We start from the raw sequence: 57,671 nt of genomic DNA on the forward strand, positions 1-57,671 counted from the left end.
TAGTTGTATCCCCCGACGGAGTCCTTGCCCGGGCCGATATCCTCTCCCTCTGGCGCCCGGCTTTCTCCCCGTCTCACGAAGCCCTGCCCGAATCGATGCCTCATCCCTCTGGCGTCCGGTATCCTATCCTGGCCAATATCTCCTTCCTCTGACGTACATTCCAGCCCAGAAAAAAAGAACGCCACCCCCGCGGCGTCCTTCCAACTCTCCTCTAATCCCCCCCAGAAATCTGCCTGAGCAGCTCAATATCACTAACCTGAACCTTAATATTCGTAGTCAATTTCTCCCCCTCAGGACTAATATACGTCACCTCAAGAATACTCCCCTCACAAATCCCACGCTTTGAAACAGCACTGCAAAACGCCGGAAACTTCGGATGATTCTGTTTAAACGTATTCCAGGCATTCATAACCTTCATCATATTTCCAAAATTACCAATACCCATAAATAAACACTCCCTTTCACTATATACAGCCGCCATACCCAAAACGTACAGCGGCTGCCAAAACTCAATATAAAACTACATCACAAAAATTACTGTGCTCTCTTTTTGATATAATTCTTAACAATAGGTTTCACTCTATCCTGAATACCAGACGGCAGATGATAATAAACCCTGCGCAGGAAAGTCGGACGAGCCTGCACCGGAGCAGGACCCTCGATCTTTAATTTAATATCATCCTCGATCACCGGAGCAACCTTCACAGGAAACGCCTGATAAGTCTTAACTTCCTTCTCAGAGAACATCACCCCGTTAAGCCACTCATGGAAACGAACCTTCTCTGTTTCCATAATCCCATTAATCTCATTATAATCCGGATCCTGCAGAAACAGCTCATTCTTCATAATATCCAGAGGATTCGTCACCAAACGATTCTCAACATGGAACAGTTTTGTCAGAGAAGAAAATCTCGTCATACCCCTTTTCGCATTACCAATACCAGCAAACGGTTTACCATATATAAGCGCAAAACTCATACCATGGCAGGAATCTGTTAATACATAACTGCTGTTTTTAAAGTAGTAAATCCAATCCTGGAACGTAATATTCTCCAGAACCGTATCCATTCCCATTTTCTCTTTATTCTCCTGGAAATTCCATGGAGTTCCATCCAGAATATGCAATGTACGAAGACCCAACTTTTCTGACAGATACTTAATAACCTCTTTCTTCTCAGGAGTTGGATCCAAAATATAGGTAAGCATATAGGGTTCTGTCTCATTACGGTCAGATTCCGCCGCTATGTCATCATACACACTCTTATCTACCGCAAATACGGGATCCAAAACTCTGGTCGCATCTACACCAAATACCTTCTTCATCAGGCCAACTGCAGACTCCTCACGAACAGAAATTCCATCAAACCGTTTAAAATACTCACTGGCCATAATCCGCTCACGATCCGGTCGGAAATCACGATCATGTCCAAAGGAAGCGGATACCGCAATCTTCTTTTTCTCGTCACGAACAAAATCCATAAGAAAACTGTTTCCAAAATTGCGGGCAATACCATGATTCCATACCTGATCTGATCCAATAACAAAAGAATCACAGATATGGTTCAGCATATGCATCTCATTTAATCGATACCTTCTGCTCACATGGAAATGAGTATCTGCAAAAATACGGCTGTGATTACTCTTATCCAGCTCACGATCCTGGCCAACAAATCCCGGTTTATCGATCATAAGAGTAGACAAGCCCATCTTTTCCAGAATTTTAGACAGGCCATAATATGTCGCAATACTTCCGTAGTTACATCCAAACCACACGCCAAGAATACCTACATCATAACGGCCTTCCATACAATATTTAACCGCTTTATGCATGCTTGTGTAATCAAGCATTTCAAAAAATCTTCTTCTCTGGGAATGAACCTGCATTTTCTCACCAAAACGGTTTTTCTTGACAGCAGCTTCCAGCGGCGTTTTCTCAATGCGTTTTACACTGTCTTTAACAGACTCCAGAACTGCCGCTCCCTTTGCATTATTGGCCAGAACCAGAGAAGTACCACGTCCATCATTAAGATCTCTCTTATACAGGGAAATCCCCCAGAAATCACCCATTGTAAGATCTCCCTGACGCGGGAAAGAAGCATACTTGCAGCTCTCGCATGTTCTCCTTAAGAAAAGACTTCTTGTAAATCCCAGAACAAATGGGTCAAACTCTATTCCGCCTACATATTTCTTTCCGTTTTTAAATACAGCCTCACAGGTTGTACAATTATATCCATAGCGTTTTGTACGGAAATGAAACTCTTTCAGATTTTCTTTACCAAATGTTTCGTCAACATAACGTTCAAATACTTTCTCAGATGGAGCACCATGACACATCAGGTCAACTGTAAGAAGATTTTCTTCTTCACCGCCAAGATAAGCTTTTAATCCAGCAACCTGACAAGGTGTTCCTGTAAAAAGCACCTTTTTACCTTTCCCAAGAAACTCTTTAACTTTTGGGAAAATATCTCTCAGGTCACTCTGGACATATTTGGAACCACGCATAGGAACAAACTCTTTTTCATTTGTAGCCACTGTATGGAATACCTTAAAATCCTCATCCATCACAACGCCACAGACAACTCCGCCCTGTGCAAATACAGAACGTGCAAGTACTGTAAAAAATCCGCCGGAACTGCTGTCTCTTCGAACGTTATCTTCCGCCCATACCGCATAACTTTCCGGTTCCGGAGCATTGCTCATATCTTTTGGACAGATGGATGGACAGATTTTTCTGCATTTTCCACATCCTGTACATTTTTCTTCGTCTACAACAGGATAGCGAAAGCCCTCTCTATCCTGTTCCATTGTAATTGCCCCGAAAGGACAACTGTAAACACACGCACTACAGCCATAGCACTCTGTTTTCTTTAAATCCCCTATATGTTTTACACTCATTTATCCATCTCCAAATATTTTCTCCAGAAACTTTCTGAAGTGAATTCTTTTCTGTGGTCTCTGTATTCTTTTTCAAGACGTACATGGATCTTCTTGTAACGACTGAAAAGTTTTCGTTCCCTGTTAAACAGTTCAAAGAATCTTTTCTTGTCCATCTCCCTGTACGCACCCATTTTCAGATGTGGATTAACCGCAAGAAGTCTTTTTCTGAAAAAGTATCTGTGCGGTGTATAATACCAGTCATAGGCAATCGGCACAGTTCCCTTTTTCAGCCATTTTTCTGGCCAGAAATGACCATTATAAGTAATTCTGTAGAGGAATGTCTCCAGTGATTTACGCGGAAGATCCTGTGCATAAACGCTGTATACTTTCGTCGGTGCTTCCGGGAAATTAGAAAGCGGCTCCATTTTCTCATTTTTCTGAGATTTTTCTTTCAGGAGCTTCTCCCCCTGATTCTTCATAAAGAATTTATATCCCTTCATATAATCCTCAACTGCATCCAGAAGAAGCTCTGCACCGTCATAATTAAAACGAAGCAGATTTACACGGACCAGCTTGCGGATACGGGTCATAATATCCGCATTCTGGCATACTCCGCTGGCAGCCTGAAGCATCAGGGTGTTTCTATGCACCTGATAAAATTCCATTGCGCCGTTGAACTTGTTGGTGAATCCCATATGCCAGATACAGATACCACTGAGTGTAATAAACTTCGCCTTGTTTCTAAGGCTGTATTCAACATCATCTCCACGTACAAATACCGGAAGAGGCAAATTATCTTTACGCACAAATTCCATAGGGATACAACAGTACCACCAGCCTGCATAAGCATTCTTCGGCTCATGGATCATCTCTTCACAGCGAAGAACATCTTCAATCTTTCGGGTATCTACCCTGTCTTTCAGTGGGCCATAAGTTCCCTCATGATCCATAAATCCTACATCTTCATACAGGAAATTCATCTCCTCATAGAAAAGCATCGCTCCACTGATAAAATGATGTTCATACTCCGGACGAATGATCTTCAGAAGATTATAAGTACGGATCAGACTCTCCGGAAGGATCATAACATCATCATCCATAAGAAGAACATGGGTCGGTTTTTCCTTATGATCCATCGCTTCCAGCATACCTCTTGTAAATCCGCCGGCTCCACCTACATTAAGGTTCGGATGTACCATTACGTGCTCTGTCTCAATCTCTTCTGCCGGAAGTGTACGGCCATTGTCTACCACATGGATCCACAAATTCTCTGCAAGGCTGTCATTACCCGCAAGGACGGTCTCTTTCAGAAGCTGAATGTTCGGAAGGATATAGTCTTCTTTCTTAAATGTTGTTGTACAGAGATGCAGTGATACATGACGCATCTGGTCTTCCTCAATCTCTGTGATATACTCACCACTATAGATTACACAAATACCATGTGTATGAATTTCGAAACCAGCCAGCATCAAATTGTTCTCCGGATATTCAAGACAGATCTCCTGTGCTTCTTCTGCTGAGATTTTTGCTCTGCGGAGAACTTTTCGGATATATTGTGTATCTTTCTTCTCATAACCTGTAAGAAGGATCTCCATTTCTCCTTTTACACGTAATCTCAGAATCAGTTTTTCTGCATATGTGTATGTTTTCCATTTTAAAAGAGAAATCGAGTTAAAATAGGTACAGAAATCAATTACCTGACCTACTCCCAAAACAATCGTCTTATTCTCTCTGTCGTATACCGGACGGCTGCTTTTAAAGAACATCTCCCAGTATGCTTCCAGTCTGTCATTGTCGCAGAACAGGATATTCTGCAGTTTATAATTCTTACTCATCTTTATTAATCTCCAAATAATTATTCCAGAACTCTTCTGTTATTAATTTCTTCCAGTTCCTGCCGTAGCTCTCCCTGGCTCTTTCAAAGTACCTGTCTGTTTTTCTCAATGCCAGTAATAAATATATGCTCAGACGTATAGTTTCCGGCAGATTTTTGTCTGCTCTGAGACAAAAGCCTGCAGAGTCCTCATAAACAATATGTTTCTTTTTTGCCACAGTGTAAACGCTAACATTTGGTGTCGTGTAAAATACATTCTTTTCTTTTTTGTCCAGTTTTTCCAGTTTTGGAAGTCGACTGGCCACCTGTTTATGAATTTCCACTCCATCCGTGTTTTCCAGCCACTTTTCTCCCTTCAGGAAATCCAGCATAGCGCAGATATTCAGATAAATATAGTCATACCTTCCTCTTAAAAGATTTCCTGCCGTCCATTTGACAAGAAATTTTTTCCACTGGCGTTTATCCCAGTCATCATAATGGATTGCATTTAAGATCGCCATATTTCGAATATCATAATACTCTCCGATCTGAGGAAGTTTCTTGGTGACAGCTTCATGCCACACACCGATTCCATTGAGAGTCATCAGCTTACCCATACGAATTCCATATTCGATATCATCTCTGTGAATAAAAACAGGCAACGGAAGACCCTTTTCCCGGATTGCGGATACCGGTATACAGCAATACCACCAGCCACCATAATCCCAGTTCTGAGATTCCGTATTCTTAAGAAGAGCATCTCTCTTTCGCAGATCCATATTCTGGCCGCATCCCTGAATCCTTCCTCTGTTCCAGAAAGCTCCACATTCAAACTGTTTCCAGGGAATATCTCTTTCAATAAGGGAACCACCCAGCGGTGCATCCTGCCATTCTTTTTTTACGGAAGATAAAAACAGCATTGTTTTCGTCAGTACTTCCGGATTCAGGACAATATCATCATCCATGAGGATCACATGAGTAAATCCCGGGTCTTTCAAAGCTTCGATCATTCCTCTGGTAAAACCACCAGCACCGCCACAGTTTCGGTTTGGTACAAGATGAACCCAGTCCGGAACCATCTCCTCTGTCAGAGTATTTCCATTATCTATAAGAAAAATCCCCGGCCGTTCCTCCAGATCCATTCTGGAAATCCGTTCAAGATTACTGATAACTTCTTTTTCACGGCGGCAGGTACAGATCACCACTGCCGGCCGAACTGCCTGCTGCACTTCAACTGCCGACTGAAAATCAACATCATAAAGAACTCCGCCCTGCGCCAGTCCTTCTACGCAGATCCAGAAAGCTGCTATATTTTCAATAACATCTGACACTTCAAAAACTAGTTCGTTTTTAATATCTGCCGCAGTCCTGCTTTCTTTTTCTTCATCCACAACCGTTCTGCTTCCATCTATATGGCACAGCAACACCCGGCAGTTTCCTGAAACTGTAACTTTTATCCGCAATCCGTCCAGCTGTGCATACTGCGACCACTGTTTCGGGTAAAACCCGTTAAAATACGTAAACAGATCTGCTTTCTCATTTTCCGGTACGGATAATGATTTTTTTTCACCCTGCTGTACCTGAATTCCTCCCGTACCTTGATAATAAAGTCCGTAGTTTTCTTCTGCACAGTCCGGAAGCATCATTGTCTGCACTGTTCTATATTTCATTTAGTTTCTCCCTCAGTCTCATGATAAAGTGTCCCGGATAGTATAACAGATATCTGCTCTTTCTGATAGCCCATACAAATTTATTTTCGACTGAATTATAGATATTTGGATAACACTCACGAATTTTCCCATCCATTCTGCGCAGTCTGTGGCACATTTTCACAGAGCAGGGAAAACTCAGATAAATCTTGAAATGGCTGCTCAGAACATTGGCAATTCCCTTTTCAAGATACACAAGATACTCCCTGTCAGTTCCCTCTGATTCTTTTTTGCGATAGTACTTCAGAAGACTCTTCAGAACTTTCTCATGATTCCGGTGATTTTTACGCATTTTTTCCAGAGTCATACTCTGTCCCTGCCGTCCCAGTCTGTACATATATACAAACTCATCCAGAAATACGATAGTCCTGACTTCCGGGATCGGATACATGACAAACTCCACGTCTACATAATAACAGTTCTCATCGATCCGCATACCTGTTCTGCGGACCAGCTCTGTTCGTATGGTCATGGAATGCATTTTAACAAACGTTTTTTCCGCAACATCATGAAAATCGTATTTTCTGCCATATTCCACCCCCTGAAAAGGATGTCTGTTCTGAACACTTCTTTTTCCGGTCTGTTCATAGACCCAGAAAAAATTGCTCCACACAATATCTGCTTCTGCCTTTTCAAGATTTTCCACAAGTGTGACAAAGCCTTTTTCGTTTACCCAGTCATCACTGTCCAGCACTTTCACATATTCCCCAACTGCATTATCCATACCTGTGTTGATTGCAGATCCATGGCCCCCATTGGGCTTACTGATCACCCGGACGGAATATGGATGTGCTTTTGCATATTCCATCGCAATCTCTTCAGACCGGTCTGTTGAGCCGTCCAAAACTACCAGAATTTCTATTTTATCCAGAACTTCTTTAATCATCAGTGATTCCAGACATTGACGGATATATTTTTCCATATTGTAGACTGGAATAATTACTGACAAAACCTTTTTCATACTTTCTTACCTCATTATATATGAAATCGCATCACGGATTCCGGCAACATATACCAGTTGAATTCCCCTGATGCTCTCTGTAGCTGCCCGGTTCACCTCCGGCAGGATCACAGTTTCAAACCCCAGTTTCTTTGCTTCCTGCACCCGCTGACCAGCCATACTGACTGCCCTGACTTCGCCGCTCAGGCCAATCTCGCCAAAAACCATTACAGAATCAGGGATCACAATATCTTTTGCACTGGAAATGATTGCCAGACAGATTCCCAGATCAATAGCGGGCTCCGTCATCTTCATTCCTCCGGCAATATTCACATAAGCATCCGAAGCAGCAAGATGGATTCCTGCTTTCTTCTCCAGCACTGCCATAAGGAGATTTACACGATTAAAATCCGTACCAACTGCTGTTCTTCTCGGAATTCCAAAATTGCTCTGACACACCAGCGCCTGAATCTCCACCAGAATAGGCCTTGTTCCTTCCATGGAACATGCAACCACAGAACCGGATGCATTCTCCGGCCTTCCATTTAGCAGGAATTCTGAAGGATTCCTTACTTCTTCCAGACCTGTATTCTGCATTTCAAAAACTCCGATTTCATTAGTGGAGCCAAAACGGTTCTTCACCGCCCGCAGTATCCGGTAAGAGGCATGTCTGTCTCCCTCGAAATAAAGCACAGTATCTACCATATGCTCCAGCACACGGGGACCTGCTACATTTCCCTCTTTTGTCACGTGACCGACAATAAAAATGGATACGCCCATACCTTTTGCGATCTGCATCAGAACATTCGTGGATTCTCTTACCTGCGAAACGCTTCCCGGTGCAGACGTGATATCTTCATGAAACATGGTCTGAATAGAATCTACAACTGCCACATCCGGTTTCGTCCGTTCAATGATCTCACGGATATTCTCCAGATTAGTCTCACACAGAAGTTTCAGTTTATCATTAAAACTTCCAAGTCTGTCCGCCCGCAGCTTAATCTGGCGCAAAGATTCTTCACCGGAAATATATAATACAGACACGCCCTGTGAAGAAAGGTTCCTGCAAACCTGAAGCAGTAATGTAGACTTTCCGATTCCAGGATCTCCGCCCACTAAAACGAGGGAGCCAGGAACAATTCCTCCTCCCAGCACCCTGTCCAGTTCACCGATCCCACAACTTTGGCGTTCGTCAGCCGAAAGACTGATATCTCGCAAAATTACAGGTTCTGTCTTTTTCTGTGATATCTTTGCGTTGGAGGAAGCTGACTTCTTGGATGAAACAGTTTCCTCTACAAATGTATTCCATGCCTTACATGCCGGACACTGTCCCATCCATTTGGCTGATTCATATCCGCATTCCTGGCAGAAATATACTGTTTTTTTATTTTTTAGCATTTTACGATTTTTACTTCTGCTTTGGTGTTCGTATCCAGCTCAACGCTGAAAGAAAGCTTGCCGCCCAGGTTCGTAGTCATAGTACCTGTGCTTGCTCCATCAATAAATACCTGATATTCTGTCTCAGCCTCAAGCTCAACTGTGATCTGAGAATCCTCAAATCCCTGTACTTCAAAACTCATGGTTGTTCCATCCTGCTCAAGATGGAATACGCTTGTTCCCGGAACAGACTCATATACGAACATTCCATTGCGCTCAAGCTTGGTGATCTCCTTGTATGTTTTTACTTTATACATATCTCCCTGATACTGATAATCCGACAGTTTGGATTTCTGATTTAACTCATAATCTCCAAAACTGATAGTACCGTTATCTTCTGTACGGATCAATTCCTGTACCACTGCCATGATCTTATGTCCTCCTGAAATTCTTTTGTTGTATCATTACGATGATGTTAATTATAACTTATTTCTTTTCTTTTTGCCATAGGAAGTGAAAAAAATCTTATACTTTTCAAAAAACGGCTTTTTACTCCTGTGATTTCTGGGATACAAAACAGATTTTTTTATCTTTCACCTTTACCTGTACAGTATCTCCGGCTTTGATCCGGCCTTCCAGAATCTCTGTTGCCATCTCGTCTTCAATCTTCGTCTGAATTGCACGGCGAAGCGGTCTTGCGCCGTATTTGCTGTCAAAACCGGCATCCGCGATAAGATCTTTTGCCGCTCCTGTGACTTTCAATGTGATATTCAATTGTTCCTGACATCTTTTTTCCAGGTTTTTCAGAAGAATAGTGACAATCTTGCGGATATTTTCTTTATTAAGAGAATGGAATACCATGATCTCATCGATTCGATTGAGAAATTCCGGTTTGAACATCCTTCGTACTTCTTCCATTACTCCGGATTTCATCCTGTCATAATTCTGTTTTTCCGTGTCTCCGGACATAAATCCAAGATGTTTCGGTTCCATGATCATCTGTGCTCCGGCATTAGACGTCATAATAATGATCGTCTGTTTGAAATCCACTTTCCGACCATGGGCATCTGTAATATGCCCATCATCAAGCACCTGTAAAAGAATATTAAATACATCCGGGTGTGCCTTTTCGATCTCATCAAAAAGAATTACACTGTACGGATTTCTTCTGACTTTTTCACTGAGCTGTCCGCCTTCTTCATATCCTACATATCCTGGAGGAGAACCAATCATTTTAGATACACTGTGTTTTTCCATGTATTCAGACATATCCACACGGATCATTGCCTGTTCACTTCCAAACACTGCTTCTGCCAAAGCTTTGGAAAGTTCTGTCTTTCCAACCCCGGTAGGTCCCAGAAACAGGAAAGAGCCAATTGGTCTAGCCGGATCTTTCAGACCAACTCTGCCTCGTTTCACAGCCCGGGCAACTGCTGACACCGCTTCATCCTGACCGATCACTCGCTTTTTCAGAACTTTTTCAAGATTTGCCAGGCGTCGGGATTCCCCTTCTGTCAGACGCTGCACCGGGATTTTCGTCCAGTCAGATACAATATCTGCAACAGCCGCTTCTCCAACTACAGGAGATTTCCGCCTGTTTTTACGCTCAGCCTTTTTGCGGAGTTTTTCAAGCTCAGCCTCTACGCTGTTCTGTCTGGCCTGAGCCTTTCTGGCGCTTTCGAGGTCCGCGTTTACAACGGCCTGTTCTTTTTCTTTCAGGATCTCATGGATTTCTCTTTCCAGTTCTTCTGCTTCCGGGGACGGATGATATCCGGCAAGCTGAACCTTGGATGCCGCTTCATCAATAATATCAATCGCTTTATCCGGAAGGAACCGGTCATTGATATAACGGACTGACATTTTTACTGCGGCCTCCAGTGCTTCATCCTGAATTTCTACCCCATGATGTTTCTCATAATAAGGGCGCAGGCCTTTTAAGATTTCAATTGCTTCCTCTTCATCAGGCTCTTCCACCATAACCGGTTGGAATCGCCGTTCAAGTGCAGCATCTTTTTCGATATATTTACGATATTCCTCCAGAGTCGTCGCTCCGATCAGCTGGATCTCTCCCCTGGAAAGAGATGGTTTCAGGATATTGGACGCATCCAGAGCTCCCTCTGCTCCACCTGCCCCGATGATCGTATGGATCTCATCAATAAAAAGCAGGATATTCTGCTGTTCTCTCACCTCATCAATGACATTACGGATACGTTCCTCAAACTCGCCTCTGTATTTACTTCCGGCTACCATTCCGGAAAGATCCAGAACCACTACTCTTTTATTCTTCACAGTATCCGGGACCATTCCGGTAACGATCCGCTGTGCAAGACCTTCTACAATAGCTGTTTTACCGACTCCCGGCTCTCCCGTCAGACATGGATTATTCTTGGTCCTTCTGCTTAAGATCTGGATCAGTCTGGCAATTTCCTTATCCCTTCCTACCACCGGATCAAGTTTACCTTCTTCTGCCATCTCTGTAAGATCACGGCTGTACTGATCGAGAGTCGGTGTGACACTGCCATTTCTTCCCCTGGAAGCTTTCACTGCCTGAAATTCTTCTGCAATAGCATCACTGTCCATCCCCATAGCTGTAAGAACTGCAGCATAAAGTTTCTGGATATTCGCTCCCATTGTATACAGCAGCCTTGTACCTACACAGTCTGTTTCCTTTAACATGGACAGCAGAAGATGCTCCGTACCTGCCTTTTCAAAATGCATGGCCTCCGCCTCTATATAGGCATTTTCCAAAACTCTTTTCGTCCTTGGGCTGAATCCCGGCTGCTGTGCAGTTAATATATTTCCCGGCGGTGCGATCAGCTCGTCGATCAACGCCATAGTCTTATCCGCCTGGATTCCAAATTCTTCCAGCACTCTTCCGGCAGTTCCTTCTTTTTCTTCTACAAGCCCGACCAGCAGATGCTCCGTGCCAATATAACTATGTCCACAGGAGCTGGCTGCCTGTTTTGCCAGAGCAAGAACATTCTCTGCCTGTTTTGTATATCGTTCCTGCATGATGTCTCCTCCTATCTGTCTGTGTCATACTCGTCAAAAATCTCATCCACCAGCTGATGGACTTCTTCTCTTGTTACATTCTTACAACAGCCCCATGCCATTGCCACCGTCAGATTCTGTTTCATTTCTTCCAGTGCTCTGACTTTATCCGCATCAATGGAAATCACTGCACCCTTCCGTCTGTCGATGGTTACAAACCCTTCCTGCCGGAGCAGTGCATATGCTTTGTTTACTGTGTGCATGTTGATTCCCGCAATACTTGCAAGCTGCCGTACAGAAGGCAGAGCATCCCCCTCATGAAGCCTTGATGTAGCTATCCCCATTATGATCTGATTGGTGATCTGCATATAGATCGCCTCATCACTGTTAAAATCGATTTCTATCACCATCGGGTAAATCTCTCCTCTACAACAGCAAAAGGCTGCACAGTTTTATCCTGGCAGCCTGCTGTAATTTTTGTTTTTATTTACTGATTCCTGCAATTTTCTCAATCTGCTCTTTATTCAGGACCAGATTGATGCCCAGCGGATTTATTACATATGCATTTGCCTGTGGAATCATCAGGCTCGGAAGTTTGTCTATAGTCACTTTTGCAACTCGGAGATTCTTCCCTCTTCCAAATTTCTCAAATTCCATAACGTCTGTAAACACAGGCTGCATGATCTTGTCCTCTTTGTTTTTCAGATATGGAATATGAAGCTTTCCGTCTTCTTCCTGCTCTGCATTGATCGCGATCAGGAATTCTGCTTTCCGCAGATTAGCAATAAGTTCTTCCTCAAGCTCACGGATATTCTTATGCTCTTCTGCTTTCACCGGGCGACGAAGCTCCTGCATAAAATAGATGCCTGAAAGTTCCAGAGAAGGATTCAGAAGCGGTCTTCTGGAAGGATCGATCTGGCTCATATCTCTCTGAGTCGCAATCCTCTCAAGTTCAACTTCGGTCTGATTCTCTCCGTCGATCCAGAGTACACTATTTACTCCGATCGCATACAGCGTACCATACAGTCTCGGATAATCTTTTTTTTCATATTTCATACCCATAAGAAGGATCTTATCCTCCAGGAGCTGTTTTCCATATTCTTTGATTTCTTCTTCGGTAGCAAAAATCCTTGCCTGGTCATTAAATGTTTCCTCATCACAGGTCACATACGGAAGTTTGGTTGCCTGTGAATACGCAACAAATACTTCCTCCCTGTTTCTGAGTTCATGAATTGCTTCTTCTACACTGATTCCCATTTTTCTGTCCTCTCTGCCTCATCACTTGGATGCGACACCTCATCAAAGAAAATGGTTACTTCCTGTTGTGTCCTGTCAGCATCCAGCTTTATTATTATGTGTAACTACTCACTGTGTTTCATAGTTGTTACTATTGTACAATGAAACCCCTGTTTTCGTCAAGCTGTGCCTGTGAAAATTGACGAACTTACGCCTCGTCGATCGCTTTTCCGATATCGTGGCGCATATACTTGTTTGAAAAACTGATCCATTCAGTGGCAGCGTATGCATTCTTTCTTGCTTCTTTCAGTGTTTTTCCTTTGGCAGTGATGCCAAGGACACGGCCACCGTTTGTGACAATCTGGCCATCTTTAAATTTGGTTCCGGCATGGAAACAGTAGTATCCGTCTTTATCCTTGAAGTTTTCAAAGCCCTGGATCGGAATTCCCTTTTCATATTTTACCGGATATCCATCGCTTGCAAGAACGACGCATACTGCTGCGTTATCCTCGAATTTCAGATCAATCTGATCCAGTTTTCCGTCTACGCAGGCTTCCATCACCTCAATGATATCATTCTCCATACGTGGAAGAACAACCTGTGCTTCCGGATCACCAAATCTTGCATTATATTCCAGTACCTTCGGGCCATCTGCGGTAAGCATCAGTCCGAAGAAGATAATTCCCTTAAACGGACGTCCCTCGGACGCCATAGCATCTACAGTCTTCTGATAAATATATTTCTTACAGAATTCATCTACTTCCGGAGTATAGAACGGACTTGGGGAAAATGTTCCCATTCCACCGGTATTCAGTCCCTGGTCTCCGTCCTTGGCACGTTTGTGATCCTGTGCGGATGTCATGGTGCGGATGGTCTTTCCATCTACAAAAGAAAGTACGGAAACTTCACGGCCTGTCATGAATTCCTCAATTACCATGGTATTTCCGGCATTTCCAAATTTTTTATCTTCCATGATCTCTTTTACGCCGGCTTCTGCTTCTGAAAGATCCTGGCAGATCAGAACACCTTTTCCAAGTGCAAGGCCATCTGCTTTCAGAACGATCGGGAATTTTGCTTCCGTTCTTAAATATTCCAGAGCTTTTTCCGGATCATCAAAATTCTCATAAGCTGCAGTAGGAATATCGTATTTCTTCATAAGATCCTTGGAAAAAGCCTTGGAACCTTCCAGAATAGCAGCGTTTTTGCGCGGTCCGAATACGCGCAGCCCTTCTGCTTCAAATACGTCTACAATTCCGCCAACAAGAGGATCATCCATTCCCACGATGGTAAGATCGATCTCTTTTTCTCTGGCAAAAGCTGCCAGTTTCTCGAATTCCATTGCTCCGATATCTACACATTCCGCATACTCTGCAATTCCCGCATTTCCCGGTGCACAGTAAATCTTGTCAACTTTCGGGCTTTTTGCAACACTCCATGCAATTGCATGTTCTCTTCCGCCGCTTCCTACGATCAATACTTTCATCTGTCTACTCCTTTGTTTCATCTGTTTTGTGATTACTTTAAAGAAACAATTCCATCTGTTACTGTAATCTTGTCATTGGCGATAAGATTGATGGCCTCCGGAAGGATCTTCCATTCTGCTTTTTCCATTACACGTCTCTGAAGCTCCTTGGATGTGTCTCCGTCTTTTACCTTCACTGCTTTCTGAAGAATGATCGGGCCTGTATCTGTACCCGCATCTACGAAATGAACGGTAGCACCCGTCACTTTTACTCCTCTTGCAAGAACTGCGTCATGAACTTTCAGTCCATAAAAACTTTTTCCACAGAAAGACGGGATCAGGGATGGATGGATATTGATGATCTTGTTCGGATATGCTTCCACCATCATCGGCGGGATCGCAACCAGATAACCTGCAAGAACGATCAGGTCTACTCCCCTCTCCTGAAGTTTGGAAAGCAGTGCTTTATGAAAAGCCTCCCGGTCCGGATAGTCTTTCGGTGCAATGCACATCGCTTCTACATCATGTTTTCTGGCTCTTTCCAGCGCATAAGCGGAAGCATTGTTGCTGATCACAATATCCACTTTTGCATTTGTGATCTCTCCCGCATCAATGGCATCCATGATCGCCTGAAGATTCGTTCCTCCGCCGGAAACAAGAACACCGATCTTTAACATAAGGTCACTCCCTTTTCTCCTGCTTCGATGCTTCCAACCACATATGGTTTGTCACCGGTCTTGCGGATAGCTTCCATTGTTTTGTCAACATCTGCCGGATCTACTGCCAGGATCATTCCAAGGCCCATATTATATGTATTGTACATCATATGCTCATCAATATTTCCTTTTTCTGCAAGGAGCTTAAAGATCGGAAGTACCGGATAGCTGTCTTTCTTGACAACAGCTCTGGTTCCCTCTTTCAGCATACGCGGAATATTCTCATAAAATCCACCGCCTGTGATATGGCTGCATGCATGGATCTTCACTCCGGCCTCACGGATGCTCTTCAGTGCTTTTACATAGATTCTGGTCGGTGCGATCAGTGCCTCTCCCAGAGTTGTTCCAAGTTCATCATAATAAGTATCCAGGGATTCTTTTGTCATGTCGAATACTTTACGTACAAGAGAAAATCCGTTGCTGTGAACACCTGTTGAAGCCATGCCGATCAGAACATCGCCAGGTTTCAGAGCTTCGCCAGTAAGAAGGTCCTTTTTGTCAACAATTCCTACGGCAAATCCGGCAAGGTCATACTCATCTTCAGGCATGAGCCCTGGATGTTCTGCTGTCTCACCACCGATCAGCGCTGCCTCGGACTGTACACAGCCTTCTGCAACACCTTTTACGATCTCAGCGATCTTCTCCGGATAGTTTTTACCGCAGGCAATGTAGTCCAGGAAAAACAGCGGTTCGCCGCCTGCACATGCAATATCATTCACGCACATGGCCACGGCATCAATTCCGATGGTATCATGCTTGTCCATAACCATGGCTACCTTAACCTTGGTTCCACATCCATCTGTTCCGGAAACCAGAGTAGGCTCTTCCATATCTTTGAATTTCTCCATGGAAAATGCACCTGAGAATCCACCGATTCCTCCAAGTACCTCCGGTCTCATTGTCTTGGCAATGTGTCTTTTCATCAGCTCTACTGATTTGTATCCTGCCTCAATATCTACGCCTGAAGTCTTGTAATCCATAATGTCCTCCTTATGACAACACTCTTTTATTTTTATGGTAAAAAATTTTAGTAGTTCTTGTATCCAACTTCCTGGAGTCTTGCATCTTTCTTTTCAACCTGTTCTTTCAGATCCTGGCTATACGCTTTCAGTCTGGAAAGAAGCTCTGCGTCAGAAGTTGCAAGGATCTTGGCTGCAAGAAGCCCCGCATTGGCACCGCCGTTGATCGCTACTGTGGCAACCGGGATGCCGCTTGGCATCTGTACGATAGAGTAAAGGGAATCTCTTCCTCCCAGAGATGTTGTATGCATCGGGATACCGATCACCGGCATTGGAAAGATCGCCGCGCACATTCCCGGAAGATGAGCTGCCATTCCTGCGCCTGCGATGATTACTTTGAAGCCTTTTTCTTCTGCTGTCTTTGCATACTCGAAAAATACATCCGGTTCTCTGTGTGCGGAAATGATCTTCATTTCATAATCAATCCCCAGTTTCTCCAGGATATCTGCTGCTTTGCTCATAACCGGCATATCTGAATCACTACCCATTACAATTCCTACTTTTGCCATTGTGTTCTCCTTTCGTGGTACACCAACTGAATGTTTACCTGTAGTTGTTTGACTATTGTTATGGTTATTCTACGTATATTCTCACTTTCTGTCAATACGATCGGAAAAACTGTAAATTTACTAATTAACTTATATTAATATTTAATGGAAGATTCTCAAAAGGACGGTTTAATTCCTCGGTTCCAGGAAGAACAAACCTTCCATTTTCGATAATGGAGATCATTTCTCCCTCATCATCGATCACCCGGATACTTCCAAGCTCATCATAAGGAATGGTGATATCCGTGTGGCATCCATAATAAGCAAGGCTTACATCATCTTTACGCATCTCGGAAATCTCATTATCCCTGGCAATGATCTCCTTTCCGTCCGGATTGTATACCGGTGTATCTTCTGCCCAGCTGTAGCAGGTATCACCTACTGCGAAATGCGGTCCCATTTTCTCTGCGATCAGGATCGGAAGCTTATCCGCAATTCCGTATTTCAATGCAGCCACATAAGCTGTGGTGTTTGTACCGATGGCAAATTCGCCCATCGGGATCTTTGGATGATGATGGAGGATGTTATCCTCGATATATTTCCGGTTTTCTTCTTCTGTTTTAAAATTGGAGCAGGTATAATCGATCACCTGACCACAGTCAAATACCAGTTTCAGATCACGGAACTGCAACCCGTTCAGATAAACTTTTTTCACATGAAGGATCCCACCGGTTCCTGCAAGCTGCGGGGAGGTAAAAACTTCTCCTACCGGAATGTTCACATCTGCCACACAGTTCTCAAAATTCGTCTGTTTCTTCGGATCTGTCAGCTCATGAAGATGGATCAGAAGATCCGTCTCATTATCTCCACGGCCTTTGACCTCCACCCACTCACAGGTGTCCAGAGTATTGATGATCGTCTGCTGGATCTCCTGATAAAGATGATAATCCAGAGTATTGATCTTTACGATCTCACGGAAAATTTCCTCATAATTTCCACCGATCTCAGGAACCGGATAGGCAATAATGGTAAAACTTCTCTCATCACCTTTAATGTAACGGTTTACGATCTGTCCAGATTCATTGTCAAGCTCTGTTTGCAGTTTCTGCTGTGCCTCACTTAATGCGTAAGCTTCCGGTTTGCTTACCGGAGAGAACGGATTTTCTCCAAACGTGTCAATGCAGGCCGGGCCTCCATGTACCTCTGCCAGTTCTCTGTACTTCTCATAAGAAGTCTGCATGGCACGGAGTTTTCGCTGCACAAAATCTCCGTCCAGGAACAGTGCACTGTCCTGACGATGATCGTAATCGTACTGCGGATTGGCAACGCCGCCGGTATAGCCCACACGTACTGTGCCTCTTTTATTTACTGCATGAGTTGCATGACGATATATCACCGGTTTCAGTCCCATTTTTTCAAACTGAAGGATCGCTGCCTTTACCATACGCTCAAATCCAAGGCTGTAACGGATATTTACAGTTTTCTTCTTTGTGATATCTTTTCGTCCGGTGATAAATCCGATCCGATAGCCTTCTGTATAAGTGGAAGCCATCTTATCGATCTCTTCCTGGGAAAGAGAATTCAGAAACTCTGCCACTCCTGTCTCATTCTCAGAAACAAACTCACCATAGCGATACAGATATCTCAGATCAGAAAGATCAGAATTCAGGATGATATCTGTTGCAAAGTCAAGTTCCGGATCTACCCCTTCCCGAATTCTCTGTTCCATCATATCCTGGCAGTAATCATTCACATAGGAACGAAGGATTCCCTCTACGGTTGCAGCCTCGGGAAGCTCTTCCTCACAAAATGCAGAATATACTTCCAGAAACAGTTCCATGGATACGGTCATATCCCACAGCCTTTTCTCATGTGCATAAGCCACTGTCCCGGCAAGTTCTGCATACAGAAAACTGAAAGCTTTTCCATAATCTCCCAGCTTATTTACTGCATAAGCCGGATTTCCATAACTGCTTTCATAGTTTTCCGGGAGGATATCCTGATAAAAGTGATGATTTCGCTCCTTCAGTTCCTCCAGGGTAAGTTCCACAGACTCCTCATCCATCACATCTGCTGTCATGGAAAGAAACTGTGCCATCTTTCTGAAAAAATCTCCAAACGGTTCTTTCACCGTTTCTTCCGTTCTGATCTCACGGATCCGCTCTTTTGCAAGTCCGTAACGTTCTCTCATGCATTCGTCCAAAACTTCATCTCCCATCTTTTTCATCATCGATCACATGCCCCATGGCAATATGTTTGTCGATCAGTTCTTTCATATATTCCCAGATCACTTCAGATCCTTCTCCTGTTTTCCGGTTTCTCTTATAGATCTGACTTTTCTTTACCTGATGTTCTTCCCAGCTTCTTCCGTTGGAAGCATCATTCAGAAAAAGAGGCTGGCAGTTATCCAGTACATGGGCAAATTTTGCTTCCGGAGTCTCATAAGCCTCAAATTCTTCCCAAAGTGCTTTCAGCCACTGTCCCTGATCTTCCGGCAGCAGTCCGTAAATCCGATCCGCTGCTTTTCGCTCTCTGGCGTCCTTGGTAGCTGCGCCTTTCTCATCATATGCATAGGTATCTCCCGCATCGATCTCCACAAGATCATGTGCCAGTACCATGGGAATCACCTTTGACAGATCCACTTCTTCATTGGAATACTCCTTCAGAAGCACTGCCATTAATGCCAGGTGCCAGGAATGTTCCGCATCATTTTCTTTCCTGTTTCCGTCTGCAAGATATGTCTGACGGAAAATATTTTTGACTTTATCCACTTCCAGGATAAAATCAAGCTGTTTTTTTAATCGTTCTTTTTCTTCCATTCTTTATACTCCTGATAAAAAAAGTCCCAGCCAGATTACCAGAATCACACCGTTTAAGATCGATCCGATCATACTTGTCCGGTGTTTCCGGTTTTCCTCTGAAAAGCTGGAAAGGCCCAGTGCAAAGCCGTATGCTGACAGCAGCATCGCAAAAAGCCCGGTTCCGCCAATCAGGCCCCCGAGCTTTCCGTCAAGAAAAAGTGCAAGCACAACTGCCACAATAAACAGCACGAGGGAAGCTGCTGCCAGTCCTACGGACCACTTTCCTTTCGCAGCTTCTCTTTTTTTTGCAAATGCATATCGATATCTTCTTGCCATTAATGTTTTCTCCTAATTTTGTCGCAGACTGCGTAAATTCCATATCCCAGTGCCGCGCCCAGAGTATTCAGTATCATATCATCCACATCAAAACATCCGACCCTGGTGATCAGCTGGATCACCTCCACCGTCAGACTGATGGAAAAACCGGATAATATAATAAAAAAGCCATTTCGCATTCTTCGGTTTATCACCGGAAGAACAAACCCATATGGCATAAATCCCAGCACATTTCCGAAAATATTTGTAAAAAGTGCAAACATCCCTAATTGTTTCCTGTAGACCCAAAAACGCCTGATTTCAACAAACGGAACAAAATTATATCGAAATTCTCTTTCCGCGTCTGCTACCCGGCCATAACCTTCTGAAAAGAAAAGAAGGTATACAAGTATCAGGACATACAGCACAAAAAAAGCTGTCCCGAGTTTTTTTACTCTGTGTTTTGTCCCCTTTTTCAATATTCTCCCCTGCTTAAATGCCCGAAAAGCCACACGAAACAGAGTGCGGCTTTCCGGAATTTTTGTTTATATTTTTCCTAGATCAAAATCTCTGATTTTCTTTTGAGCAGTCTCGCACCGTTCACGATCATCAGAATCCCTGTGACAAGTCCCGTCACCAGAACGACAATACCGAGTGCAAGACTTCCCGCCCCGCTGCTCGCCATGGTTTTATAAATTTTTTCATTCATAAGTCTGTGTCCTCCCAGTAAAAGCGGACATTCGGAATCCGCTGCTCTTTTATTATGATATTCTGTACCAGTATTATTCTGCACCGTACTGCTCATAATATGCATCGATGGCTGCTTTCAGCTTATCATCGATCACAACACGGCCTTTGTATTCTTTATTGTAGAGGTGCTCAACCACCTCCGCCATGGTTACAATTGCTGTAGTCTGAAGACCATAATTCTCTTCAATCTCTTTCAGAGCACTCTTGGTTCCCTGACCACGTTCCATACGGTCAACAGAAACCACAAGACCGATCGGATTTACATCTCCCTGTGCCTTAATAATCGGAAGTGTTTCCTTAATGGATGTTCCGGCAGTCGTAACGTCCTCAATGATCACTACTTTATCCCCATCCTGGATCGGGCTGCCAAGAAGGATTCCCTTATCTCCGTGGTCTTTTACTTCCTTACGGTTGGAACAGTAACGGATATCCTTTCCGTACATTTCACTGATTTCCATGGTTGCTGCCACAGAAAGAGGAATTCCTTTATATGCCGGTCCAAACAGCACATCAAAATCCAGTCCGAATTTGCTCTCGATCGCTTTTGCGTAATACTGGCCCAGCTTACGAAGCTGTGCACCGGTGCGGTAAAATCCTGTATTTACAAAAAATGGTGTTTTTCTTCCCGATTTCGTAGTAAAATCTCCAAATTTCAGGACATTACAGTCGATCATAAACTCAATAAATTCCTGCTTATACTGTTCCATTTATTTAATCCTCCATATTTTTCATGTACACAGCAAAACGGATATTCATTCTTTGTTCTGCTGTGATTCGTGTGTGCAATCACTTTGCTTATCCGCGTTCATTCTAACATATGTATAACAGAATTGCAAATTATGGAAATTCCCGTTATTTCACCACACCGATCAGTTCATTGATATCTTCAACCTTCTCTTTTTCAAGAAATGCCTGGATTCCCTCCGCAATTTCTTCTGTTGCATAAGGATTGAAAAAGTTTGCGGTTCCCACAGATACGGCAGTAGCGCCTGCCATGATAAACTCCAGTGCATCCTCACAGGTTGCGATACCACCCATCCCGATGATCGGAAGGGATACCGCATTTGCCACCTGATATACCATGCGGACAGCGACCGGTTTTACTGCAGGGCCGGACATTCCGCCTGTTTTATTTGCCAGCGCAAATGTACGACGGTTGATATCGATCTTCATTCCTGTCAGAGTATTGATCAGGGAAAGCACATCTGCACCACCGGCTTCTGCTGCTTTCGCCATCTCGGTAATATCGGTAACATTGGGGCTCAGCTTCATGATCACCGGCTGTTTTGCATATTTCTTAACTTCTTTCGTAATGTCTTCAAGAGCTTTCGGATTCTGGCCAAAGGCAATCCCGCCTTCCTTGACATTCGGACAGGAAACATTGATCTCCAGCATGTCCACAGGCTCATTTCCAAGGCGTTCCACAACCTCACAGTAATCCTTCGTGGATTTTCCGCAGACATTGACAATGATCTTTGTGTCATATTTCTTAAGGAACGGAATATCTCTCTCACAGAATACATCGATTCCCGGATTCTGAAGGCCGATGGCATTGAGCATTCCGGACGCTGTTTCAGTCACCCTTGGTGTAGGATTTCCCGGCCACGGTACATTGGCCACACCTTTTGTCACAACTGCGCCAAGTTTATTCAGATCCACAAATTCACTGTACTCTGCTCCGGAACCAAATGTTCCGGACGCTGTCATTACCGGATTCTTAAGCTCTACGCCGGCAAGATTTACCTTCATTCTGCTCATAACTCTACCTCCGTACTTAAGAACACCGGTCCATCTTTACATACTCTCTTGTTATGCACATGGGAATGGGCATCCACATCTTTGGATTTGCATACACAGGCAAGGCACGCACCTACACCACAGGCCATGCGCTCTTCCATGGAAATCCAGCAGGGAATACCCTTTTCAAGCGCATATGCCTTGATGGCACGGAGCATCGGTGCCGGTCCGCAGGCAAAGATCGCATCTGCTTCAAGGCCATTCTCACGGATGGCATCCATGACATTTCCCTTTGTTCCGGCAGAGCCATCTTCTGTTGCAATATAGACATCTCCGTAAGCCTCAAATTCCTTATTTAAAAACAGCTCATCCCTGTATCCGAGAACCATGATCTTCTCTGCATCCAGCTGTTTTGCAGTTTCCAGCATCGGCGGGATTCCGATTCCACCACCCATGAGAAATACTTTTTTGCCTTTCACCGCATCCAGTGGAAAACCATTTCCAAGAGGTCCCAATGTCTCAACAGGTACTCCTGCATGAAGTCTGGAAAATTCCTCCGTACCAGTTCCTTTTCCGGTAACACGATATACCAGTCTCAGTTTTCCCTCTTCCTTATCGATCTCACAGAGACTGATGGGTCTTGGAAGAAGTTTGCTGCCGTTACGGCTGTAAAGAGATACAAACTGTCCCGGCACTGCATTTTTCCCAATTTCCCCTGCATCCAGCCACATGCTGTAGATATCTGTACCTATACATTCCTGGCTTAGAATCTTACAGGACTTTTTTGTTTTCTTATTTTCTGATGTGCTCATAAAATGCCTCCTGTATTATCTGTTCTCCAGTGCGCCGCTGATGTCTGCGATCATATCTTTTACTGCCGCTCTGGAGGCATCTGCATAATTTTCAGCACCAAACTCTTTATATTTTTCCTGCTTGTATGCAGCAATGATTCCTCTGGAAGAGTTTACAATAGCACCCAGTCCGTCTTCATTAAAGAAGTGAACAAGATCTGCTCCTTTTCCACCCTGTGCCCCATATCCAGGAACAAGGATAAATGTCTTCGGCATGATTTTTCTTAATACTTTTCCCATTTCCGGATAAGTTGCACCTACAACAGCGCCTACATAACTGTATTCGTCGCCCATAAGCTCATCGCCCCACTGTGCAACTTTCTCGCCTACCAGCTCATAGAGCGGACGGCCATCAATAACACGATCCTGGAACTCACCGCTTGACGGGTTGGAAGTTTTTACCAGAACAAAAATACCTTTTTTCTCCTCTTTGCAGATATCCATGAACGGTTTCACACCATCAGAACCAAGGTATGGATTTACTGTAGCAAAGTCCTCGTCAAAGCCTGCATATTTCCTGGAACCTACCTGAACCTGTCCCAGATGTCCAACTGCATAGGCTGCAGATGTAGATCCGATGTCACCTCTCTTGATATCACCGATCACAACCAGATCTTTGGATTTACAGTAATCAACGGTCTTCTTGTATGCGATCAGCCCCGGGATACCAAACTGCTCATACATGGCAATCTGTGGTTTTACTGCTGGAATCAGATCATAGGTGGCATCCACAATTCCTTTGTTATACTGCCAGATTGCTTCTGCAGCACCTTCCAAGGTTTCCCCGAACTCTGCAAAAGCCTTCTTCTGGATATGTTCCGGAATATAATTCAGCATAGGGTCCAGTCCTACAACGATTGGTGCATTTGTTTTGCGAATGTTGCTGATCAGTTTGTTAATCATGATTATTTCTCCTCCTGATTTTCAAATATAATTTTTCCGTCACAGATGGTATAAAGGACTTTTCCTTTTACTTTCCATCCGTCAAATGGCGTATTGTGACCTTTGGAAACAAATTTATTTTTATCGATAGTATACTCCTGCTCCGTATCTACAATAATCACATCTGCCGGGTGGCCTTCCTGCAGCGTTCCGCTTTCGAGTCCCAGAATCTTTGCAGGGTTCAGGCACATCTTCTCCACCATCTGTTTTAATGTAATCACACCTTTTTCTACCAGCTCTGTGTAGGTAAGCGGAAGGCTTGTCTCAAGTCCTACGATTCCAAATGGCGTATTCTTCATGGAACCTGTTTTTTCCTCTGCACTGTGTGGTGCGTGATCTGTACTGATTACCTCAATGGTACCATCTTTCAACCCCTGTTTCAGCGCTTCCACATCCTTCGGTGTACGAAGAGGCGGATTCATCTTGTAATTCGGATCATCGGTTTTTATATCATCAGATGAAAGGATAAAATGGTGAGGGCACACTTCTGCCGTGATATTATCATATCCTTTTTCTTTTACGAACTTCATCATCTCGGCATCACCATAAGTGGAACAATGGCAGAGGTGAAGATGCACACCTGTTTCCAGCGCCAGAATGATATCTCTGGCCGTAATGGTATCCTCCACCGCATTGCAGATTCCCGGAAGCCCCAGTCTTCTGGCATTTTCGTCATCGTTCATACAGCCGTCCCCACGCAGATCAATATCTTCGCAGTGATCAAAGAACGGAACTCCGCATTCTGCTGCAATTTTCATTGCTTCTTTACAGAGTGCTGTATTCATCACTGATTTACCATCTTCGGAAACTGCCGGGATACCGGCCTTTACCATTCCTGCGATATCCGAAAGCTCCGTTCCCTTCTCACCCTTCGTGGCAGCACCTGCCTGAAGCACATGAATGCCGGAAACCTGGGCCGCTTTATTATGTACATAATTTACTCTGTCCGGATTATCAATGGTAGGAGTTGTATTTGGCATGGCAACTACTGTTGTCACACCTCCATGGGCAGCTGCCGCCGCACCGCTCATAATGTCTTCCTTATGTGTCTGTCCCGGATCACGAAAATGGACATGAAGGTCGATGATTCCCGGCATGACCAGCTTTCCTTTTGCATCAATCACACGGTCTCCATCTTTCTTTTTCAGCTTCTGCCCTATTTCCGTGATGATCCCGTCTTCCAGATAAATGTCGCCTGTTTTATCCGTATCTGTGGCCGCATCCACGATCCGGCCTCCTCGAATCAGAATCCCCATTTATGTTCTCCTCTCATCCTGGTTTTTATCAAGTGGATATTTCAATCCGCTTACATTCTATTATATCATACACGAAAATTCTCTTTTTATAAAGAATTTTTTTACAAAGCCATTCAGTCCTGTTTTATGTACTGAAATTGCCGGAATTTTCTCCTTGACATTTCAAAACACGGGTTATATAATCAGAACATGGCAAGATATTTAATGTAAAATCACTAGTTTTTAGAGATTATATTTACATGAATATAGTCTGTAAAATCTGGTGATTTTTTATTATCATCAGAAGGCTATTTTAACTTTTTTATTTCTATGGAGGTAACACAAAATGAACAAGGGAACTGTAAAGTGGTTCAACGCAGAAAAAGGTTATGGTTTTATCACAGGTGAGGACGGACAGGATGTATTCGTACATTTCTCCGCAATCAACGGTGAAGGCTTCAAATCTCTTGAAGAGGGACAGGCTGTATCCTACGACTTAACAGAAGGCGCTCGCGGAATGCAGGCTGCTAACGTTACAAAGTTATAATTTACCAGATAAATCTATAACCATAAGAAACGTATAAGTCAAAACAGGTTTGCTCCAGAGCAGACCTGTTTTTTTATTATATTATTCTATACAAAAAAATCTCCGGGATGCTCATTTATACATCCTGGAGATCTCTTCATTTTTAGCTATTTCTGTCACTGTCGTCAAACAAATATCTGTAATCTGCCTTCGCTGCCTGATCCGGTCAAATAATCCCTTACTCGGCGCTGTCTGATGATAATCCTGAAATATAATCTGTCAGTGCTGATGTATCCATTACTGTATCTACTTTCACACTGGCCTCTTTCGCCTGGATCTTCGCGTAAGCGGAATAGCCGATCCAGCCTACAAACAGTGCTGCGATCAGAATCCACGCCGCCATCTCAAGAACAAATTCCACCCGTTCTTTCTTCTGAGCACTGCTTCGTCCAAATTTGTTGTTTTTATATTTGTCAACTTTCTTCTGGCTCATTGTTGTTCTCCTTTGCCGATTCAAATACTTCGTTTATTATAGCACATCTGTTTTCAAAAGGAAAGCAGCAACTCCAGAAAGAAATGTGATAATTTTCTGAACTGCAGACCAAAAGCTTCTGCTGTCATAAGATCAGACAGCCACAATAACGCCTCCATCGTTTGCATACATGCTGCTGACCCCTGCAGTATCCATAACAACGATCTTCGCAGGATTCAGTCTCTCCCGGATAGCTTCTTCCAGCATCTTCGCTCTTTCCGGACAGTTACAGTGTGTGATGGCAACCGTCTTTTCATGGATATTGATTCCTTTTTCTCCAACATGTTCCACCATCTTCACAATTGCCTTGTTCATTCCTCTGGCCTGATCAAGCTGACAGATACTTCCCTCCGGAGTAGATCCCATAACCGGTTTGATCTTCAGTGCACTGGCCACCAGAGCCTTTACTCTGCTCAGACGTCCATTCTTACGCAGAGTTTCCAGATTCTCCAGTACGAAAAATGTACTCATTTCTTCAATATACTTATCTACAGTCTCTATAATTTTCTCAAAAGAAAGTCCCTTTTCTTCGCATTCCACGATCTTCATGGCAATCAGGCTTTCTCCACCGGATGCAGACCTGGAATTAAATACATGGATTTTTTTCCCGGGGTTATCCTCCAGAAACAAACTCTTTCCAAGAACCGCACTGTTGTAGGAGCCGCTCAGTTCAGAAGAAAGTGTAACTGCATAAATATGGTCTGCTTCACATTCGTAAGCTTTCATGTAGCGTTCCGGAGACGGGCATGCAGATTTCGGGCATTCCGGGCATGCGGCAACCTTTTTCAGAAAATCTTTCTGATCAAAAGTTTCATCATCTATAATGCTCTCGCCACCAACCATCAATGTTAACGGAACAGCTTCAATTCTCTCATCATCTTTCCATTCATTCAGCAGTTCTCCGCAGCTATCTATCGCAATCTTATAACTCAATTATATCGTCCTCTTTTCCATTATATGTAGTATTCAATACCACATTTATGGTATCACATAAACACGTATTTGAAAAGAGTTTTTTAAAAAGTCTGTCCTTTTTTCGTTATCTGCGCTATAATGTCTACACATAATCAAGCAAGAAAGGAAGTGTAACATGCTGGCATTAAAAATCACAGATATCCGGGATTTTACAAACAAGCTTTTTATAGGAGAAGTATTTGATAAATTCTGCCTGTCTGAAGCATCGATAACAACCTTCAACACATTTACGATCGACGGCAGACTTCAAAGAGACTTTTTTGACACAGACAGCCTGAATAAACTTACGGAACATGGACGGACCCATTCTCTGTGGAAAGAAATCAGACCTTTCTGCTGGTCCGTAATACGTGGAAAACGCACTCCCTTAAGCTTTAAGATTGTGTTGCACTTAAGCCGTAATGGAATTGAGGCTGCTATGAGAAATACAGATTTGGGAATTTCTTCCGAGCAGATTGACGGATTCTACTTAAATCTCCAATTTAAAAATAACGCGCTTCTTTGTACTACCGGAACCTCTCTCAAAACATTTTTAATGACCAAACAGCCGGAACAGTTCTGGGATGATATGATTCTCCATTTTCTGAACCAGAATCAGATACTTTTTGAAAAACTGTGATCAGTTCTCTTCTTCCATTTCTCTCAAATAATATGCAAGCATATCAATAAACTGACTATTGGTAGGCTTGTATTCCAGAGGATATCCCGCGATCTCATCCAGAAAACTTTTATTTCCTTCCCAGCAGACATTGATCAATGTTCGGATATCGTGTTCTATATTCGTAGGAGTCGATTTATATTTTGTTGCCAGACATGGATAAATATCTTTTGTGATATGCATAGGTTTATACTGATGCCGCATGGAAATCTTTACAGCTTCTGCTACAAAGAAATACCCCTTATATTTTGAAGTCGCTCCAAGTTTTCTGATCAGTCCATATATTCTTTTCATACATCTTCCCTCCGTTCTGCGCATTTTCTTTTTTAGGAAAATATCCTCATATATAATACGACACTTATTTGATTTTTTCGCTTTCTTCTGAAAATTTATTTTTTACATATTAGATACGGATTTGAATTATCTTCTATATTATTTCTATAATTCAAGTGCAATATCCATTATCTTATATAAAACAGATATAATTGTGTTAAAGATGCACGCATTGTCATTAAAATAACAATATGTGCATATAAAAAAGATGATACCAGATAAATTTCCTGATACCATCTTCAAGCATGAAAATACTTATTTTTGTTCAAAGGACGATCTCTCCGGAAGGATTTTCTGAAAGGCTTCTATTACAGCCTCCCTCATTTTCAAAAACTCTTCCTGGCTGCCTCCTTCATCATTGATGCACAGCATAGCCGCCTTTTGCCCCGCGATCGTTTCCAGGATCTTCTGGTCTTCCAGTCCTGTCTTATAAAAACGGCCAATTTTCGGAGACTGCGGTTCATAAGTTCCTTCCATATACTGCCAGTACTTCATCAGATACTGATTAACGTCAAATACACTGCGAAAACGGTTCCTGCATACCTCATCCAGTACTTCCCCCTCCCGCTTCCAGACCTCTTCAAATGTAGATTTTAAAAACGCACTTGGAACATGGGTATACTTAAACCCGGAAAACTCCTGATAAGGAATCATAAGAATGTTTCTCAACAGCATGTTTCCATAAGAAGGATGAAACCACTTTCTGAAATTTTTTTTGATAACTTTTCGTTTCTTATAGTGCATGTTTACAAGTGCCATATCATTAAGAAGAATATGCGCAAAAGGATTTCGGATATCATCCTGTGCAATTGCGGTTTCAATACAGCAATCTCTTGGGAGACCATTTTTAAAAAAGATCTCAGGCTCTACAGGCCTCAGGAGAAACATATCATCATTGAAATACACAAATTTCTCTGCCAGACCGGGAATCCTGTGAAAATTCAATTCAATCGGATTGCAGTTAAAAGTCGGCAGATATTTTGACGGAATATAATCTTCATGGCGAACGATCCGAAGCTTCGGCGCATTTCTGTCAAGCCATTGCGGAACATGTCCCCAGGTAACAAACCATACTGTATTTACCCAGGGCGCAAACTTTTCTACTCCGCGGAACCAGTACCTCAGATTATTCCAGTCCCGATATCTGTTCTCTCCTGCATCCGTCCCCTTTGTCGGACTGTAACGCTGAAATTCTTCTCTCCAGGCCGGATCTGATCCATCTACCCAGGGAATGACAAAATCAATTTTTTCCATTTTTTATTCTCCGTACAGTTTTTTCAATCGTCGCGCCTCCCGGCAAATATCAAAATGTCCTTCTACAAGTCCCTGATAAATCTCTTCCTTCCCGACTCGCGGCCTTTTTCCTGCTCTTACCACAGTTTCTGCCCATTTTTCGGGAGATGTTCCAAGAGAAAGTGGTTTCAACTGTCCGGGAATCACATTAACTTCTCTGGAAATTGTATCTGAAATCACACAGGTAAGTCCGTTAGCCTGCGCTTCCACAAGTGCAAAGGGCAATCCTTCGTAAAGAGAAGGAAAAAGAAATACATCCATCGCAGACAGAAAGGCTCCGATATCTGTTCTCTTTCCCAGAAAAAACACCTTATCCTCCAGGTTTTCACTCTTTACCCGTTCCAGAATATTTTCATACTGACCGCCTCTGCTTCCTACAAGTGCCAGCACAGCATCCGGTCTCTTCTTCAGGATCTCCTTAAAAATATCCAGAAGCCCCTCATGGTTTTTCTGTGGATCAAACCGTCCTACATGACCTACAACAAACCGGTTTCCCCAGCCAAACGCACTGCGGACAATCGCACGATGATCTTCCGAAAAGAGATAGCGTTCCATAGATATCGCATTGTGTACGATAACTACCTTACCGGCATCATAATCTTCATTCCCAAACAGCCATCTTCCCGCCACCTCCGAACACGCAAAAAAATCTGTGGCATATCTTTTGATGCGGGCACGGTTGCACCAGTGCATGAATTTTCGTACCATTCCCGGACAGGAAGAATTATGAGAATGAGCGATCACCTTCCTGACTCCGGCTTTCGATGCCAGCTGCAATGGAACAATATTGGCTGCGGACAGCATATTCACATGCACCACATCATAATTTCCTTTTTTTAATATCTGTTTAAATCGTTTCACATATCCCAGATAATTCTTTTTCACATTGGGAACATAGAAAATCCTGCCTCCAAGTGTTTTTATTTCTTTTTCATAAGCGATCTTACCATACATGCAGACAAAATCGAACTGCACATCCATTTTCGAAAGCTCCCGGTAATAATTCATGACGAAAGCTTCCAAGCCTCCTCCTATGTTACCTAAGCCAACCTGCAATACTCTCACTTATATACCTCTCTTTATTCTGGATAACAGATATCCACTTTTCTATAGATCCATATTACAAATATAACATAAAATTAACATATGGTAAATGTTATTGTAACATTCTCTCTGATATTTTCTGTAATTTCGAAATTTTTATGTATTGCAGGAAATTTTTAATCGAATCCGCGCCAAGCGGATATCTGAAATCCACATTCAGCCCAAAAAAGGCTCTGCCACAGGGGCAAAGCCTTTTTTTGATGTTTTTTATTTGGTAAGAACCATAAGGATATCGTTACTTCTCTTTACAAATTTTGTCATTTCTTCAGAAGAAAGCTGCTTATGGCTCATCATAGCCAGATCATAAAGCTGTTCGCAGATTACCGGCACATGTTCAGATTCCTGATTCTCAGCTATAAATTTCACCAGTGGATGATTTGCATTCAGAACAAGTACCTCCTGTCCTCCGAACATATTCGGATCCATTCCGTACATGTTATACATCTTCATCATATCCTGCATACGGCGACTCTCTTCCGGAAGAGTGATCATCGCTGCTGTTCCCTCATTTTTCAGCTTTTCTACCTTTACTTCCAGTTTATCTTTACCCAGATTTTTACGGAATACATCGGTCAGAGTTTTAACCGTTGCTTCATCTGTCTCGCCATCCTCACGAAGCTCTTCTGTAAGATCTGCGTCAATTCTCTTGAACTGTACGTTCTGATCCTGCTGCTCAAGATGAGAAATAAACTGAGAATCGATCACATGTTTAAGGATTACCGCATCTTTACCGGCCTCACGGAACATATTGATGTACTGGCTCTGCTGTACCTCATCTGTTACGTAATAGATCACTGTTTTCTCAGGTTCCTCATTCTTGGATTCCTCGGAAGTTTTCTCTTCTGTCTTCTCTTCTTTCTTATTCTCCTCAATACAATCTTTCAGAGTAAGATATTTGCCATCCAGATTTTTGAAAAGGATATAGTCGTTCATCTTTTCGCCGAATTTCGCATCTTTGATGCAGCCAAATTTGATAAACGGACTGATATCATCCCAGTATTTCTCATAAGATTCTCTGTCTGTCTTGCACATTCCAGTCAGTTTATCCGCAACTTTCTTGGTAATGTACTCGGAGATTTTCTTTACAAAACCATCGTTCTGCAGTGCGGAACGGGATACATTCAGTGGCAGATCCGGGCAGTCGATCACACCTTTCAGGAGAAGAAGGAATTCCGGGATCACCTCTTTGATATTGTCTGCAATAAATACCTGGTTATTATAAAGTTTAATTGTTCCCTCAATGGAATCATACTCTGTTCTGATCTTCGGGAAATACAGAATACCTTTCAGGTTAAACGGATAATCCATGTTCAGATGGATCCAGAACAGTGGCTCTTTGTAATCCATAAATACCTTACGGTAAAACTCTTTATATTCTTCGTCTGTGCACTCATTCGGATGTTTCATCCAAAGCGGCTGTGTATCACTTAAAGATACCGGACGTTTGTTGATCTTTACTTTGTCCTTTGCCGGAGATACCTCTACAACTTCTTTTTCACCTTTTTCGTTCTCTTTCTCCTCTGTCTTGGCATCTTCGTGGATATGTTCAACAACTACATCATCCTCACGGAGATCTGCCTCATCGATAGTCTCATACTCCTGCTCTGCATTTGCTTTGGAAAGATAGATGTTTACCGGCATGAAAGAACAGTACTTCTCGATCACTTCACGCATACGGTACTCATTGGCAAACTCCAGGCTCTCCTCATTAAGGAAAAGTGTGATCTCAGTTCCTGGTTCTGTCTTGTTTCCATCTGTCATCTCATATTCTGTACCACCGTCACAGGTCCAGTGAACCGGTGCAGATCCTTCTTTATAAGAAAGCGTATCGATGTGTACCTCATCCGCAACCATAAACGCGGAATAAAATCCAAGTCCGAAATGACCGATCATCTGATCATCTGTTGTCTTATCCTTATATTTCTCAAGAAATTCTGTTGCACCGGAAAAAGCGATCTGTGTAATATATTCCTCTACCTCATCTGCAGTCATACCGATACCATTATCAATAAACTTCAGGGTTTTCTGATCTGGATCTACGATAACATTTACTGCCGGTTTATAGCCATCCGGGAATGTATAATCACCCATAACTTCCAGTTTTCTCAGTTTGGTGATTGCGTCACATCCATTGGAGATCATTTCTCTTACAAAAATGTCATGATCGGAGTATAACCATTTCTTGATGATCGGAAAAATATTTTCACTGTTGATTGATAAACTTCCATGTTTTGCTGACATGTATGTCACTCTCCTTTTGTTTTTTATTTCCTATGTTCCGGTAAACCCGGAAACCTGTTGTTTTTTTCAATAAATATATACTAATACGACTTTTTGCAAAAGTCAAGAAAAATTTAGCACTCGCCATTTTCGAGTGCTAGTAACAATGTCGGCTATAAATTTTTCATACGCAAAAAGATTCCCCTCACACATTTCTCATGCACGAGGGGAATCTTTTATAATTCTGCTTTTATTTTTTCTTTCTGCGGTATATAAGAATTCCTCCAATACATACAACTGCAGCGATCAGGATGATCACAAATGTCATGATCGGTGTACTGTCTCCTGTCTGTACCGCTGATTTCTGGCTGGACTGCGTAACTGCAGGGCTTGGTGTTGCTGTAAGGATCTCCGCCTGTGACACAGTAAATGTAACTTTGCTTTCAGACTGGACATCTGTATCTGTCCATCTGGAGCCGTCATATCTCTGCTGCACAAAATTGACTTTCAGTGTATACTCGCCTGGTTTGCTTACGCGGAAAGTTGCTGTATATGGTTCCGAATCCCAGTCACGCTTTTCCGTAATCTGCCAGCTCCTTGGCTGGAAACGGGTATCTCCCTTCACCGGATTGCTGTTATCCATACCAGCGCCTACCGCTGTGAAAGTGATTTTCGTGTTTGTATCATATTTTCCATTGGGATCAATTCCCGTGATCTTGTTATCAGATTCCTTTACCCCGGAACCTTTATATGCATTTACAGTAATACTTACCGCAATCACCGTACTGATCTTGTCAGGATTTTTCACACCATCGGGGAGTGTAACAGTTCCTTTTACATTGAATGTCTGTCTGTCCACAGAGGAAGGGTCATAAGAACAGCCTTTCACATCCCATTTCACAGAAGCTTTCTGTTCTCCCTTTGTTGTTGTGATCGTCACAGTTTCCGGAAGTTTCAGCGCTTTCTGTGTTTTCTCTGTCCCATTTGGAAGATCTGTGATCGATGATGGTTTTCGGATTCCGGTAAGATCATTCTCTTTCTCACTGTTATCAGTATTTTTTCGAACACTGAAATACGCAGTAATATAAGCAGATACATCTGCACTGTTGGAAATTACAATGTCTTCCAGATATTCTTCTTTGGAAAGACCCTTCTTCGGCTGCACTGTAAAGGTTGCACTTTTTCCCGCCTCAAGCTCTGTCTGTGAAAGAGCTCCTACGGTATAATTTTTTCCGGTTGGCTGCTGCAGTGTGATTTTTGTGTTACCGGTGTTGGTAACTGTTACAGTCTGTGCTTCCGGAAGATCTTTATAACCTTCGTTCACCGTACCGAAATTCAGACCTTCTTCCGGTTTGACCGAAAGATCATACACCGGTTCCGGTTTCGTTACAGTAAAGGAGACCGAAACGTTCTCATCTATATTTCCATCTTTATCTGCAATTCTGATCTTGCCACTGTATTCTCCTGCAGAAAGGCCGGTTTTGGGCTGGATAGTAAAAGTTGCCTGATTATCTTCGCCCGGATTGAGTACCTCAGCAGAAAGAGCTCCTACTTCAAAATTCTTGGCTGTTGGCTGTACCAGACGGATCGCTTCCGTACCTGTGTTGGTAACTGTTACAGTCTGTGCTTCCGGGGCATTGGAATATCCCTGTTCCAGCTCTCCAAAATTCAGATCTTTTGGGGTAATATCTACAGAATTTTCAGTGAAACTGTCCCCATTTACCAATACGCTTGCTTTCACAGCTGCTGACGCCTTATTGTCCGACGTGGCAAAAACAAGATCTTCCTCATATGGATCATCTTTTGCTTCCAGTCCCAGCTTTGGCTGAACTGTAAACATCTGCTCATCGCCCTGGGCAAGCATGATTTCTCCATTATTTTCACCTTCACTGACAGGTTCAATATCAAAATTGTCTGACTGCGGCTGTTTCAGAGTTACCGTTTCTGTACCTGTATTTCTTATGGTTACAGTTCTTGTCTGATCAACCTCCGTATAGCCCTCTGTCAGGTCATCAAAAGGAATCTCTGCAGGATCTGCTGTCAGTTCATACTGTCCTTCTTCACTGTCGGATGGTTCCGATGCTTTCCCCGCATCCGCGTTCCCGTTATTCCCGTCATCTGTCTGTGCTTCTACAGTGAGATCCGCCTCAAAGAAAACATCCACACCTTCTTCTGTCTGATATGTGATCAGATCTTTATATTCTCCGGCGTTCAGTCCCTCTCTTGGTTTTACCCATACCGTAATCTGCTCTCCGCTTTTCAGTGGCTGTCCATTAATATCTTCAGCCATGAAATTCTCCGGAGAAATTTCTTTAAAATTCAGATCTGCAGTTCCGGTATTGGTAATCGTAACATACTGTACTTCCGGTATCTCTGTGTAACCTTCTGTTACAGTTCCGAAATTTAAAACACCACTTCCGTCTTCTGTGGATACAACTGCGGAATATGTAAGTTCTTCTGTTGAAGCACTGTCACCATTCTGTGCTTTCGTTTCCCCTGTCTCAACAGTTTTTTCATCAGATCCGGCTGTCGTATCTGATGAATCCTCTGCCTGATCTTCTGTCGAATCCTCTGTCTCTTCGGTATTTCCGGAATCTGTATCAGTTTCTCCCAATCCGGTGATCGTAATGGTGCTGTCCTGAGAATCCTGCTCCAAAGTCTCATCTGATCCGCTCTCGCTGGTAGATGTTTCTGTCTTCTTCTGCTGTGCAAGAGCTTTGGCATCTTCCTCCGTTGCGGAAACTTCCTGTGTTGTTACAGTAAGTTCGCCACTGATTCCCATTTCTTCTTTTCCTGTGATCTTAAGAACAATGGGAAATCCCAGATCCTTTTCTTCAACCTTATAGGTTTTATCTGTTCCTACTTCGGTGAGCACATCACCATCTTTCAGCGACCACGAAAAACTCACATAATCATCTGTAATTCCTTCTGGCTTTACCTTGGAATAATCTGCGCTTAAGGTAACACCTACTGCAATTGTTCCCTTAACTTTCAGTTTGCCATCCAGAGCTCCCTGGGGAACCGCAGCGGCAAACACCATAGATGGAAGTAATGTAACCATCATAAGCACGGCCATGATCACTGCCAGTACTCTGTTTTTCCTCATATTCCATCCTCCTTTACATCCTTATGTTTTCCTGCATTTTCAGATTTATGCATTCTTTCCTTTGTTGATGCAAGTTTACCATATTTAATTTTCAAGGATGTAATTTCTGCTTTCCGTTTTTTCTCTCAGCCTTCAACAATGAGATATTTTCCATCTGGAAGTTTAAACACTTCACTTTCTTCTTCCAGTTCTTTCAGGGAAAGTCCCTCTACATCTGCACCCATTCCATCCAGATATTTTTTTACATCTTTCAGAGAATCCAGCACTACTGCCATACAGTCTTCCAGAAATGCCTCTGCCTCTTCAAAATCATCTGCTACCGGCTCATCAAAAAGCTGTCCCTGTTTTTCCAGAAATGTCTGGACATATTCTTTCTTATACATTTTAAAAAAGTCCTCCTTTATTTATTATTTTTCTTCTCATAAATAGCAACCAGTTCCAACGGTACCGCTGCTACAATGTCTGCGCCGTTTTCTTCCAGTTCCCTGCGGTCACGAAAGCCCCAGAGTGCACCTACTGTATACATTCCGGCTGATTTACCTGTCTGCATATCCGTTTTTGTATCTCCGATATACATGCATTCTTCCGGTTTTACTCCGAATTCTTCCGCGATCTTTAACGGACCATCCGGTGCCGGTTTCCTTCGGATTCCCTCCTGCTGTCCCATTACTTCGTCAAAAACATCTCCATAGATCGCTTTTACGACTTTCTGTGCCGCAATATGCGGTTTATTAGAACATACGGCCATTTTTAATCCCGCATCTTTTAGTTTCTGAATGGTTTCCGGCATATCCTTATATGGTACAACTTTATACAGGGGATCTTCATCAAATTTTTTACGGTAAAGTTCCCGGACTTCTTCATAATGGACCAGATCCGGATCTCCGGCATCGATCAGACATCTTTTGATCAGCATATCCGCGCCTTCACCGCTGTAATAACGGAAATTATCTGTCGGCTGCGGTTTCAGGGAAAACTTTTCCATGATCTCATTTGCCACATATGCCATGGACTCCAGTGTATCTGCAATCGTTCCATCCAGGTCAAAGATACAAGCTTTTATCATTTTGTCATTCATCCTCTCAGGTTTATTCCAAGTTTCTTTGTCTCATAGATCAGCCTTGCCACAGGCAGTCCGACTACATTGTTGTAATCGCCGCGGATTCCTTTCACATAAGCACCCCAGGCACCCTGGATTCCGTAGCTTCCTGCCTTATCCATAGGATCTTTACTGTTTACATATTCTGCGATCTCTTCCTTTGTTACCGGGTAAAAAATTACATCTGTACATTCATGAAACGTATGAACTTTCCAGTTTTCTTCTTCTCTTACAAGAACTGTCACACCCGTATATACCTGGTGTGTATTTCCCTGCAGCATACTCAGCATCTTCACTGCTGCCTCCGGGTCTGAAGGTTTACCAAGGATCTTTCCTTCATAGGAGACTATGGTATCCGCTCCGATTATAAGAATGTCCGCCAGATCATCCGCCTGTTCTTTTTCCAGCGCATGTGCGGTAAACATGGCCTTTTGGAAGGAAAGTTCCTCAACCACCTTCGAGGGCTCTGTGCTGGTGATCCGTTCTTCACCACTGGCAGGTTTTACCTCAAATGTGATTCCCACCTTGCTTAAAAGCTCCCGTCTCCTGGGAGATGCAGAAGCAAGCACAATCTTTCTCATGTGTGTATTCCTCTCTTTCTGTGTTATCAGTATAACCTTTTACGGAAGGAGGTGCAACCGGAATTGTCAAAAGAGAATTCCTTCCGGATCATAAAATATAATACGCCGGGATTTCTGTACATCCCGGCGTACTGTCTTTTATATATAATTTGCTGTTTTGATCTTATGCCTTCGGCAGTTTAAAAGAACTCTTAAGAGACACAATACGGTTAAATACCGGTGCGCCCTCTTTGGAGTCATGGATGTCTGCACAGAAGAATCCGTTGCGGACAAACTGATAACTGTCGTAGCCTTTTGCTTTCAGAAGCTCCGGCTCAACATAAGCGCTCGTCACGGTGAGAGAGTTTGGATTTACATTGAGAGATCCGTCTTCTTTATTGTAAACACCCTTCTCTTCATCTACGATGTTCTCGTAAAGTCTTACCTCAACTTTACCTGCATTGGATGCCTCCACCCAGTGGATGGTTCCTTTTACCTTACGTCCGTCCGGTGCATTTCCACCTTTGGTTTCCGGATCATAAGTACAGTGAACCACACGGATCGTTCCGTCATCATCTGCTTCATATCCTGTGCAGGTTACAAAATATGCATTCATAAGACGGACTTCATTTCCGATATAAAGACGTTTGTATTTCTTCGGAGGCTCTGCCATGAAATCATCACGTTCGATATAAAGTTCTCCGCTGAACGGAATCTTTCTGGTTCCAAGTTCCTCGTTCTCCATGTTGTTCGGAGCTTCCAGGTACTCAACCTGTCCTTCCGGATAATTGTCGATCACAAGCTTGATCGGATCAAGGATCGCCATCATACGTGGACGTTTCAGTTTCAGATCCTCGCGGATGCAGTACTCAAGCATTGCGTAATCCACAGAACTGTTGGCCTTGGAAACGCCACAGAGCTCTACGAATTTACGGATGGATTCCGGTGTAAATCCGCGGCGGCGAAGTGCGGCGATTGATACCAGTCTCGGATCATCCCAGCCATCTACGATTCCGTCTTCAACAAGTTTCTTGATGTAACGTTTACCGGTGACAACATTGGTAAGGTACAGTTTGGCAAACTCGATCTGTTTCGGTGGATGCGGATACTCCAGTTCTTTTACAACCCAGTCATAGAGCGGTCTGTGATCCTCAAATTCCAGAGTACAGATGGAATGAGTCACGCCTTCGATCGCATCCTCGATAGGATGAGCAAAGTCATACATCGGATAGATGCACCACTTGTCTCCAGTGTTGTGATGTGTCATACGTGCTACACGGTAGATAACCGGGTCACGCATGTTCATATTCGGAGATGCCATATCGATCTTTGCACGGAGAACTTTTTCTCCGTCTCCGTATTTGCCCTCACGCATCTCCTCAAAAAGCTGCAGGTTCTCTTCTACAGTACGGTTTCTGTATGGGCTCTCTTTACCTGGTTCTGTAAGAGTTCCTCTGTACTCACGGATCTGGTCTGCAGTCAGGTCGCAGACAAATGCCTTGCCTTTTTTGATCAGCTTCACAGCGGCCTCATACATCTGGTCAAAATAATCAGAAGCAAAGAAAAGTCTGTCTTCCCAGTCTGCGCCAAGCCATTTTACATCAGCCTTGATGGATTCTACAAATTCGGATTTCTCCTTTGTCGGGTTTGTATCATCGAAACGAAGGTTAAATTTTCCGTTGTATTTCTTTGCAAGCCCATAGTTTAAAAGAATGGACTTAGCATGTCCGATATGAAGATAACCATTCGGTTCCGGTGGAAAACGTGTATGCACAGTGTCATAAACGCCTTCTTCAAGATCTTTGTCTATAATATTCTCAATAAAGTTTTTGGAAACTGTCTCGTTGTCCATGATTCTCCCTCCTAGATATCGTCCTGATGTTTTATCTTATCATATATTTGGAGTTTTTGAAACCCGCAAAACCTGTATTTAAACAAAAAATTGTCTGTTTTTGGACACAAAAAAAGCTGCTGACGGGAATCGAACCCGTGACCTCCGCCTTACCAAGGCGACGCTCTACCGACTGAGCCACAGCAGCTTGTTTCGCGACGTTTGTGCCGCTCACAGTTGTTTATATTATCAGATGACTTTCATATTGTCAATACTTTATTTTTATTTTTTTAAAAATTTGTATTTTCATGACTATCGCATAAAAATCCTGTGTACTGCAGTCCCCGGACACAGCGCACAGGATTCTCTTTTTACTCTTCTGATTTTGCATCCTCAGAAGCTTCTGCCTCTTCTGTTTTTTCTTCCGCCTCATCAGCTGCAGCTTCCTCTGTCTCTGTTTCAGCTTCCGTCTCTTCTTCAGCCGGTGCTTCTTTTGTATCCTCTTCTTCTGTCTCTTTGGAAACTTCTACAGTCTCAGATGCGGTTTTGTCCCAGTCCTGGAAAACTTCTTTCTCTTCTTTTTCTTCTTTCTTCTCATCCTCTTCAAGATCATCGAGATCGTCAAAGTCATCTTCAAAATCGTCTTCACATACAGATTTTCTGGATATGATCGCTGCAATAGCTCCTGCTGCTGCCGCAGTAAGAGCTCCTACTGCAACCAGTCCCCAGTATTTATTAATCTTTGCCATAATTGGTCTCCTTTCTTGTTCCGCTGTTTTTAACATCATTTTAATACTTTTATATCCAAAAGAAAAGAGGGGAATTAACTTTCTCCAAAACAACGTTTCATTTTTTTGCGGATTCTTCGCAGGGCATTATCAACAGCCTTCGGCGTTTTACCCAGAATTTCCGCGATCTCCACATAGCTATTTCCCGCAATATACAGCTGAAACACCTGATTTTCCAGAGAACTTAAGCTCTTTTTCATTTCTTTTTTCAGCGCTGTTACATTTTCCCGGTCAATCAGGATTGCTTCCGGATTATCATGTTCCGTACAGGAATCTCTGAGATTTTCTTCCATTTCCCTGTCACTTAAGGATATATACGTATTCAGCGGCTGATGTTTCTGACGGTTTGAACTTTTGATCGCGCTGTAGATCTGTCTGTCAATACACATATTCGCAAAGGACTGAAAGGATGTTTCCCTGTCAGGCTGGTAGTCCCGGACTGCTTTAAACAGCCCGATCATACCCTCCTGGATCAGATCGTCGGTATCCCCGCCAATAAGAAACATGGCCCTTGCCTTTTTTCTGACCAGACCTTTGTACTTTTCCATCAGATAATCTGCAATCATGGATTCTCCGGCACGAAGCCTCTGAATAAGAACTTCGTCCTCTGTCTCATTATATCGGCACATTTTTTCTCCGAACAGCTTAAGCTGTATCTGTTATTTTGCCATTCTCTGTCTCACGATCTCAAATGCAAGCACTCCTGCCGCTACAGAAGCGTTGAGGGAATCAATGTCTCCATTCATCGGGATCGCGGTAGTAAAATCACATTTTTCCTTTACAAGACGGCTGACACCATTTCCCTCGTTTCCGATCACAAGGCCAATGGGACCTGTCAGGTTCTGGCGGTACATCACTTCTCCGTCCATATCCGCACACACAAACCAGATTCCTTTTTCTTTCAGCTCATCAATCGTCTGTCCAAGGTTGGCAACCTTGGCAACCGGCGTATAGTTCAGGGCACCGGCAGAAGTCTTTGCGACAGTAGCTGTCAGACCTACAGCTCTGTGTTTCGGAATAATCACACCATGGGCACCGGCAAGATTGGCAGTACGGATGATCGCTCCCAGATTATGAGGATCTTCAATATTGTCAAGAAGAATAATAAAAGGAGGCTCTCCTTTTTCTTCTGCTTTTTTCAGAATATCTTCCACTGTGGAATAGTCGTAAGCCGCAACCTGCGCGATCACACCCTGGTGGGCACCGGTCTCGCTCATGGAATCCAGACGTTCCTTCGGAACAAATTTCACGATGGTATCATGTTTTCTGGCTTCTCTTGCGATAGTACGAACCGGTCCGTCCTGACAGCCATCCAGAATAAACAATTTATCAACACATTTGCCGGAACGAAATGCCTCAAGTACTGCATTTCTTCCTTCTATCATTTCAGTCAATTTAAATTTCCTCCTTCTCAAGTCCTGCGTGGACCAGTTCCAGTATCCTTGAAAAATCCTCTTTCAGATAAAGATATCCCATCAGTGCCTCAAAGCCTGTAGCACGCCGGTAATCCGCCATAGTCGCATGTTTGGCCATGGTAGCGGAATGGGCATTTCTTCCTCTCCGGTATACACTTTTTTCCTCTTCTGTCAGAAGCGGTTCAAGAATTTCCATCATGCCAGACTGCGCAGACGCTTTTACAAGGCTACTGGCCTTTTTGTGGAGACGGTTTACCGGGCAGTTTGCCTTTTTCACAAGGATGGTACGGATCACCAGTTCATAAACACCATCCCCGATATAGGCCAGTGTCAGAGGTGAATAGGTCCGAAGATCTGCGTCTTTCAGATCAAACAGCTCTTTAAGCTCCCTTAAGCTCTCTGCCATTTCACACCTTCTCTTGTATCTTTCAAAATGATACCTTTTTTCAGAAGCTCGTCACGGATCTCATCTGCTCTCTTGAAATCTTTAGCCTTTCTTGCAGCCTGACGCTCCTGGATCAGATCCTCGATCTCTTTATCAAGGATTTCCTCTTTCTTCTCGATCTTCAGTCCCAGCACATCACTGAGTTTGAAAAGTTCCTCATAAAGACCTGCCGCAAATTCTTTTGAGCTGTTTTCGTTTACATTCGTGTTGGCAAATTTAACAAGCTCAAAGATGGCAGCAAGTGCATCTGCAGTGTTGAAATCATCATCCATGGCAGCTTCAAATTTGGTAACAAAGCCTTCTGCCTCTTTGAGAAGTGCAAGTTCTTCCTCTGTGATATTCTCCACTGCCGCATTGTCCTTACGGTCGCTGAGCTTGCCTGCTGCTTCCAGGATACGCTCCAGAGAATTCTTGGCTGCTTCCATCAGATCCGCACTGAAATTCAGCGGGCTTCTGTAATGCGCGTTCAGCATAAAGAAACGAAGGACCTGAAGATCATACTGCTCACCGATCTGACGTACAGTACGGAAGTTTCCAAGAGATTTGGACATCTTGCGGTTGTCGATGTTGAGGAAACCGTTATGCATCCAGTATCTTGCAAAAATCTTACCATTGCAGCACTCGCTCTGTGCGATCTCATTCTCGTGATGCGGGAAGATCAGATCCTCTCCGCCTGCATGGATATCAATCTCTTCTCCAAGATATTTTTTGGACATGACAGAGCACTCGATATGCCAGCCAGGACGTCCGTCACACCACGGTGACGGCCAGGACGGCTCGCCCTCTTTTTTCGGTTTCCAGAGTACGAAGTCCAGCGGATCTTCTTTCTGGTCCTCACCGGATACCTTCAGAGAACGGAAACCGGACTGGAGATCATCCAGATTCTTATGAGAAAGCTTGCCGTACTCTTTGAATTTCTTTACACGGAAATATACGGTTCCGTCGGCTGCCGGATACGCGTATCCCTTGTCAATAAGGGTCTGGATCATGTCGATCATGCCCTGGATCTCCTGTGTTGCCTGAGGTGCGGTTGTGGCAGGTTTTACATTCATGTCTGCCATATCTTTCTTGCACTCTTTGATATAGCGGGTGGAAATTTCCTCTGCGGAAACACCCTCTTCAATGGCTTTTTTGATAATTTTGTCATCCACATCTGTGAAGTTGGATACATAGTTAACCTCGTATCCTTTATATTCCATGTATCTTCGTACCGTATCAAAAATGATCATGGGGCGGGCATTTCCGATATGGATCAGATTGTAAACCGTAGGTCCGCAGACATACATTTTTACCTTGCCCTCTTCCAGAGGTACGAACTCCTCTTTTCTTCTTGTGAGTGTGTTAAAAATCTTCATGTTACTCTTCCTCCAATTTCCCGATTCTATACAGGGAGCAGATCGCCTGAGAAGAAATTCCCTCTCCCTGTCCTGTAAAACCAAGGCCCTCTTCTGTAGTTGCCTTGATATTCAGCTGTGATATTTCAATTCCAAGTGCTTTCGCAATGTTTTCTCTCATCTCTGGAATATGTGGTGCCATCTTTGGTTTCTGGGCAATGATCGTAGCATCAATATTCCCCACCGCATAGCCGTTTTCTTTCAGAAGTCCGGCAACATGTACCAGAAGTTTTACACTGGAAATTCCCTTATATGCAGGGTCTGTGTCCGGAAAATGTTTTCCGATGTCTCCAAGAGCCGCAGCTCCCAGAAGTGCATCCATGATCGCATGGATCAGCACATCCGCATCGGAATGACCAAGAAGGCCTTTTTCCCAGGGAATGTTTACTCCTCCAAGGATCAGATCTCTGCCTTCTGTCAGTTTATGTACATCATATCCCATTCCTACTCTTATCAAACCATTCCTCACTGCCTTTCCTGAAATTTATGCCAAGTCAACAGAACTTATTGTGATCTTTTTCTGATCAGTATGTGAGCATCTTCCGAAGCCTTAAAAGACTCAGCCTTCTTCTTGTATACGGTGCAAGGCGAAGACTCTCTTCGATCACCTCTCCCGGCAGTCCGATATCCCGGACTCTGCTTACACAACCAGCTGTATTCATCATTTCCTGCATATCTGTAACCGCCGGAAGTGCATCAATGATCTTAAGAATTCCGGGAAGCGTATCGGAAAGTTCTTTCGTGCTCACATCATCCAGAAGTTCCGGCGTATTTTCTTTTTCGATTGCTCCAAGAATTCCTTTTTTTCCAAAAGTACTCTGGAGAAGTTCCCGGTCTTCCTCTGTACAGGTATGCACTTTGCAGTTTCCTTTTCGGATGGCATCCGCAATTTTCTTGTACTCCAGAAGTACCAGCATGGTTCCTGCAGAAACTTTTTCACCGTGCAGCGCATCCAGATGCCCGTTCACAACTTCCATATCCCAGAGATGTACCAGATGATGTTCTGCTCCGGATGCAGGTCTGGAATTTCCGGTCATCTGCATGGCAAGCCCTGACAGCACCAGGGCATACATCAGTTTCTCACATGCTTCTTCTTCGCCAGCCGCAATCTCCTTCAGATTATCCTTCACAGTCCTGACAGCTTTTGTTTCCAGATTTACCACCTCTGCACAGTAATATTCTTTCGAAAGAATGCTGGCTATTTTCCAGTCTGCCAGAGCAATATATTTCCCCAGAATATCCGACACACCTGCAGCGGTAAGTCTCTTCGGTGCTTTTGCAAAAATATCCGTATCCGCAAAAACAAAAAGCGGCGCAGATGCTGCTACTGCCTTTTTCACACCGTTCCATGTCATATCTGCTACTGTAGAAGTAAATCCGTCTGAACTGGCTGCGGTGGGCACAGAGACAAAAGGAATCCGGTACTGATGGGCCACAAACCGGCTGAGATCATGGATCGTACCTGCGCCTACCGCAAGAACAAGATCAATGTCCTCTTCCATATAATTCTCCACAATTTCCACGGCCCGTTCATCTGCCTCAAGATCTTCGGCATCCAGGATCAGCACCTGGCACCGGTCGTAGATATCTTCCATCAGTTCCTCTGTTGCCTTGTAACTGTTTGTGTCACAGATCAGAAGCGGGGAAATGTATTCTCTCAGATCTCCGTCTGACATTTCTTCTTCCAGTTTCCCGATAGCTCCTGATTCAATTACAATTTCCTTAACGTCTATGTGGTGCTCCCTCCCGCAGCTGCAAGGTCGGGCAAAATCGTCCGCATCGACTCGCATGTATTTATATCCTCCTGACTTATCTTGATAATTCACAGCGTACGTCTCAATCCGCTGAATGATACAATATTACAGTTTGGTATTATACAGGATTTCTTTTTAAAAATCAATCACAGCAAAAAATCCCCTGCCGGAAGATCATCTCTTCCTGACAGGGGATTTACTGCTCGTTTTATATTATACTGCCGCGATTACTTCTACCTCACAGAGTACATTCTTCGGAAGTGTCTTAACTGCGACACAGGAACGTGCCGGTTTGTTTACGAAATATTTTGCGTATACTTCGTTAAATGCGGCAAAATCGTTCATGTCTGCAAGAAAGCATACAGTTTTGACTGCTTTCTCATAGCTGGAACCTGCTGTCTCAAGAACTGCACCAAGATTCTTCATTACGCGGTCTGCCTGCTCCTCGATGGTTGTTCCCACAACTTCTCCGGTTGCCGGGTCAACCGGGATCTGACCGGATGTGTAAAGAGTATCTCCATGGATGATTGCCTGGGAATACGGTCCGATGGCTGCCGGTGCCTTGTCTGTATGTACTGTCTTCATAATAAAAATCTCCTTTCGTGAGCTCGTGAAATCCTCCTGTTTTGTATGAAACATTCAGATACCGCTCGGCTGATTTTCATTTTAGCTCACAAATCAATCCTGGTCAAGCCGCATATTCAGATAATTGTAAACAATCCCTGAAATATCACGAATGTGCGAAACTGCATCCCCGGATTTACAGTTCTCAGACATTACGCAGAGAATATAGGTTGTCTTCTCCCCATATACAATGGCAATGTCGTGCTGGTCTGTATCCGTCTCCCCGGTCTTGTTTGCGATTTCCACAGAGGCGGAAATCCCACTGGGGATCTTGGTTGTCACCTGCTGATTCAGAAGGAGGTTCAGCATTGCTTCCGAAGCTTCCTTTGATACACATTCCCCTTTATAAATCCGGGAAAGAAGCTCTCCACAGTCCTTTACAGAAGTGGTATTTCTCCCTCCCAGCCCCGCATCTTTGGATGCGGAAGGACTCAAGGTATGCTGTACCGATGTATCCGCAAACTGACTTTCCGCAAGGAAAGCATTCACTGCCTCTGCCCCGTCTTTAAAAACACCGGATGTCGTCTGCAGGCGTACCAGCTCATTAAAAGATTCATTATCACTGACTGTGATCATATTCCAGAGAAGATCATTAACTTTTGTCGAGACTGCCGGATCAGAAACATCTTTTTTCATTTTTGCGGCTTCACTCTGAAGAACAGTATCCATATTGGCATATGTCTGTGCCATAACAAACGCCTTGATCAGGCTGGCCGAATATAAGGGCTGGCTGTTCAGCTGAAATTCCTTATCATTGGTAAGATCTTTTACATATACACTCCAGATACCGTCATAGGAACCGAAAAGTTCCGTAAGCCTGGTTTCCAGGCCCTCCATACCCAGGTCCTTTGTTTCTACCTTTCCTGTTCCATCAACAGGAAAGCCTTCCGGTGTGGTACCTTCTTCCTGCACCAGGACTCCGTTTTCTCCGCCAAAATAATAATAGCCATCAAACATCTGTCCTGCCGCATTCATTTCCAGATAATGTATTCCGGGATCTGTGACCATCTTTCCATACTGATCAAAATAATACAAACCATTATAGGTAGTCTTATCCACCACCAGATTGTCCATATACCGCACCTGCGGCGAAGCACTGAGTTTTCCCAGATTATTCACCATATAACAGCCATCAAAAGAAACTTCCGCCCCGCTCCCGTCCTCTGTGGGGGCAGTCAGATTTCTGATCTGGACAATATGCGGATTTCCTGCTGCAAATTTACCGTTTTCATCATGATAATAATATCCGTCAAATACCGTACCATCAATCACAAAATGATCAAAATAATGCACTGCCGGTGCATTTTCTCTGGTTCCGTCTTCATTCAGGCAGTAAAAACCACTGCTTTTTAAAATGTATTTCCCACTTCCATCGGGAATCGGAAGTATCTGGGACTCCTCCGTAACAGACCCAAGGCTGCCCTGTGCCGTCTGCTGCGGCGCCGCCGCTGATGCCGGCTGAGTAAGCATTACCGTGCTGAAACACACTGCCAGTATTTTTAATATTTTTTTCTGTCTCATATACTTCTTTCACTTTTCTTATCTTTGGATTTAACAGTTACTGATTTTATCCGGGTCTCATATCTTCCTGTCTGCAATGTGGATAAATTCTCTATCAGTATACCGGATTTCTTACGTCTGTCAAGTAAACGACCGCCAGAACCTGCTTACTGCCTCTTCTACAGTATTCAGTCTGCAGCTGCTCCGGTCTTTCCATTCCCTCGGAAAAATTTCTCCGTAATCCCGTCCCAGAAAACGGTCATCCAAAAGCAGGATCACACCTCTGTCCTCTTTGGTCCGGATCACACGTCCGGCGGCCTGAAGAACCTTATTCATACCAGGATAACGATAGGCATAATCAAAACCGCTCTGTTTCTTTCGGTCATAATATTCTTTCAGGATCTCCCGCTCACTGCCGATCTGCGGAAGTCCGGTTCCCACTATGATCGCTCCGATCAGACTTTCACCTGTAAGATCAACCCCCTCGGAAAAAATTCCTCCAAGTACGCAGAAACCTACCAGTGTTCCTTCCCTGCTCTGAAATTCTTCCAGAAATTCCTCCCGTTCCCGTTCGGTCATATCAGAATTCTGCCGGATACAGCGCACCCAGTCTACCGAAAATTCCTCCTCATAAACCTGATATACATCTTCCATCAGACGATAGGAAGGAAAAAACACCATATAATTCCCCTGGCGCTGCCATACACACCTGGAAATATATTCCGCAATCTTACGGTACTCTGTATGGTTTCTTCTTGTATACCGGCTGCTTACATCGCTTCCAATGAGAATTCTCCTGTTTTTTGCCGAAAACGGGGACTGCACATAAATTCCATAAGCATCTGTTTCTGTTGTAAGAAGTTCCCGGTAATACAACATCGGAAAAAGTGTTGCGGAAAAAAATACCGCACTTCTTCCCTTTTTCAGGTATTCACTTAAGTTTGCAGCCGGATTCACGCAGAACAGGCGCAGCCGGAAATCATTTTCCCCAAAGTATTCCGTATAGACCACATAGTTCTCATCCACCAGTTCTGACACATTCAGAAAATCACGCACAACAAAATAAAATTCCAGGATCTCCTTTCGAAGCTCCTCTTCCAGATTTTTTTCTTCCAGAATTTCTTCCAGCTCACCGGAAATGGTAAGAAACGTAACCGGCAGTACACCTGGGTTGGAAAGCACCTGATACGGATTTTGGGATGCCTTAAGATCCTCTTCCAGTTCCAGCATCTGCCTGCTGGCTTTATCCAGTGCCCTGGCGAGTTTTGGAAAATGTTTCCGGATTTTTTTCCGCAATGTAAAAAGTGTCTGTCTGGATATCTCCGCACTGTACATTTCTCTTCCGCGTTCTACCAGATTATGCGCTTCATCAATGAGAAAAATATAATCTCCGGAAATATTTTCCCCGAAAAAGCGTTTCAGATGGACATTGGGATCAAAGGCGTAATTATAGTCACAGATCACCCCGTCTACCCAGACGGAAAGATCCAGGCACATCTCAAAAGGACATACCTGCCATTTTTCTGCATGAGCACGGATCACTTCTCTGGAATATACCTCTTCGGTTGTCCAAAGTTCATAGACTGCATCGTTCACCCGGTCAAAATGTCCTTTCGCATAGGGGCATTTCTCCGGTGTACATTCCGGTGAATCTAGGAAACAAAGCTTTTCTTTTGCGGTAATGGCTGTGACCTTAAATTTCAGTCCATTTTCACGCAAAGTATGGAACGCTTCCCAGGCAACTGTTCCTGTAATGGTTTTTGCGGTAAGGTAAAAAAGTGTTTCGCCCTTCCCCTCTCCGATGGCACGTACAGATGGAAAAATTGCAGACATGGTTTTTCCCACTCCGGTAGGTGCCTGGACAAACAGCGTTTTCTTACTGGAAACCGTATGATATACACCACTGACGATCTCTCTCTGCCCTTCTCTGTAAGGAAACGGAAACTGCAGATCTTTCATGGATGCATTCCGTTCTTTTTTCCAGGAAAGCGAACAGGAAATCCATTTATGGTAATCATCCAGAAGTTTCTGGTACCAGTTTTTAAGTTCCTCCATGGAAAAAATTTCTCGAAACCTTCTGGTGTCTTCTGTATCCAGATGGGAATAGGTCATCTGGATCCCAATTTGGGAAAGGCCTTCTTTTTCTCCGTAAATCCACCCGTAACACATTGCCTGTGCGCGGTGGACAGGTACCGGTACCTCCATTGCCTGAAGATTTCCATAGGTGCCTTTGATCTCATCAATCCAGAACTCCCCGTCCTCAGTAAAAATTCCATCTGCGCGGCCTTCTACCTGGATGATTACATCTTCATATTCACTTTCTCTTTTCAGGGAAACTTCTGCCTGATAATTGCCCTTCATACTTCGCTGGATCTTCCGGTGAAGTCTTCCACCTTTTAGCATGGCTTCTTTATCTCCGGATGATCCACGGCTGTTATCCAGATCTCCGCTTCTCAGTATAAATTCCACCAGGTTTCTGACAGAAATCCGCACTTTTGGTTTTTCCATAATTTACTCCTGCAGCTGTCAGAGTTCTTCACCCTGCAGCTGTCCTTTTCTGCAATGCTGTATTTCAAGATTATACCACAAAAACACATACAAAAATCTCTCTGCAATCAAAAAAGACGCATGTTCTGCTTTACTTTTCATGAACTGCGCCTTTTTATTACCTTTTTTCTTTATTCATATTTCTCAGCCTACCGCATATTTGGAAAGAACCTGGTTAAAATTTTCATCCTCTCCGTAACACTTTACTGTCAGGGTTTTTGTCAGATCCAGACTCAGAAGTCCAAGGATTGACTTTGCGTCGATGATAATGCGGTTGTAAAATACATCAATATCAAAATTGCATCTGCTGGCTGCACTGACAAACTCCTGTGCGCTTTTTTCATCCAGTTTGATCTGTTTCTCCATTGCTGACCGCCTGCCTTTCTGAAGTTTTTGTATATGTCTGTTTTACACAAAAGTTAAGTTTTTGTCAATACTGTTTATTTCCTGTCAGGTGTTTTTCGACACAATGTATAATATCTTTGCTTTTTCTTTGGAAATTTTGTCAGATTTATTTGGATTTTTTTTGGATAAACAGGTCAGATTAACAGAAAAATCCGCCACAGGACTGTATGTTACATGTCCTGTGGCGGATACTGCTTCCGGAGTCAAGCGGATATTCGGATTTTGTTCAGATCCGTGTCAGAACAAAAATATCATAGATCGCTCTGACAGCTTTTTCGAAATCACGGTTCTCAACGCCGATGATGATATTCAGCTCACTGGAACCCTGATCGATCATTTTTACGTTTACATTTGCGTGAGCAAGAGCAGAGAAGATTCTTCCTGCAGTACCTCTCTGGGATTTCATTCCACGGCCTACAACTGCGATCAGCGCGAGGTCAGATTCCATCTCCACAAAGTCAGGCTGTACCAGACGGTGGATGCCTGCGATAACCTGCTGCTCTTTCTCCTCAAATTCATCCTGGTGAACATATACAGTCATGGTATCAATTCCGGACGGTACATGCTCAAAGCTGATTCCCTGATCCTCAAATACCTGGAGAACCTTACGGCCAAAACCGATCTCACTGTTCATCATGGATTTCTCAATGTTAATAGAACAGAAACCTTTCTTTCCGGCAATACCGGTAATGGTAAATTTCGGTTTCTTGCAGGTGCTCTCCACGATCAGTGTACCCTTATCCTCCGGGCTGTTTGTGTTACGGATGTTGATCGGAATTCCCTCTTTACGAACCGGGAAGATCGCATCCTCATGAAGAACAGTTGCACCCATATAAGAAAGCTCACGAAGCTCTCTGTATGTAATTGCCTCGATCGGTTCCGGATTGTGAACGATACGCGGATCTGTTACAAGGAAACCGGAAACATCGGTCCAGTTCTCATAAATATCTGCATGGATGGCTTTTGCAACCAGGGATCCGGTTACATCAGAACCACCTCTGGAAAATGTCTTCACCGTGCCATCCGCACATGCTCCGTAGAATCCCGGGATAACCGCATGCTGGGATTTGCTGAGCTTCTTGGAAAGGAGTTTATTTGTCTCCTCCGCTTCCAGATTACCGTCTTTATCAAAACGGATCACTGAAGCCGCATCCACGAAATCGTATCCAAGGTATGCAGCCATGATCTTACCATTGAGGAACTCTCCTCTGGACGCCGCATACTGAATTCCCGCCTGTGCACGGAAATCCTCATCGATCTTCTTGAACTCGTCTTCAAGAGAAAGGCTCAGCCCAAGACCTTTGATGATCTCGTAATATCTCTCTTTGATGGCATTAAGTTTCTCAGTGATATCCTCACCTTTGGATGCTGCGTCATAGCATCCGTAAAGCATATCCGTTACTTTGATATCTTCGTCAAATCTCTTTCCGGGAGCTGACGGAACTACATAACGGCGGCTCTCATCGCTGCGGATGATATCGCCCACTTTCTGAAACTGCTCCGCATTTGCAAGAGAACTTCCACCGAATTTTACAACTTTTTTCATGATAACACCTCTCACCTGTAATTTCGACTTCCAGCGCTGCATATTCACGATTCACTGCAACGCTTTACCACAGAAACCTACGGCTATTTTATTGAATAATTCATGATTTTGCAAGTCTTTCCGTTACATTTCCGCAAAAAAGTCAAATTATACAAGAGAAAAGTATCTCCTGACCTGTTTCTTATGCACAGTACTGTTTCAGAATATTCTCAAGAGCTGCAGCGCTGCTTGTGTGACAGCGGCATACAGGGATGGATTTTTTCTTTGCTTCTTCTACTGCACAGTTTACCATTTTGTGGGAAACGGTACTTGTAAACAGAATCATCAGATCCGGCACACCGATCTTTTTCTTCATGGCTCCTTTTTCTTTTGCAAAAACTTTTGCCTTACATCCGAATCCCTTACAGATATCCTCATACTGACATACCATTCTTTCATTACCGCCTACGATTACAACGCTCATAATTCACTCTCCTTTGATCTCTGAACTTTTTTTATATAACTGTTACTGGTTATCTTTAACTAACTCTTGGTTTAAAATATTGAGTTAGCATTTGCTAACTCGTTTATTATAATACCATGCCTTAAAAAGTTTGTCAAAGGTAATTTTAAATTTTGTCAGATTTTTTATATTCTGTGATCCCGCATACAGTAAGTATGCCCTCTTTTACCTGGAAATGTACATCCATTCCTGCAAAAGGCATTCCATATATCCGCTCCGGATCTTTCTGGTATGCAGGTCTTGGGTCTTCTTTAAGCACCCCTTCCAGGGCAGAGATCTTATCTTCCGGGATCTTTGCCTTCCATTCTTCGGGGATCTCCACTTTCAGGAAATGCTGCTCCACTTTTGCCGCAAAGCCGCCCAGAGCTTCCGGATGGCAGTCTGCCGCCGGCAGATATGGCTTGATATCATAGATGGGGGTTCCGTCCATCAGATCCGCACCGGATACGATCAGTACAGGGGCTTCTTTGCTCTCCAGATCGATCTTTTCCAGTTTCACGCAGGACAGCCCTACCGGATTTGGACGGAAGGGGGATCTGGTAGCAAATACGCCCATTCTTTCATTTCCACCCAGACGCGGTGGACGTACCGTAGGTGACCAGTTCTCACGGATCGCCTGGGAAAACTCCCAGAGCAGCCAGATATGAGAAAAATCTTCCATTCCCTTTACCGCTTCCCGTACCCGGTATTCCGGTTCAAAAACAACACGGGCTGTCAGTTCTTCCACACGGCCGCTCTGGCGCGGGATTCCAAATTTTGTTGGAAAATCACTTCTGATCCTTGCAATTATTTTCATATTACTCTCCCAATGTTTCGTTCATGCTTCCTGTCCGGTAGCCTGTCAGATCCATTGTAACATAGGTAAAGCCATATGTCTTAAACTCTTTTGTGATCTTTTCCCGGTTTTCCAGAACTTTGGAAAATTCTCCCGGTTCCACTTCAATGCGGGCCATCATTCCGTGGATCCGCACACGAACCTGATGGAATCCCAGATCCAGAAGAAGCTGCTCTGCTTTATCTACCATGGAAAGTTTATCCCTTGTGATCTCTTCTCCGTAAACAAATCTGGAAGAAAGGCAGGCAAAAGACTGCTTATCCCAGGTAGGAAGTCCCAGATTTCTGGACAGGATACGGATTTCTTCTTTCGCAAGCTTGGAATGGCGCAGAGGACTTGTCACCCCAAGTTCTGCCACTGCCTGAAGCCCTGGTCTGTAATCTCCGTTGTCATCCATATTGGAGCCTTCTGCGATATATGCGATCTTCTGCTCCTTTGCGATGTTGATGATCTTCTCAAACAGCTCGTGCTTACAGATATAACATCGGTTCTTCGGATTATGGGAAAAGCCTTCAATGTCCAGTTCCTCGGATTCACATACAAAGTGACGGATGCCTTCTTTTTCGCAGAAGTGGATCGCCTCTTTCAGTTCTCTCTCCGGAAAAGAACAGGACTTTGCAGTTACCGCGATCACCTGATCTCCAAGAGTATCATGAGCTGTTTTCAGAAGATAGGTGGAATCCACACCTCCGGAAAAGGCAACCGCCACGCTTTTCAGCTGGCGGAAATAGGCTTTCAGATCTTCTTCTTTTTTTAATGCTTCCTGTAATTCTTTTTCTTCCATTGTTTTCTTCACCTCTTTAATTTCTATTACAATTCTGCCATTTATTTTTATCTGAAACGATCATTCCTGTTCGCATTCCGTTAAGATATCATACTTTCCCCACTAAGTCAATATGAAATATAATTGATAATTGTATTTTCAGACCTTTTATGCTATTGTATAAGTAATAATATTTTATCAGGAGGTTTCATATGGGACAGAGACGTACCAAAGTAGAAGTACTGAACGAAAAGATTTCCAAAGTAGATTCCAAGATTGCTGCCTACACAGAGAAGATTGCAGCTCTGGAAGATGAGAAAACTGCTCTTGCAGCTCAGCTGGAGGAAATTCATAAAGCAGCCAAGAAAGCAGAAGAAGCCGCAGATCTGAAACGTCTTCTCAAACTGATGCATAAGAAAGACATTTCTGTGGAAGATCTGGAATCCATGATCTCCAAGGAAAACTGATCGCAAAAACCGGTTCCGAAGAATTTTCTTCCAAACCGGTTTTTTTATAATCTTTTCATTTTATAATTTTCTATGATACGATCTGAATATTTCTGCAGTCCTTATATTCTCTGGAACAGTTTTCCGTCAGGATTACCGCCCCTTCAAATGAAAAGAACGTCACCGCACTGATCTGTCCGAATTTGGAACTGTCGGACACTACATATTTTTCCAGGCACTGCTCCATAGCTGTTCGTTTTACCAGTGCCTCATTGGCCTCCGGTGTGGTAAAGCCTTCTCTCTGGGTCATTCCGTTGGTTCCAAAAAAGCCCTTGGTAAAATGATAATTCTTCAGCATCTGCATGGCCTGGCTTCCGATCACCGCTTCCGTGGAGCCTTTCAACTCCCCGCCGATCAGCAGCACACGGATTCCCATCTGGGCCAGGGTCCTTGCATGGGAAACACCGTTGGTCACAAAAGTCGCCCTGGAGCCGTTAAGATGTTCCAGCATATATCCGGTCGTCGTTCCCGCATCCAGATATACAAAATCCTCCGGCTGGATCAGAGATGCCGCATAAGCTGCGATCTTCTTTTTTTCCTCGATATTAAGCTCGGATTTTTGGGCTACGGTAGGCTCATAAGCATTGACTGTATGCTCCAGTGCCACTGCGCCGCCAAAAACCCTGGTCAGTTTTCCTGCCTTGTAAAGTGCTGTGATATCTCTGCGAACCGTGGATTCCGATGCATTCAGGATATCTTTCAGTTCTGTTACCGTGACACTGTTTTTTTCTCTGAGAAGGCCGAGTATGATCTCATATCTCTGCTCCGTCAGCATGTTTTTCCTCCTTTAAAAAAGACACCCCGATCAGCCGGACCGGGATGTCTTCTGTTCACTCATTCAGAAATTACAGGTTCTCCTGCATGAATTTGCTTACTGCCTCGTATGCTGCATCCTCGTCTGCACCATCGAATGTGAAGGTAACCTCATGGCCTTTCTTTACGCCAAGTCCCATAAGTGCAAGAAGCTTTCTGCACTCTACAGTCTTACCGTCTTTCTCGATTGTGATCTTGGACTCGAAGCCTTTTACAAGTTTCACAAGCTCTCCTGCCGGACGTGCATGGATTCCTTCGTTATCTGTTACTACATACTTGAATTCTTTCATTTTTTTATCCTCCAGGTTTTTATTTTTAATTTTAAAATTTAAGCAACTTTTTTCTTCAGTACACCGAGAAGTACAGCTGAGATCAGAGTTCCCACAACCAGTGCGACCAGATACATCAGTGCATTACCTACAACCGGGAATACGAAGATTCCGCCGTGTGGTGCCATCAGTGTACAGTTGAAGAACATGGAGATCGCTCCTGCTATTGCGGAGCCGACGATGCAGGACGGGAGTACATGGATCGGGTCAGATGCCGCAAAAGGAATGGCTCCTTCTGTGATAAATGCAAGTCCCATGATAAAGTTGGTCGGTCCTGCCTCACGCTCTTCTTTTGTAAATTTGTCTTTAAACAGCAGGGATGCAAGTGCGATAGCACATGGAGGAGTCATGCCTCCTACCATAACTGCTGCCATAATGTCATAGTTACCTGCCGCAATGGCCGCTGTACCAAATACATATGCTGCTTTGTTGAACGGGCCTCCCATATCAATGGCCATCATGCCACCGAGAACCAGTCCTAAAATTACTTTACTTGAATTTCCCATGCCTGTCAAGGCATTATTTAATCCTGTATTGATACCACCCATGATCGGCTCTACAATGAATGTCATACAAAGTCCCATAAGAAGGACACCAACAACCGGATAGATCAGTACCGGTGCGATTTTTTCCAGAGCTTCCGGAAGTTTATCACAGACTTTACGAAGTCCCAGGATCAGATATCCTGCAAGGAAACCTGCAAGAAGAGCTCCAAGAAAACCGGATTTTCCGTTTGCTGCGATCATACCGCCTACAAGGCCAACTGCAAGGGCCGGTCTGTCACCGATGGCCATTGCGATAAAGCCGGCCAGTACAGGGAGCATAAAACCAAATGCGGTTCCACCAATGTTTTTCAGAACAGCCGCTACCGGTGTGATGGTACCAAAGTTTGCTCTCTGGTCTGCCGGAAGGGAACTTAAATCTACACTTAAACCATCGATCAGGAATGCAAGAGCGATCAGGATACCACCGCCAACAACCAGTGGAAGCATATGAGATACACCGTTCATCAGCTGCATGTAGATTTTGTGGCCTGCCCCGCCGCCTGCTTTTGCGTTTGAGGAAGAGTTCTGGCTGCCTGCTGCCCCATGATATACCGGAACATCTCCGGAGATCGCACGTTCAACCAGCTGGTCTGCCTTGCTGATTCCATCGGAAACTTGGCATTCGATGACTTTCTTTCCATCGAAACGGTCCATAGGAACCTTGGCATCTGCTGCTACGATAATGCAGTCTGCTTCCTGGATCTCCTGATCCGTAAGTACATTTTTTGCTCCGCCGGAGCCTCTTGTCTCTATTTTAATGAAACAGTCTTTCGCCTTCGCTGCTTTTTCCAGTCCTTCTGCTGCCATGTAGGTGTGGGCAATACCTGTGGGGCATGAAGTAACTGCCAGCAGTTTGGCTCTGGCTCCTTCGGAACTTCCTGTATCTGCCAGTCTCTCGTCGATATCTTTTTTCTCATCATCTGCCTTGTCGATGATCTCCATAAATTCATCTACAGATTTCGCGTTACGTAAGGACTCTGTAAAATTATCATCCATCAGCATCACGGAAAGTTTGCTGAGTACATCCAGATGAATGTTGTCTTCTGTATTCGGTGCCGCGATCAGGAAAAGGAGCGTAACCGGCTCATCGTCCAGTGCCTCAAATTCCACGCCGTTTTTTACTACCATGGCAGCAAGTCCCGGTTTCTTTACCGCATCACATTTTCCATGGGGAATGGCGATTCCCTCACCGATTCCTGTTGTACTTTCTTCCTCTCTTAAATACACCTGTTTCCGATAAGCTTCCCGGTCGCTGATCTTTTCGCTTTTTACCATAAGATCTACGGCCATGTCCAGCGCTTCGGATTTTGTCTTCGGTGCTGCATCCAGCGATATGCTTCGTTTGTCAAGCAGATCTGTGATTCTCATCTTCCCTTCTCCTTTCTTATTTACCCCTCTGTTACCTGTTTATATACCGCCTGAATCTCTTCCTTCGTGGCAAGATTTTCAGAAAATGCACTTGCG

Annotated in this window: 57 protein-coding genes and 1 tRNA gene (1 of these 58 running past the window's edge); 3 read left to right on the forward strand and 55 right to left on the reverse strand. The window is 43.8% G+C overall.

Annotated features, from left to right (window positions below; all coding sequences use genetic code 11):
- Nucleotides 1–211: 211 nt before the first annotated feature.
- The 24 genes from G5B12_RS06915 to G5B12_RS07030 all read right to left on the reverse strand — a co-directional run bounded on the left by G5B12_RS06915 (nucleotide 212) and on the right by G5B12_RS07030 (nucleotide 25,280).
- Nucleotides 212–445 carry a hypothetical protein gene (locus G5B12_RS06915; protein WP_174087968.1) on the reverse strand — a complete coding sequence of 78 codons (234 nt, stop codon included), beginning with the start codon at nucleotides 443–445 and terminating at the stop codon, nucleotides 212–214.
- 89 nt (nucleotides 446–534) lie between these two features.
- On the reverse strand, nucleotides 535–2,895 hold the full coding sequence (locus tag G5B12_RS06920; RefSeq protein ID WP_021977602.1) for a polysaccharide pyruvyl transferase family protein: 2,361 nt from the start codon (nucleotides 2,893–2,895) through the stop codon (nucleotides 535–537).
- Complete coding sequence (locus tag G5B12_RS06925) at nucleotides 2,892–4,712, reverse strand: glycosyltransferase (RefSeq protein ID WP_174087969.1); 1,821 nt, start codon at nucleotides 4,710–4,712, stop codon at nucleotides 2,892–2,894. The genes G5B12_RS06920 and G5B12_RS06925 overlap by 4 nt, the downstream gene beginning before the upstream one ends.
- Nucleotides 4,705–6,360 (reverse strand): glycosyltransferase, encoded by a 1,656-nt coding sequence (locus G5B12_RS06930; protein WP_021977600.1) that lies wholly within the window; start codon nucleotides 6,358–6,360, stop codon nucleotides 4,705–4,707. The genes G5B12_RS06925 and G5B12_RS06930 overlap by 8 nt, the downstream gene beginning before the upstream one ends.
- The gene (locus G5B12_RS06935) at nucleotides 6,350–7,360 is read right to left on the reverse strand and encodes a glycosyltransferase family 2 protein (protein WP_174087970.1); all 1,011 of its coding nucleotides are present in this window, start codon (nucleotides 7,358–7,360) and stop codon (nucleotides 6,350–6,352) included. Before G5B12_RS06935 ends, G5B12_RS06930 begins: the two co-directional genes overlap by 11 nt.
- Nucleotides 7,361–7,366: 6 nt before the next feature.
- Nucleotides 7,367–8,737 carry a DNA repair protein RadA gene (gene radA / locus G5B12_RS06940; protein ID WP_021977598.1) on the reverse strand — a complete coding sequence of 457 codons (1,371 nt, stop codon included), beginning with the start codon at nucleotides 8,735–8,737 and terminating at the stop codon, nucleotides 7,367–7,369.
- Complete coding sequence (locus G5B12_RS06945) at nucleotides 8,731–9,144, reverse strand: hypothetical protein (RefSeq protein WP_021977597.1); 414 nt, start codon at nucleotides 9,142–9,144, stop codon at nucleotides 8,731–8,733. The genes radA and G5B12_RS06945 overlap by 7 nt, the downstream gene beginning before the upstream one ends.
- A 121-nt stretch (nucleotides 9,145–9,265) precedes the next feature.
- Nucleotides 9,266–11,728 carry an ATP-dependent Clp protease ATP-binding subunit gene (locus G5B12_RS06950; RefSeq protein WP_174087971.1) on the reverse strand — a complete coding sequence of 821 codons (2,463 nt, stop codon included), beginning with the start codon at nucleotides 11,726–11,728 and terminating at the stop codon, nucleotides 9,266–9,268.
- An 11-nt stretch (nucleotides 11,729–11,739) separates the two neighbouring features.
- Nucleotides 11,740–12,117 carry a GntR family transcriptional regulator gene (locus G5B12_RS06955; RefSeq protein ID WP_021977595.1) on the reverse strand — a complete coding sequence of 126 codons (378 nt, stop codon included), beginning with the start codon at nucleotides 12,115–12,117 and terminating at the stop codon, nucleotides 11,740–11,742.
- A 73-nt stretch (nucleotides 12,118–12,190) separates the two neighbouring features.
- Nucleotides 12,191–12,964, reverse strand: a complete 774-nt coding sequence (locus G5B12_RS06960; protein WP_021977594.1) for an SseB family protein — start codon at nucleotides 12,962–12,964, stop codon at nucleotides 12,191–12,193.
- 187 nt (nucleotides 12,965–13,151) lie between these two features.
- A complete protein-coding gene (gene purD, locus G5B12_RS06965) occupies nucleotides 13,152–14,426 on the reverse strand; it encodes a phosphoribosylamine--glycine ligase (protein WP_118170526.1) in 1,275 nt (424 codons plus the stop codon).
- A 32-nt stretch (nucleotides 14,427–14,458) separates the two neighbouring features.
- Complete coding sequence (gene purN, locus G5B12_RS06970; RefSeq protein ID WP_021977592.1) at nucleotides 14,459–15,082, reverse strand: phosphoribosylglycinamide formyltransferase; 624 nt, start codon at nucleotides 15,080–15,082, stop codon at nucleotides 14,459–14,461.
- Nucleotides 15,076–16,101, reverse strand: coding sequence for a phosphoribosylformylglycinamidine cyclo-ligase (gene purM, locus G5B12_RS06975; RefSeq protein ID WP_174087972.1), 1,026 nt, complete (start codon nucleotides 16,099–16,101; stop codon nucleotides 15,076–15,078). The genes purN and purM overlap by 7 nt, the downstream gene beginning before the upstream one ends.
- Before the next feature lie 47 nt (nucleotides 16,102–16,148).
- Complete coding sequence (purE, locus tag G5B12_RS06980; protein ID WP_015525905.1) at nucleotides 16,149–16,649, reverse strand: 5-(carboxyamino)imidazole ribonucleotide mutase; 501 nt, start codon at nucleotides 16,647–16,649, stop codon at nucleotides 16,149–16,151.
- Nucleotides 16,650–16,773: 124 nt separating this feature from the next.
- Nucleotides 16,774–18,855 carry an aminopeptidase gene (locus G5B12_RS06985; protein WP_442857988.1) on the reverse strand — a complete coding sequence of 694 codons (2,082 nt, stop codon included), beginning with the start codon at nucleotides 18,853–18,855 and terminating at the stop codon, nucleotides 16,774–16,776.
- Entirely contained in the window at nucleotides 18,836–19,447 is a 612-nt protein-coding gene (locus tag G5B12_RS06990; protein WP_021977589.1) for an HD domain-containing protein, read from the reverse strand. The genes G5B12_RS06985 and G5B12_RS06990 overlap by 20 nt, the downstream gene beginning before the upstream one ends.
- 3 nt (nucleotides 19,448–19,450) lie before the next feature.
- Nucleotides 19,451–19,765, reverse strand: a complete 315-nt coding sequence (locus G5B12_RS06995; protein WP_021977588.1) for a hypothetical protein — start codon at nucleotides 19,763–19,765, stop codon at nucleotides 19,451–19,453.
- Entirely contained in the window at nucleotides 19,765–20,256 is a 492-nt protein-coding gene (locus G5B12_RS07000) for a VanZ family protein (protein WP_330597639.1), read from the reverse strand. Before G5B12_RS07000 ends, G5B12_RS06995 begins: the two co-directional genes overlap by 1 nt.
- 44 nt (nucleotides 20,257–20,300) lie before the next feature.
- The gene (locus G5B12_RS07005) at nucleotides 20,301–20,453 is read right to left on the reverse strand and encodes a hypothetical protein (RefSeq protein ID WP_173762129.1); all 153 of its coding nucleotides are present in this window, start codon (nucleotides 20,451–20,453) and stop codon (nucleotides 20,301–20,303) included.
- A gap of 73 nt (nucleotides 20,454–20,526) precedes the next feature.
- A complete protein-coding gene (pyrE, locus tag G5B12_RS07010) occupies nucleotides 20,527–21,201 on the reverse strand; it encodes an orotate phosphoribosyltransferase (RefSeq protein WP_148447734.1) in 675 nt (224 codons plus the stop codon).
- 145 nt (nucleotides 21,202–21,346) lie between these two features.
- Nucleotides 21,347–22,252, reverse strand: a complete 906-nt coding sequence (locus tag G5B12_RS07015) for a dihydroorotate dehydrogenase (RefSeq protein ID WP_021977584.1) — start codon at nucleotides 22,250–22,252, stop codon at nucleotides 21,347–21,349.
- A complete protein-coding gene (locus tag G5B12_RS07020) occupies nucleotides 22,249–23,043 on the reverse strand; it encodes a dihydroorotate dehydrogenase electron transfer subunit (protein WP_021977583.1) in 795 nt (264 codons plus the stop codon). Before G5B12_RS07020 ends, G5B12_RS07015 begins: the two co-directional genes overlap by 4 nt.
- Nucleotides 23,044–23,058: 15 nt before the next feature.
- Nucleotides 23,059–23,985: an orotidine-5'-phosphate decarboxylase gene (gene pyrF, locus G5B12_RS07025; RefSeq protein WP_021977582.1), complete on the reverse strand. Its 927-nt coding sequence runs from the start codon at nucleotides 23,983–23,985 to the stop codon at nucleotides 23,059–23,061.
- A gap of 2 nt (nucleotides 23,986–23,987) precedes the next feature.
- The gene (locus tag G5B12_RS07030; protein ID WP_021977581.1) at nucleotides 23,988–25,280 is read right to left on the reverse strand and encodes a dihydroorotase; all 1,293 of its coding nucleotides are present in this window, start codon (nucleotides 25,278–25,280) and stop codon (nucleotides 23,988–23,990) included.
- A gap of 325 nt (nucleotides 25,281–25,605) precedes the next feature.
- Here G5B12_RS07030 and G5B12_RS07035 point away from each other — a divergent pair, with 325 nt between their 5' ends.
- Nucleotides 25,606–25,806 carry a cold-shock protein gene (locus G5B12_RS07035; RefSeq protein ID WP_015525894.1) on the forward strand — a complete coding sequence of 67 codons (201 nt, stop codon included), beginning with the start codon at nucleotides 25,606–25,608 and terminating at the stop codon, nucleotides 25,804–25,806.
- A 217-nt stretch (nucleotides 25,807–26,023) separates the two neighbouring features.
- Here G5B12_RS07035 and G5B12_RS07040 read toward each other — a convergent pair whose 3' ends face one another.
- Together G5B12_RS07040 and G5B12_RS07045 are read right to left on the reverse strand one after the other, a co-directional pair.
- Complete coding sequence (locus tag G5B12_RS07040) at nucleotides 26,024–26,278, reverse strand: hypothetical protein (protein WP_021977580.1); 255 nt, start codon at nucleotides 26,276–26,278, stop codon at nucleotides 26,024–26,026.
- Between the two features lie 132 nt (nucleotides 26,279–26,410).
- Nucleotides 26,411–27,250 (reverse strand): DegV family protein, encoded by an 840-nt coding sequence (locus G5B12_RS07045; RefSeq protein ID WP_021977579.1) that lies wholly within the window; start codon nucleotides 27,248–27,250, stop codon nucleotides 26,411–26,413.
- Between the two features lie 157 nt (nucleotides 27,251–27,407).
- On the opposite strand from G5B12_RS07045, the gene G5B12_RS07050 reads away from it, so the two are divergent.
- Nucleotides 27,408–27,911, forward strand: a complete 504-nt coding sequence (locus tag G5B12_RS07050) for a DUF5721 family protein (RefSeq protein WP_021977578.1) — start codon at nucleotides 27,408–27,410, stop codon at nucleotides 27,909–27,911.
- On the opposite strand, the gene G5B12_RS07055 is transcribed toward G5B12_RS07050, so the two are convergent.
- The 25 genes from G5B12_RS07055 to larE all read right to left on the reverse strand — a co-directional run bounded on the left by G5B12_RS07055 (nucleotide 27,912) and on the right by larE (nucleotide 54,035).
- A complete protein-coding gene (locus tag G5B12_RS07055) occupies nucleotides 27,912–28,244 on the reverse strand; it encodes a sporulation initiation factor Spo0A C-terminal domain-containing protein (protein WP_021977577.1) in 333 nt (110 codons plus the stop codon).
- A gap of 294 nt (nucleotides 28,245–28,538) precedes the next feature.
- On the reverse strand, nucleotides 28,539–29,537 hold the full coding sequence (locus G5B12_RS07060; RefSeq protein ID WP_021977576.1) for a Stealth CR1 domain-containing protein: 999 nt from the start codon (nucleotides 29,535–29,537) through the stop codon (nucleotides 28,539–28,541).
- A gap of 3 nt (nucleotides 29,538–29,540) precedes the next feature.
- On the reverse strand, nucleotides 29,541–30,599 hold the full coding sequence (locus G5B12_RS07065; RefSeq protein WP_174087974.1) for a glycosyltransferase family 1 protein: 1,059 nt from the start codon (nucleotides 30,597–30,599) through the stop codon (nucleotides 29,541–29,543).
- Nucleotides 30,600–30,887: 288 nt separating this feature from the next.
- A complete protein-coding gene (gene htpG / locus G5B12_RS07070) occupies nucleotides 30,888–32,921 on the reverse strand; it encodes a molecular chaperone HtpG (RefSeq protein ID WP_174087975.1) in 2,034 nt (677 codons plus the stop codon).
- Between the two features lie 229 nt (nucleotides 32,922–33,150).
- A complete protein-coding gene (locus G5B12_RS07075) occupies nucleotides 33,151–36,006 on the reverse strand; it encodes a choice-of-anchor D domain-containing protein (RefSeq protein WP_021977573.1) in 2,856 nt (951 codons plus the stop codon).
- A gap of 125 nt (nucleotides 36,007–36,131) precedes the next feature.
- Nucleotides 36,132–36,389 (reverse strand): hypothetical protein, encoded by a 258-nt coding sequence (locus G5B12_RS07080; protein ID WP_021977572.1) that lies wholly within the window; start codon nucleotides 36,387–36,389, stop codon nucleotides 36,132–36,134.
- A gap of 17 nt (nucleotides 36,390–36,406) precedes the next feature.
- Nucleotides 36,407–37,072 (reverse strand): HAD family hydrolase, encoded by a 666-nt coding sequence (locus G5B12_RS07085; RefSeq protein WP_021977571.1) that lies wholly within the window; start codon nucleotides 37,070–37,072, stop codon nucleotides 36,407–36,409.
- A gap of 8 nt (nucleotides 37,073–37,080) precedes the next feature.
- Entirely contained in the window at nucleotides 37,081–37,686 is a 606-nt protein-coding gene (locus G5B12_RS07090) for a Maf family protein (RefSeq protein WP_021977570.1), read from the reverse strand.
- 163 nt (nucleotides 37,687–37,849) lie between these two features.
- The gene (locus G5B12_RS07095) at nucleotides 37,850–39,517 is read right to left on the reverse strand and encodes a glutamine--tRNA ligase/YqeY domain fusion protein (protein ID WP_021977569.1); all 1,668 of its coding nucleotides are present in this window, start codon (nucleotides 39,515–39,517) and stop codon (nucleotides 37,850–37,852) included.
- Between the two features lie 114 nt (nucleotides 39,518–39,631).
- A tRNA-Thr gene (locus G5B12_RS07100) sits at nucleotides 39,632–39,704 on the reverse strand.
- Between the two features lie 163 nt (nucleotides 39,705–39,867).
- Nucleotides 39,868–40,245 carry a hypothetical protein gene (locus tag G5B12_RS07105; protein WP_021977568.1) on the reverse strand — a complete coding sequence of 126 codons (378 nt, stop codon included), beginning with the start codon at nucleotides 40,243–40,245 and terminating at the stop codon, nucleotides 39,868–39,870.
- Nucleotides 40,246–40,319: 74 nt separating this feature from the next.
- On the reverse strand, nucleotides 40,320–40,913 hold the full coding sequence (gene sigH / locus G5B12_RS07110; protein WP_021977567.1) for an RNA polymerase sporulation sigma factor SigH: 594 nt from the start codon (nucleotides 40,911–40,913) through the stop codon (nucleotides 40,320–40,322).
- 30 nt (nucleotides 40,914–40,943) lie between these two features.
- Nucleotides 40,944–41,669, reverse strand: a complete 726-nt coding sequence (rlmB, locus tag G5B12_RS07115) for a 23S rRNA (guanosine(2251)-2'-O)-methyltransferase RlmB (RefSeq protein WP_118064413.1) — start codon at nucleotides 41,667–41,669, stop codon at nucleotides 40,944–40,946.
- 10 nt (nucleotides 41,670–41,679) lie between these two features.
- Entirely contained in the window at nucleotides 41,680–42,105 is a 426-nt protein-coding gene (locus G5B12_RS07120) for a Mini-ribonuclease 3 (protein WP_021977565.1), read from the reverse strand.
- Nucleotides 42,090–43,499: a cysteine--tRNA ligase gene (cysS, locus tag G5B12_RS07125; protein ID WP_021977564.1), complete on the reverse strand. Its 1,410-nt coding sequence runs from the start codon at nucleotides 43,497–43,499 to the stop codon at nucleotides 42,090–42,092. The genes G5B12_RS07120 and cysS overlap by 16 nt, the downstream gene beginning before the upstream one ends.
- A gap of 1 nt (nucleotide 43,500) precedes the next feature.
- Nucleotides 43,501–43,992, reverse strand: a complete 492-nt coding sequence (gene ispF, locus G5B12_RS07130) for a 2-C-methyl-D-erythritol 2,4-cyclodiphosphate synthase (protein ID WP_118064411.1) — start codon at nucleotides 43,990–43,992, stop codon at nucleotides 43,501–43,503.
- Between the two features lie 70 nt (nucleotides 43,993–44,062).
- Nucleotides 44,063–45,328 (reverse strand): sn-glycerol-1-phosphate dehydrogenase, encoded by a 1,266-nt coding sequence (locus tag G5B12_RS07135; RefSeq protein WP_021977562.1) that lies wholly within the window; start codon nucleotides 45,326–45,328, stop codon nucleotides 44,063–44,065.
- Between the two features lie 177 nt (nucleotides 45,329–45,505).
- The gene (locus G5B12_RS07140; protein ID WP_021977561.1) at nucleotides 45,506–45,877 is read right to left on the reverse strand and encodes a RidA family protein; all 372 of its coding nucleotides are present in this window, start codon (nucleotides 45,875–45,877) and stop codon (nucleotides 45,506–45,508) included.
- A gap of 93 nt (nucleotides 45,878–45,970) precedes the next feature.
- The gene (locus G5B12_RS07145) at nucleotides 45,971–47,437 is read right to left on the reverse strand and encodes a serine hydrolase (RefSeq protein WP_174087977.1); all 1,467 of its coding nucleotides are present in this window, start codon (nucleotides 47,435–47,437) and stop codon (nucleotides 45,971–45,973) included.
- Nucleotides 47,438–47,557: 120 nt separating this feature from the next.
- Nucleotides 47,558–49,924: an ATP-dependent DNA helicase gene (locus G5B12_RS07150; protein WP_174087978.1), complete on the reverse strand. Its 2,367-nt coding sequence runs from the start codon at nucleotides 49,922–49,924 to the stop codon at nucleotides 47,558–47,560.
- A gap of 183 nt (nucleotides 49,925–50,107) precedes the next feature.
- Nucleotides 50,108–50,329: an HPr family phosphocarrier protein gene (locus tag G5B12_RS07155; RefSeq protein WP_021977558.1), complete on the reverse strand. Its 222-nt coding sequence runs from the start codon at nucleotides 50,327–50,329 to the stop codon at nucleotides 50,108–50,110.
- Nucleotides 50,330–50,594: 265 nt separating this feature from the next.
- On the reverse strand, nucleotides 50,595–51,914 hold the full coding sequence (locus G5B12_RS07160) for an aspartate kinase (RefSeq protein WP_021977557.1): 1,320 nt from the start codon (nucleotides 51,912–51,914) through the stop codon (nucleotides 50,595–50,597).
- A 181-nt stretch (nucleotides 51,915–52,095) separates the two neighbouring features.
- Nucleotides 52,096–52,377 (reverse strand): DUF2325 domain-containing protein, encoded by a 282-nt coding sequence (locus tag G5B12_RS07165; protein ID WP_015525835.1) that lies wholly within the window; start codon nucleotides 52,375–52,377, stop codon nucleotides 52,096–52,098.
- Between the two features lie 145 nt (nucleotides 52,378–52,522).
- Nucleotides 52,523–53,212 carry a tRNA (N6-threonylcarbamoyladenosine(37)-N6)-methyltransferase TrmO gene (tsaA, locus tag G5B12_RS07170; protein WP_021977556.1) on the reverse strand — a complete coding sequence of 230 codons (690 nt, stop codon included), beginning with the start codon at nucleotides 53,210–53,212 and terminating at the stop codon, nucleotides 52,523–52,525.
- A 1-nt stretch (nucleotide 53,213) separates the two neighbouring features.
- Nucleotides 53,214–54,035, reverse strand: coding sequence for an ATP-dependent sacrificial sulfur transferase LarE (larE, locus tag G5B12_RS07175; protein WP_174087979.1), 822 nt, complete (start codon nucleotides 54,033–54,035; stop codon nucleotides 53,214–53,216).
- Between the two features lie 191 nt (nucleotides 54,036–54,226).
- Between larE and G5B12_RS07180 the strand changes: the two genes are divergently transcribed.
- Nucleotides 54,227–54,481, forward strand: coding sequence for a hypothetical protein (locus G5B12_RS07180; protein WP_174087980.1), 255 nt, complete (start codon nucleotides 54,227–54,229; stop codon nucleotides 54,479–54,481).
- Between the two features lie 70 nt (nucleotides 54,482–54,551).
- Here the strand turns inward: G5B12_RS07180 and G5B12_RS07185 are convergent, their stop codons facing one another.
- From G5B12_RS07185 to pfkB, 4 genes are all read right to left on the reverse strand, one after another.
- Nucleotides 54,552–55,295: a DeoR/GlpR family DNA-binding transcription regulator gene (locus G5B12_RS07185; protein ID WP_021977553.1), complete on the reverse strand. Its 744-nt coding sequence runs from the start codon at nucleotides 55,293–55,295 to the stop codon at nucleotides 54,552–54,554.
- A 70-nt stretch (nucleotides 55,296–55,365) separates the two neighbouring features.
- Complete coding sequence (locus G5B12_RS07190) at nucleotides 55,366–55,623, reverse strand: HPr family phosphocarrier protein (protein WP_015525831.1); 258 nt, start codon at nucleotides 55,621–55,623, stop codon at nucleotides 55,366–55,368.
- Nucleotides 55,624–55,661: 38 nt separating this feature from the next.
- Nucleotides 55,662–57,575 (reverse strand): PTS fructose transporter subunit IIABC, encoded by a 1,914-nt coding sequence (locus G5B12_RS07195; protein ID WP_174087981.1) that lies wholly within the window; start codon nucleotides 57,573–57,575, stop codon nucleotides 55,662–55,664.
- A 20-nt stretch (nucleotides 57,576–57,595) separates the two neighbouring features.
- A protein-coding gene (pfkB, locus tag G5B12_RS07200; protein ID WP_174087982.1) for a 1-phosphofructokinase crosses the window boundary here: on the reverse strand, nucleotides 57,596–57,671 show its 3' portion. It continues 836 nt past the right edge of the window; only the last 76 of its 912 coding nucleotides appear in the window; the start codon falls outside the window, past its right edge; the stop codon is at nucleotides 57,596–57,598.

Origin of the sequence: Blautia sp. MSK.20.85, from assembly GCF_013317245.1 — a bacterium.
In the GTDB taxonomy this organism is placed as follows: Bacteria; Bacillota; Clostridia; order Lachnospirales; family Lachnospiraceae; genus Blautia_A.

What these genes read in the sequence shown, in the direction of transcription:
- G5B12_RS06915 (WP_174087968.1), bottom strand. Translation starts at nt 445, where the DNA reads ATGGGTATTGGTAATTTTGGAAATATGATGAAGGTTATGAATGCCTGG.
- G5B12_RS06920 (WP_021977602.1), bottom strand. Translation starts at nt 2,895, where the DNA reads ATGAGTGTAAAACATATAGGGGATTTAAAGAAAACAGAGTGCTATGGC.
- G5B12_RS06925 (WP_174087969.1), bottom strand. Translation starts at nt 4,712, where the DNA reads ATGAGTAAGAATTATAAACTGCAGAATATCCTGTTCTGCGACAATGAC.
- G5B12_RS06930 (WP_021977600.1), bottom strand. Translation starts at nt 6,360, where the DNA reads ATGAAATATAGAACAGTGCAGACAATGATGCTTCCGGACTGTGCAGAA.
- G5B12_RS06935 (WP_174087970.1), bottom strand. Translation starts at nt 7,360, where the DNA reads ATGAAAAAGGTTTTGTCAGTAATTATTCCAGTCTACAATATGGAAAAA.
- radA (WP_021977598.1), bottom strand. Translation starts at nt 8,737, where the DNA reads ATGCTAAAAAATAAAAAAACAGTATATTTCTGCCAGGAATGCGGATAT.
- G5B12_RS06945 (WP_021977597.1), bottom strand. Translation starts at nt 9,144, where the DNA reads ATGGCAGTGGTACAGGAATTGATCCGTACAGAAGATAACGGTACTATC.
- G5B12_RS06950 (WP_174087971.1), bottom strand. Translation starts at nt 11,728, where the DNA reads ATGCAGGAACGATATACAAAACAGGCAGAGAATGTTCTTGCTCTGGCA.
- G5B12_RS06955 (WP_021977595.1), bottom strand. Translation starts at nt 12,117, where the DNA reads ATGGTGATAGAAATCGATTTTAACAGTGATGAGGCGATCTATATGCAG.
- G5B12_RS06960 (WP_021977594.1), bottom strand. Translation starts at nt 12,964, where the DNA reads ATGGGAATCAGTGTAGAAGAAGCAATTCATGAACTCAGAAACAGGGAG.
- purD (WP_118170526.1), bottom strand. Translation starts at nt 14,426, where the DNA reads ATGAAAGTATTGATCGTAGGAAGCGGCGGAAGAGAACATGCAATTGCA.
- purN (WP_021977592.1), bottom strand. Translation starts at nt 15,082, where the DNA reads ATGTTAAAGATCGGTGTTCTTGTTTCCGGCGGAGGAACGAATCTTCAG.
- purM (WP_174087972.1), bottom strand. Translation starts at nt 16,101, where the DNA reads ATGGATTACAAGACTTCAGGCGTAGATATTGAGGCAGGATACAAATCA.
- purE (WP_015525905.1), bottom strand. Translation starts at nt 16,649, where the DNA reads ATGGCAAAAGTAGGAATTGTAATGGGTAGTGATTCAGATATGCCGGTT.
- G5B12_RS06985 (WP_442857988.1), bottom strand. Translation starts at nt 18,855, where the DNA reads ATGAAAAAGATGGGAGATGAAGTTTTGGACGAATGCATGAGAGAACGT.
- G5B12_RS06990 (WP_021977589.1), bottom strand. Translation starts at nt 19,447, where the DNA reads ATGGAAGAAAAAGAACGATTAAAAAAACAGCTTGATTTTATCCTGGAA.
- G5B12_RS06995 (WP_021977588.1), bottom strand. Translation starts at nt 19,765, where the DNA reads ATGGCAAGAAGATATCGATATGCATTTGCAAAAAAAAGAGAAGCTGCG.
- G5B12_RS07005 (WP_173762129.1), bottom strand. Translation starts at nt 20,453, where the DNA reads ATGAATGAAAAAATTTATAAAACCATGGCGAGCAGCGGGGCGGGAAGT.
- pyrE (WP_148447734.1), bottom strand. Translation starts at nt 21,201, where the DNA reads ATGGAACAGTATAAGCAGGAATTTATTGAGTTTATGATCGACTGTAAT.
- G5B12_RS07015 (WP_021977584.1), bottom strand. Translation starts at nt 22,252, where the DNA reads ATGAGCAGAATGAAGGTAAATCTTGCCGGCGTAGAGCTTAAGAATCCG.
- G5B12_RS07020 (WP_021977583.1), bottom strand. Translation starts at nt 23,043, where the DNA reads ATGAGCACATCAGAAAATAAGAAAACAAAAAAGTCCTGTAAGATTCTA.
- pyrF (WP_021977582.1), bottom strand. Translation starts at nt 23,985, where the DNA reads ATGATTAACAAACTGATCAGCAACATTCGCAAAACAAATGCACCAATC.
- G5B12_RS07030 (WP_021977581.1), bottom strand. Translation starts at nt 25,280, where the DNA reads ATGGGGATTCTGATTCGAGGAGGCCGGATCGTGGATGCGGCCACAGAT.
- G5B12_RS07035 (WP_015525894.1), top strand. Translation starts at nt 25,606, where the DNA reads ATGAACAAGGGAACTGTAAAGTGGTTCAACGCAGAAAAAGGTTATGGT.
- G5B12_RS07040 (WP_021977580.1), bottom strand. Translation starts at nt 26,278, where the DNA reads ATGAGCCAGAAGAAAGTTGACAAATATAAAAACAACAAATTTGGACGA.
- G5B12_RS07050 (WP_021977578.1), top strand. Translation starts at nt 27,408, where the DNA reads ATGCTGGCATTAAAAATCACAGATATCCGGGATTTTACAAACAAGCTT.
- G5B12_RS07055 (WP_021977577.1), bottom strand. Translation starts at nt 28,244, where the DNA reads ATGAAAAGAATATATGGACTGATCAGAAAACTTGGAGCGACTTCAAAA.
- G5B12_RS07060 (WP_021977576.1), bottom strand. Translation starts at nt 29,537, where the DNA reads ATGGAAAAAATTGATTTTGTCATTCCCTGGGTAGATGGATCAGATCCG.
- htpG (WP_174087975.1), bottom strand. Translation starts at nt 32,921, where the DNA reads ATGTCAGCAAAACATGGAAGTTTATCAATCAACAGTGAAAATATTTTT.
- G5B12_RS07075 (WP_021977573.1), bottom strand. Translation starts at nt 36,006, where the DNA reads ATGAGGAAAAACAGAGTACTGGCAGTGATCATGGCCGTGCTTATGATG.
- G5B12_RS07080 (WP_021977572.1), bottom strand. Translation starts at nt 36,389, where the DNA reads ATGTATAAGAAAGAATATGTCCAGACATTTCTGGAAAAACAGGGACAG.
- G5B12_RS07085 (WP_021977571.1), bottom strand. Translation starts at nt 37,072, where the DNA reads ATGATAAAAGCTTGTATCTTTGACCTGGATGGAACGATTGCAGATACA.
- G5B12_RS07090 (WP_021977570.1), bottom strand. Translation starts at nt 37,686, where the DNA reads ATGAGAAAGATTGTGCTTGCTTCTGCATCTCCCAGGAGACGGGAGCTT.
- G5B12_RS07095 (WP_021977569.1), bottom strand. Translation starts at nt 39,517, where the DNA reads ATGGACAACGAGACAGTTTCCAAAAACTTTATTGAGAATATTATAGAC.
- G5B12_RS07105 (WP_021977568.1), bottom strand. Translation starts at nt 40,245, where the DNA reads ATGGCAAAGATTAATAAATACTGGGGACTGGTTGCAGTAGGAGCTCTT.
- sigH (WP_021977567.1), bottom strand. Translation starts at nt 40,913, where the DNA reads ATGTGCCGATATAATGAGACAGAGGACGAAGTTCTTATTCAGAGGCTT.
- rlmB (WP_118064413.1), bottom strand. Translation starts at nt 41,669, where the DNA reads ATGATAGAAGGAAGAAATGCAGTACTTGAGGCATTTCGTTCCGGCAAA.
- G5B12_RS07120 (WP_021977565.1), bottom strand. Translation starts at nt 42,105, where the DNA reads ATGGCAGAGAGCTTAAGGGAGCTTAAAGAGCTGTTTGATCTGAAAGAC.
- cysS (WP_021977564.1), bottom strand. Translation starts at nt 43,499, where the DNA reads ATGAAGATTTTTAACACACTCACAAGAAGAAAAGAGGAGTTCGTACCT.
- G5B12_RS07135 (WP_021977562.1), bottom strand. Translation starts at nt 45,328, where the DNA reads ATGCGAGTCGATGCGGACGATTTTGCCCGACCTTGCAGCTGCGGGAGG.
- G5B12_RS07140 (WP_021977561.1), bottom strand. Translation starts at nt 45,877, where the DNA reads ATGAAGACAGTACATACAGACAAGGCACCGGCAGCCATCGGACCGTAT.
- G5B12_RS07145 (WP_174087977.1), bottom strand. Translation starts at nt 47,437, where the DNA reads ATGAGACAGAAAAAAATATTAAAAATACTGGCAGTGTGTTTCAGCACG.
- G5B12_RS07150 (WP_174087978.1), bottom strand. Translation starts at nt 49,924, where the DNA reads ATGGAAAAACCAAAAGTGCGGATTTCTGTCAGAAACCTGGTGGAATTT.
- G5B12_RS07155 (WP_021977558.1), bottom strand. Translation starts at nt 50,329, where the DNA reads ATGGAGAAACAGATCAAACTGGATGAAAAAAGCGCACAGGAGTTTGTC.
- G5B12_RS07160 (WP_021977557.1), bottom strand. Translation starts at nt 51,914, where the DNA reads ATGAAAAAAGTTGTAAAATTCGGTGGAAGTTCTCTTGCAAATGCGGAG.
- G5B12_RS07165 (WP_015525835.1), bottom strand. Translation starts at nt 52,377, where the DNA reads ATGAGCGTTGTAATCGTAGGCGGTAATGAAAGAATGGTATGTCAGTAT.
- tsaA (WP_021977556.1), bottom strand. Translation starts at nt 53,212, where the DNA reads ATGAAAATAATTGCAAGGATCAGAAGTGATTTTCCAACAAAATTTGGA.
- larE (WP_174087979.1), bottom strand. Translation starts at nt 54,035, where the DNA reads ATGGAAGAAAAAGAATTACAGGAAGCATTAAAAAAAGAAGAAGATCTG.
- G5B12_RS07180 (WP_174087980.1), top strand. Translation starts at nt 54,227, where the DNA reads ATGGGACAGAGACGTACCAAAGTAGAAGTACTGAACGAAAAGATTTCC.
- G5B12_RS07185 (WP_021977553.1), bottom strand. Translation starts at nt 55,295, where the DNA reads ATGCTGACGGAGCAGAGATATGAGATCATACTCGGCCTTCTCAGAGAA.
- G5B12_RS07190 (WP_015525831.1), bottom strand. Translation starts at nt 55,623, where the DNA reads ATGAAAGAATTCAAGTATGTAGTAACAGATAACGAAGGAATCCATGCA.
- G5B12_RS07195 (WP_174087981.1), bottom strand. Translation starts at nt 57,575, where the DNA reads ATGAGAATCACAGATCTGCTTGACAAACGAAGCATATCGCTGGATGCA.